The organism is Sulfuricurvum sp. (assembly GCF_023250475.1).
GTDB lineage: Bacteria > Campylobacterota > Campylobacteria > Campylobacterales > Sulfurimonadaceae > Sulfuricurvum.
Map to the genome: position 1 here is coordinate 1 of NZ_JAHFAQ010000001.1, position 57527 is coordinate 57527.

The following is a 57527-nucleotide window of genomic DNA, read 5'->3' on the forward strand; positions in this document are numbered from 1 at the left end:
TATTTGGTAGAATCAATTCTGTTAGTAAATCACTTAACGGTCAAGAAAAAAGAAATGCAGCATACAGTGGTGAAATGAAGCAGTTGTGTCTTAGACAGGCTTCTTCACGTGTTTCTTTTTGGCGTAACTGTAATGTTTTTACTGCGAATGATATTGCAAGAATGAGTGAAGTTCAATTTGTTTCTGATCTTATTTATAGTTTAATTAATGGTCTCTCCGGTTATAGCGCATCGTATTTAGACAATATGTATAAAATGTATGATGAAAGTTTCCCACAAATGGATGAAATTAGTAATCAATTAGATTTTATTTTCGATTTTGCTGCTTCTATAAATCCTGAGAAAATTTCCGACACTATTTTTAATAGACAACCAATATTTTTCTCACTTCTTTATGTCATTCATACCAAACAAACATTATCAATAAAAAAAGTTGAACAAGCCATAATCGAAATTGACGAAAGATTTAGTTCTGATATAAATAAATCTGATGAAGATATTAACTTTTACAATGCTTGTTCTTCTACAACACAAGGTATTGCATCACGTAGAATTCGGCATTCTTATATTCTTAGTTTCATGTAATTATGCCTACTCCACAGTTATCTATTACGTTACGCAATGCGAATAATATCATTGATAAATTAGAAGATTATCGCAATCAATCACAAAGCCTTGATGTAAAGTACCAGTATTTTATTTCTGAAATGATCATGCTTAGGCTTTTTGGAGCTTTTGAAGATTCAATATCTCAAATTGCTTTTAAATTAGCTTCCGGAGCTAGTTATACAAATGGGCTATCTCCTACTCTCAATATCAGAGCCAGTAATATAGCTTCGGCAAGAGCATTATTTTTGCAACATGGAAGACCTAAAGCTATCCAAAATTTAAAATGGACACAAGCAAAACATATATCAGATAGTGTCAAATATGTCATTCCGACAACAGAAAAATTTATTCAAAATGTACAATTCCACGGACGTATCATCAATGAGATGAGAATCATCCGGAATGTATTAGCGCATAGTTCAACAAGTGCAAAAGCAGAATTTAAAACTTTAATACGGCAAACATATGGAGCACAATTACCTATTACAACTGGAACTTTTCTTACATCTACACGGCGTACATCAATACCAAATTTACAAAAATATCTTTTGTCAACAAAAATCATTTTAAATGATATGACAAAAGGTACATAACTACTTAATCAAATTCAATGCTTCATTTATTCTACCAATATCCTTAACCTCAATATTATATAGTATATAAATTGTCACATCTTCATCACTTGGGGGGCTGGGGGTGAAGCGTTGCGTAACCCTCCAGTAAAGCGGAGCGTTGATCTCTTAACGCACTACTCAAACACTTGCAGATCATTCGGGGGTCGATCACTTCGCATCCTTGGAAGTTTAACCCCTCGTTCTCATTGATAATCATCAGACTTTTATTTAAGATAATATTATTAATATCTAGATATTAGTGCTTTTATCTTATGTAATTCTTATTAGGCGCGAGAGCCGCCGACGGGGTTCCCTGCGCTCGCGCAGGGGCAAAGGCGCGAAGCGCCCTTGTCAACTTATCAAAAGTTTACAGACATTTTTCTAATCTATACTTTATCTACATCGTCTAAAACCCTTGTGTTTACGATATTTACAAGCTATTATTGTATGTGTAAACGTATGTGTAAACAAAAAGGTTATATATGTCAAGCTCTGAAAGATTAGATAGGTACATAAAAAATAAGAAAAAATCGGGTCAAAAAAGAGTTTCTTTTTTTGTTGATGAAAAGGTTTGGAAGTATTTTAAAAAAAATGCATCTACAAAAAATATGACAATAAATGAATATTTAAAACATATTCTAAATTTTAAATAATATTCATCTATTTCACATAAACTACATATTCTAAGATTTTCTTTATTTTAATATTGCCTATTCAACATCAAATGTGTATAATCGTTCTTACATGATTAACATAAAGGTTTAATATGGATTTTCAAATTGAAATCAAAGAGTTGGCCGAACGAGTTGCAAAATTAAAACCAAATATTTTGACAGAAGAGTCGACAAAACACTCTTTAATCATGCCATTTTTAAAAACCCTTGGATATGATGTATTTGACCCTACTGTAGTTGTCCCAGAATTTACAGCTGATATTGGACATAAAAAAGGTGAAAAAGTTGATTATGCTATTCTAAATGATGGAAAACCAATTATCCTTATTGAAGCAAAACACCATACTGCAAACCTAGATAATCATAATAGTCAATTGCTAAGATACTACACAGTTACTGAAGCAAAATTCGGTATTCTTACCAATGGCATTGAATACCGTTTCTTCACTGATTTAGATATAGTCAATAAAATGGATGATAAGCCATTTCTAACCATAAATCTTGAATCTCTTAAAGATAAACATATTAAAGACTTAGAGCAGTTTGCAAAAGATTCAATGAATATAGATCAAATATTGAGCATGGCAGGACGTAAAAAATATGTGAGTGAATTGCAATCTATTTTCAAAAAAGAGATCAAAGACCCTTCCGATGATTTTGTTAAATTCTTTGCTAAAAAGATGACCGATAAAATGCTAACTCAAACAGTAGTCGAAGAGTATAAAACATTATGCAAACTCGCATTTTCTGATATTGTCAATGAACTTGTATCGGACAAAATTAGCTCTTTGCAAGCAGGATTTATAGCGGAAGTTTCAAGTGCAGAAGAAGAGCAACAACAAGATGATAAAAATACAATTGTAACTACTGAAGAAGAGCTTGAAGGATATTACATCGTAAAATCTATGCTAGGTGAAGTATGTCCAATAGCTGATATAACATATAGAGATAATGCCTCATACTTTAATGTGCTCTATAAAAATAACTCATGGAAGTGGATTTGTCGTTTACACTTCAATTCAAAGCAAAAATATATATCATTTCCTCTTGAAGATAAAAAAGAAGAAAAAATTGCTATCTCTAAAGTAGAGGATATCTATTCATTTAGAGATCGGCTGAAAGAAATTGTCACGAAATATACGTCAAATTAAATTTTAAAGGAAATAAAATGAATGAGATTAAAGTCCAAGATGCAGAAAATAAAATTTGTCCATTTATGAGCAAGGCAGCATTAGATGAAAAAAATCATCAATTTAAACTTTGTACAGCGTACTGTCAAACAACAAGTTGTATGGCTTGGCATGATACTTATAATGGCGGTGTATGTCTTTTAGTTTCTAGTAATTCATTATAATTACTTCAATAGGGCGTTAAATGCCCTACCCAAACATAAAAACTCTGCATTCATAATCTGTACAATGTTCGATGAAGATTCATCTCTACAAAAATTAATTACATTCCAATTTACTTTGATTTTTTATCTCTGAATGATAAAATGCAAGCTATGGAGTTTCTGTCCGAAAGGACAAATCTATGGCTAACATCCGTATTCGTTACGGAAATATACATATTGACTATATGGTTGATGGAGAACGTAAACGTAAGTCTACTGGTCTGCCTAACACTAAGGCAAATCGTGAGCTTGTTGAGCGATCCGTTATTCCTAAACTCGTTGGTATGATTGCTACTGGTGAAATTCATCGAAATAAGCCTAAAAACTTTGGGTATTACTTCAATGAATTTTTAAAGACTAAGAACATTAACCGTTCTTTTAATTCAAAACTTCCTCATTGGAAAAAGTTAAACGAAACGTTTAAAGATATCAATATAGACAAGATAACTCGCTTTAATATTAAACGGTATCTTTTGGATATGCCGATTAAGAATAATTCAAAGGGCGTCTATAAATCTGCATTACAAGAGATCTTTGAAATTGCTATTGACGATGAAGTGATCGTTAATAACCCTGCTGTAAATATCCGTTTAAAATCGGATCACAAGCAGAAAATAGACTTTTTTACAAAAGAGGAAGTCAATATTTTGCTCGAAAATGCTGAGGACGTTATGTTGGCTTATCTTATGATAGCTTTCAATACTGGTCTACGCCCTGAGGAGATTCTAGGTTTACAATGGGGAGATATTTCGGATACACATATTAATATAAAACGGGTTCGTACTCGTGGACGTATAGATCATCCGAAAACTCGAAACTCTATTCGCTCTGTTCCCTACCCTGCTTTCATTATGGATAGTATTAAATCTATCTATAGTGGATCTATATTTATATTTGGGGATATTGACGATTCAACGGGTTTACGTTGTCCGTGGCGGAGCTTGTTAAAAAAGACCGGTCTTGGAAAAAGGAAGTTGTATAACACTCGTCATACGTTTGCGACGATCATGCTTCAAGATAGGATTGTGAGTATTAATGAACTGGCAGGTTTATTGGGACACTCAACACCTAAAATTACTCTTTCGCATTATGCTTCTGTGATCGAAGCAAAAACGATTGATTTGGGTATAAATTTCGATTTGTTTGGCACGTTTTCGTCACGCCAAAAAAATCAAGGTCTTTCAAACATCGTTAAATAGGCGCTTTCAAGGAAAGTAGGTACAACGTAAGCCGGGTTCTGGATAAAGTGATAATTAATCTACTGCCTAGATTACTCTAGGCCTCTAGCGAAACAATAGCGATGTAGGACGCTAACCATCTGTTTCTTGCTGCGCGGTTGGGTTTACATAGCTCTCTTAGTTGCCTAAGAGACTGGTGGGCTCTTACCCCGCCGTTTCACCCTTACCTCTTTCGAGGCGGTATACTCTCTGTTGCACTATCCCTCATGTTACCATGGCCATCCGTTAGATGGAACCGTGTCCTACGGCAGCCCGGACTTTACCTCTTGGGATTACTAGTTCCAAGCTATCACCTGTTGTACCTGCGTAATTATAGGGGATATTAGATTAATTCCCCATCAGCGTTAATCACACCATTATTCTTTTGGAGCAACTCAAAAAAGGCTTTTTCGGGAATCGGTTTGGAAAAATAGTACCCTTGATAAAATTCGCATCCGCGTTCCTTGAGATACTCCATTTGATACTCCTCTTCAACCCCTTCGGCGATTACGCGCAGATTGAGGGTCTGTCCCATCGCGATAATCGTATTGAGCAAAATAGTTTCGTTCTTTTGGGTGCATGAGATATCGTCTACGAAACTTTTATCGATCTTTAATGAGTCTATCGGAAATTGGCGCAAATAGGACAATGAGGAGTACCCGGTTCCGAAGTCGTCCATACAGATATAGACACCAAGCGCTTTTATTTTTTTCAAAATCTCCAACGTTACCTCAAGATAATCCAACATAACGCTTTCGGTAATTTCAATTGCCAGCAAGCTTGGATCGATTCTATTGATTCGAACTGCCTCTTTAATCTCACCGTACAAATTGAGATTTTGGAATTGCCGTGTGGATACATTACACGAGACATGAATCCCCTTATATCCGGCATCTTGTATCCGTTTGATGGCACGCGCCGTTTCTTCGATAATCCATGTACCGAGTTTTAAAATGAATCCGGTATTCTCGGCGATATAGATAAAATGATCGGGAGCTATCATCCCTTTTTCATAGTGATTCCATCGGAGCAGCGCTTCGGCACCTATAATTTTTCCGCTTTCAATATGAATTTTAGGCTGATAATAGAGTTCAAATTCTTCCTCTTCAAATGCCCGGTGCATATCATTGGCAATGGCGACCTCTTCGTGTACTTTATTATTCAACGTTGTCGTAAAAAAGCTGAACTGGTCCCGTCCTTCCCCTTTTGCCTTATACATTGCGATATCTGCGAATTTCATCAGTTCATTGATCTCTTTGGAATCATCCGGATAGATGGAAACTCCGATACTGGTAGAGAGACGAAGAAAATGGCTTTGGATACTCCATTCATGATGAAACGCATTAAGAATTTTAGAGAGTACCGGTTCGATCGTCGTCGTCTCAATAAAATCGCTCAGTACAATAATAAACTCATCACCGCCGATACGTGCGACAATGTCATTTTCACGAATAATTGATTTTAGTTTATCGGCGACCGATTTTAAAAGTTCATCTCCCACATTATGTCCGAGGGTATCGTTGATATTTTTAAAATGGTCCAGATCCAAAAACAGTACGGCAAATTTTCGATCGTAACGATTAGCATTGGCTACCATCAGTTTTAACTGTGTATACAGACTATGACGATTCGGCAGTCCCGTTAGAGAATCGTGAAGCGAAGCAAAACTAAGCTCTTCATTTAAGCCCATTACCTTATTCTCAGAACGGTTGAGTTCAATTGCGTATTCAACCTGCAATTTCACAATGTATCCGATTACCAAAGTCTCGGCAATAACAAATATACCGTGTAATAGGACAATGTCTATTCCGCAACCGTAATTAAATACCATCACCGGCATACCGAAAAGGGATACTTCATGCAGTTGTAAAAAATTAAAGACAAAATGGTGGAGTATCGTTGTAGCGGCAGCGACAACAATCGGAATGATATCTTTATACAAAGAGAGGATGGCAAGTGCGATAAAAACATGAAAATGCATCTCGATACGCCCGAGATGCTGCTGAATATAAATCAAGGAAAAAAGCATCATCCCCACACCCACCAAGGCCCGCATCACTTGCGTCCCTTTGAAAGTGCGGTAGGCCATCAGCAGAACGAGAGTAATAAGCCCTCCCCCTACAAAACCGTACAAATACGTGTCATAACTGAGGGATGTGACAAAAGTTGCAATGATCCACTGAATAACGATCAGTACCAACATTACTTTATCGGCATGCAGAAAATGGTCGGTGAAATTTTTTTGAGCGAATTGAGGGATTTTCGGAAATCGGAAGAAATTATCCAAAGTTGTATGGATCATTTTTTCTCCTTTCGGAGTTGTAAGATATCGTTACTCAACATTTCACGGTTTAACGGATGCATTGTATAAATAGATTTTAAAACCAGTGTACCATCTTTTTGCTTCTCAACTAAATACAAATGATCACTGTGATCGATTTCGGTAGGCTCACGCATGCTTTTTGAAAAGAAAACGCCCAACTCTCTATCGATGCTCATCAGCTCTTTTTGGGATAAGTACACCCCTCTAAACATCGGATTAAATGATTTGGCGAATAGTTCAGGCTGATCCGGCTCTACTTCCGGCATCAAATTGACAAATGTCACTCCGACGGATCCCTTAAAAGCTGCAAACTCTTTTGAATCGTATAAATCGTCTAATTGAACTAAAATCGGTGTACATACTTTCACGCATCCCACATATCCGAAAAACACCAACATTAAGTCGTTGTTATATCCTTGCAGATACGGCGCATCAAGCTTTTTATTAATAATCATTTTACCGGTAGAGCGGTTTGCAAACAGTGTGGATTGAACGGCTGGAATGACAAGAATCAGTAGAAAAAAGAACAAAATGCCAAGCATTGTTTTTTTAGTCATTTTGTTCTGCTTTCTTGACTTTGTATTTTTGTTTCAACACGTACAATCCATGCTATTTAATAGTAACACAAAAGGTTTGAAACAGAGAAAATTTTTGAAATAAAAAGATAGCGCGGAGTTAAGAGATACTATTTTTCCCGCCAAAGCGGGAAGAGATGACTTACATCCCAATTTTAGCTTTAGCTTCTTTGGCGTATTTGATACCCAAATCCCATGCTTTGTTATTCACTTCATGCACTTTTTTCGGAACTTTTGAAAGCATAACTTCTTTCAATGTTTCCGGCTCGAGTACACCGGTAAATTCATTGGTAATACCCAATGCAACAACCGATTGGGTAATAACGTTACCCACTTCTTCTTTGGCAATGGTGATGATCGGAATCTCGACAATAATCCATTTTTGACGGTCTTCTTCGGTTGGATGAACCAAGTTTGGCTCAACGACGATGATTCCGCCCGGTTTGACACCGTTTTTGAACTGTTGGTAGCTCACGTTCGCAACCGAGAGCATGAAATCGATCTCACCCTCATTGGCATACGGGTAAAAAATCTCATTGTCATCGAGGGTAATATCAACAACCGTTGCTCCGCCGCGAACTTGTGACGTATAGGTAGCCGTTTTAAGCCCGTGGCCTCCCATTTTAATCTTGGCAGCCGCCATAATCTCACCGGCGAGAAGAACCCCTTGTCCACCGACGCCTGTAAATCGTATCGTATGTCTCATGGTTTCTCCTTAGATTTTTTTCGCAAAGTCATCTTGCGTGATTTTGCCGCGTTTGCCTTGTGCCGCTTCGATGACCATCTCATACATGTCACAATACTCAGCTTGCTCAACTTCACGCAATACACCCGTAGGGAATTTATTCATTTGTTCTTCAGCAGGAAGTGCTTCCCATTTTTTCAACGGAACAGTGATACTGTCGATCCAAGCAAGATTTTCCATAGCACTCAACATTTTGTTTTTACGACCAAGGTTGATATGGCAGTTAGACATAATGTCGAAGAAAGAGAACCCTTTATGAGAGAACCCTTTGACAAGCACTTTTTCCAATTTTTTCGGATCAAGCATCGTTTCACGCGCTACGAATGACGCACCCGCACCGATGGCAAGTTTGCACGCATCAAACGTCGGATCGATGTTCCCGTTTTGCGCCGATACACACCACATACCCTGCGGAGTCGTCGGAGAGATTTGAGAATTTGTCAAACCATAAATAAAGTTATTGATAAGAATGAAATTCAAATCGATGTTACGACGACAGCCGTGGATCGTATGATTACCCCCGATTGCCAAACCGTCACCGTCTCCGGCAACCACGATAACGTGTGCATCCGGACGAGTCAATTTGATCCCCGTAGCATACGCAATCGTACGACCGTGTGTCGTGTGTACCGTATTACAGTTGATGTATGAGCTAAAGCGACCTGAGCATCCGATACCGGAAACGACACATACTTTGTCCATATCCCAGCCCATTTTGTCGATAGCACGGATAACCGACTTAAGGATAACACCATCCCCACAGCCCCAACACCAAAGTGTCGGCATTTTATCTACACGTAAATATTGATCGTAATTGAAAGCCATTAGAACATCTCCTTAACTTTTGCTACCATTTCAAGTGGTGCGATTGGACGACCGTTTGCTTTGTGAAGCGTACCGAAATCGCTGCGTCCCATTACACGTTCAATCTCTTTGAGGTATTGACCCATATTGAGTTCCGTCACGAAAATTTTGTCAAATTTCTGACCGATCTCTTTGAGCTTTTTAGCCGGACTCGGCCACAATACGATTGGTCTGAAAAGACCCGCTTTGATCCCGTCGTTACGGAGTTTCATAACCGCCTCTTTCGCACCGCGAGAGATACTTCCATAAGCGATCATACATACTTCTGCGTCGTCCATCATAAATTCTTCATAATCGGCTTCATCATCCAAACCGTCGTTTTCTGCCGCAACCGTGTTGATTTTACCGACAAGACGCTCGATATTGAATTGGCATTGTGCCGCATCTTCCGTCGGGAAACCTGTCGGTCCGTGATGAAGTCCCGTAAAGTGGAAACGGTACCCTTCAAACATAGGATTGAGGACTGCCGCTTCGTTCATCGGAACATCGTACGGACGGTAATCTTCCGGTTTTCCGTCAAAACGTTTACGATTAACGATTGAAGCTTTGACCTCTTCGAGATCCGGGAGCATCGCTTTACCGTGCATATGACCTACCGTCTCATCCAAAAGGACGAATACCGGAGTCATGTATTTCTCAGCCAAATTAAATCCGCGTACGGTTTGTGTGTAACACTCTTCAAGTGATCCCGCACACAGCGTGATAGAAGCATAGTCACCGTGGGTCGGATATTGCGCCTGACCGATGTCCGCTTGGGATACACGAGTCGGAAGACCGGTCGATGGACCTCCGCGCATTACGTTCACGATAACCAACGGTACTTCAGCAATAAACGCCAAACCGATTTGTTCCGCCTTAAGAGAAATCCCCGGACCTGACGTTGCCGTCATCGATTTTGTACCCGCCATAGATGCACCGAGGGCAACGGAGATACCCGCGATTTCATCTTCCATTTGGATGAATTTTCCGCCGACAGTCGGTAGAAGATCGGACATCTCATGCATTACTTCCGATGATGGAGTAATCGGATATCCGCCGAAAAACATACAACCCGCATCAAAAGCACCGAGTGCTGATAATTCGTTACCTGTTGAAATTACTTCTCTTGCCATTACTTCACTCCTGCTTGGTCTAGTGACATATACTTATTAGCGATAATAGCCGCTTGACGCGCTTTTGCTTCATCGGTGAGTTTTGCAAATTTATAATCTGCTTTATCTGCAACATAAATAGCAAAGTCAGGACATGTGAGTTCGCACTCATTACAGCCGATGCAACTCTCCGGATGATTGATCGAGATCATAGCACCCAAGGTTGATGTCGGCTCATAACGCATACCGAGTACACCCGATGGACATACCGATACACAAATATCACATGCTTTACAGTTATCGGTATTTACCCATACAGGGACGTTACCGGGATTGGTCGTTTTAAACATCTGTTCTCCTCACAATTTTGAAATTAATCTGATTCTTTATCTGTTGAAAATTTACCAACGGCACAAGAGACAAAACTCTTGAGCTTGAGTGCGGCGTTATCCATTACACCCTCTTCATCACCCGCCAGAGGATAACCGAGGCTTCTTAAGATTGCCTTAACTTGTGCTGATTGCGCTTCGTCCAGAATTTCTACTGTTACTTTACGAGGCTCGCACGAAAGATCCACGTTGATCTCATTAAATCCTGCTTCTTTGAGAGCTTTCGTAATTGTGTTGGCACACCCGCCGCAACGTACATTGGCGACCTCAAAGATATGTGTCATTATTTTTTCAACTTTCCCATTACTTCCGCAATGGCTTTGCCGATATCTGCCGGAGAGACAACGACTTTGACACCCGCCGCTTCAAGCGCCGCCATTTTTTCGGCTGCCGTTCCCGCACCGCCGGAGATAATTGCTCCGGCATGCCCCATACGTTTTCCCGCAGGTGCCGTCTGACCCGCGATAAAAGCAACAACCGGTTTGGTAATATGCTCTTTAATGTACGCCGCCGCTTGGATCTCCAAGTCTCCGCCGATCTCACCGATCATAACGATCGCATGCGTTTCCGGATCCGCTTCGAACATCGGAAGGAGTTGTTTGTAGCTCAAACCGATGATCGGGTCACCGCCGATACCGACCGCTGTGGTGATACCGAATCCCTCTTTAACGACTTGGTTCGCAGACTCATACGTCAACGTCCCTGATTTAGAGATAAGTCCGATGTTCCCTTTTTTGAAAATGAATCCCGGCATGATTCCGATTTTGCACTCATCCGCCGTGATAATTCCCGGACAGTTCGGCCCGATAGTCATCATATCTTTTTTAACCGCATACGCTTTTGCAAACATCATATCTTTTACGGGTGCCCCTTCGGTAATAATAACCGCAAGGCTGATCCCCGCATCTGCCGCTTCCATAACCGCATCGGAGACGAATGCCGGCGGAACGAAAATCATCGAGACCGTAGCACCGGTAGCACGTACTGCTTCTTCTACCGTATTAAATACCGGTTGACCAAGGTGCTCTTGTCCACCCTTGCCCGGTGTAACACCGCCGACAATTTTGGTGCCGTATGCGATACACTGTTCTGCGTGAAATGTACCCTCTTTACCTGTGAAACCTTGAACGATAACTTTTGTATCTTTATTAACCAAAATAGACATTAATTACTCTCCCTTAGCTGCTGCAACGGCTTTACGCGCACCGTCTGCAAGATCGGTTGCCGCTACAATGTTAGCGATACCGGCATTGTTTAAAATCTCTGCCGCTTCGATAGCATTCGTGCCGTCAAGTCGTACTATAACCGGTACGTTTACGTTGGTGATTTTTGTTGCTTCGATAATCCCGTTGGCAACACGGTCACAACGGACGATTCCGCCGAAGATGTTGACGAAAATCGCTTTGACGTTCGGGTCTTTAAGGATAATTTCAAACCCTTTGGCCACCGTTTCTGCGCTTGCCGAACCGCCGACGTCAAGGAAGTTGGCCGGTTTGCCACCCTCGTAGTTGATGGTATCCATTGTTCCCATAGCAAGTCCCGCACCGTTAACCATACAACCGACGTCACCGTCAAGTTTGATGTAGCTTAGGCCGAATTTGCCCGCTTCGATCTCCGTCGGCTCTTCTTCACTCAAATCACGCATCTCATTAACCTGAGATTGACGATAAAGGGCGTTGTTGTCAAATCCCATTTTTGCATCGAGTGCCAAGAATTTGCCGTCACCCGTTTTGACCAACGGATTGATTTCGATCATCTCCGCATCGTGATCCATGTAAACTTTATAAAGGGCAGACGCAAATTTGATAAAGGTATTGATCTCTTCCACCGGAAGACCCAAACCAAATGCTAATTTACGTCCGTGAAAGCTTTGGAAACCTGTCAACGGATCGATCGAAACTTTGATAATTTTTTCAGGAGTATTGTGTGCAACCTCTTCAATCGCCATACCGCCCTCAGTGGATGCCATCATGATCGGCATTTTAAGTGCACGATCAAGCAAGAGTCCGAGATAGTACTCTTTTTTGATATCGGCACCCTCTTCGATATAGACTTTTTGAACCAATTTACCCTCAGGGCCTGTTTGGTGCGTTACGAGCTGCATGCCCAAGATTTGAGCTGCCATTTCACGTACTTCAGACGTTGATTTGGCAAGTTTGACACCGCCCCCTAAACCGCGTCCGCCCGCATGGATTTGAGCTTTGACAACCCAGATATTTCCGCCGAGTTCTTGAGCCGCTTTAACCGCCTCATCGGGTGTAAACGCAATGTGTCCGCGCAAGGTCGGTACATTGTATTTTTTGAATAATTCTTTAGCTTGATATTCGTGAATATTCATTAATTCCTCCTGTTATAAGTTTACGCTATAGGTCTTGTCATCTCTTCAGGGATGACGTATTTGTCGAACTCTTCGGCACTCAGGAGACCGAGTTTGATGGCGGTTTCTTTCAGTGTAGAGTTCTCTTTATGTGCTGTTTTAGCAATTTTTGCCGCATTTTCATACCCGATGTACGGGTTCAATGCCGTTACGAGCATCAATGAGTTGTTCAAATACGCATCAATCTGATCACGCACCGGCTCAATCCCTACCGCACAGTTATCGTTGAATGAAACGATTGAATCGGCCAATAAACGTACCGATTGCAAGAAGTTATAGGCGATTACCGGTTTGAATACGTTCAGCTCAAAATTACCTTGGCTCGCCGCAAAACCGATACAGGCATCGTTCCCCATAACTTGGCACGTCACCATCGTCACCGCTTCCGATTGCGTCGGATTGACTTTACCCGGCATGATGGATGAACCCGGCTCGTTTTCAGGGATCGTAATCTCACCGATACCGCAGCGTGGACCGCTCGCCAACCAGCGAACATCGTTCGCGATTTTCATCATATCCGCAGCAAGAGCTTTGAGGGCACCGTGAGCGAACACAAGAGCGTCATGAGAGGTCAACGCATGGAACTTATTCGGTGCCGTAACGAAGGTATGACCCGTAAGCTCCGTTAGTTTTGCCGCTACGCGTTCTCCCAACTCAGGATGTGCATTCAATCCCGTTCCGACCGCTGTACCGCCAAGAGCAAGTTCACGAACCGACTCAAGAGAATCTTTCGCCATTTTTTCACATTTGTTAAGCATCTCTACCCAACCGCTGATCTCTTGACCGAGAGTGAGCGGTGTTGCGTCTTGAAGGTGGGTACGTCCGATTTTGACGATATCACTAAATACTTCAGACTTTGCTTGCAACGTTTTACGTAAATGATCGATGGCAGGCAATAGACGCGTTTCTACCGCAATAACCGCTGCTACATGCAATGCCGTCGGATAGGTATCGTTCGAGCTTTGAGATTTGTTGACATCGTCATTCGGGTGAACCAATTTTTGAGTACGGAAATCACCGCCGAGGATTTCGGTTGCACGGCTTGCCAAAACTTCATTGTTGTTCATGTTTGACTGCGTACCTGAACCCGTTTGCCATACCACGAGAGGATAATGTGCATCCAATTTACCAGCTAACATCTCGTCTGCCGCCTGAGCAATCGCATCCGCTTTTTCTTTACTCAACATTCCAAGATCGCAATTGACCAAAGCAACCGCTTTTTTAAGGTATGAAAATGCTCTTGTAATTTCATACGGCATTTTCTCTTCACCGATTTGGAAGTTCTCCAGTGAACGCTGTGTTTGCGCTCCCCAGTAAGTGTCATTCGGTACCCGAACTTCACCCATCGTATCTTTTTCGATGCGATAACTCATTATTTGGCTCCTTCAAAAAATTTATTGGTATTCAACGTATCGATCAACCCTTGAACCGAGGCACACGATGCAGCAAACATCGCTTTCTCTGTCTCATTCAGGGTGACCTCAATGATTTTTTCAGCACCGTTAGCTCCGAGCATGACCGGAACACCGCTCACAACATTGCTAAATCCGTATTCACCCTCAAGATAAACGGCACACGGATGGATTTGTTTGGTATCTTTCAAAATCGCTTCAACCATAATAGCCGTCGCTTTTGCCGGTGCATAGTAAGCGGATCCGGTTTGAAGAAGCGCTACGATCTCTGCTCCCCCTTTTCGGGTTCGCTGTACGATCTCTTCGATCTCATCATGACTCAAAACATCCGACAAAGGGACACCGGCGACGGTAGAATAGCGAGGCAACGGAACCATGTCATCCCCGTGACCGCCCATAACCGAGGCACGGATCTGCCCTCCGCCGTATCCGAGTTTTTCTTGGATAAATGCCGCCATACGCGCACTGTCCAACACTCCCGCCATGCCGATAACACGGCTGCGGTCAAATCCGCTTTCGCGTAATGCCACATAGGTCATAGCATCCAACGGATTTGAAACCATGATCACGATCGCATTCGGAGAGTATTTTGCAACACCTTCGATCACCTCACGAGTTACTTTGGCATTGATCATTAGCAGATCATCACGGCTCATACCCGGTAAACGTGGGCTTCCCGCAGTAATAACGACAACATCGCAATCGGTCAAATCTGCCATACTCTCGGCAACCTTGACCGTAGAGTGCGATCTTACCGCTGCAGCGGCTTGAGACATATCCAACGCTTTGCCTTTGGCTATCTCAATTTTATTATCACGCAAGATGATTTCATGACAAGAGCCAAGCATTGCAAGCGAGTAGGCTATCGTCGATCCGACATTTCCCGCCCCTACGATTCCAACGCGTTTTCCGTTTATCATTTCCTGCTCCTTGTATTATTGCTATTACCCTCTCCAGAAGAAGATAATTACAAGACGATCTAATCGCCTTTTATCTATAGAGAAAACTCTGCAGATAAAAAACGATCCCGGCGAACCGGAATCTAAGTAGTTAGATTGCGCTAATGATAGCGTTCAATGTTGCACTCGGACGCATTGCAGCGGTCACTTTCGCAACATTCGGATGATAGTATCCGCCGATATCTTGCACTTTACCTTCTACCGAGAGAAGTTCTTCCATGATTTTAGCTTCATTTTCACTCAACGACGCAGCAACAGAAGCAAATTTTTCAGCAAGAGAAGCGTCTACTGTTTGCTCGGCAAGCGCTTTTGCCCAATATTGTGCCAAGAAAAAGTGGCTTGCTTTGTTATCCGGCTCCCCCGCTTTACGTGAAGGCTCTTTGTTGTTATCCAAATACGCCGCATTTGCTTCATCTAAAGCTGCTGTAAGTGCAGTCAATTTGTTATCTTTTTTCGTTTTGTTGATGTGACGCAGTGACTCAGCAAGAGCCAAGAACTCACCCAATGAATCCCAACGGAGGTGACCCTCATTTACAAATTGCTCAACGTGTTTCGGAGCTGATCCGCCCGCACCGGTTTCAAATAATCCACCACCTGCAAGAAGAGGAACGATGGAGAGCATTTTTGCTGACGTTCCAAGCTCAAGGATTGGGAACAAGTCCGTCAAATAGTCACGAAGAACGTTTCCGGTAGCAGAAATGGTATTCTGACCAGCACGTACACGTTTCAAAGAGAACGCCATCGCTTTTTCAGGTGCCAAAATGTGGTACTCAATTCCATTTTTGTTGAACTCAGGAAGGTAAGCGTTCACTTTTTTGATGATTTCAGCATCGTGAGCACGTTTTTCGTCCAACCAGAAGACTACCGGAACGTTTTCAATCTCTGCACGCTCAACCGCAAGACGTACCCAGTCTTTGATCGGGATATCTTTTGCACGAGACATACGCCAGATATCACCTTTTTCTACGTTGAAGCTCATCAATACGCCACTGTCATCAGTTACAGAGACAACACCGTCTTCAGCAATTTCGAATGTAGTCGGGTGTGAACCGTACTCTTCCGCTTTTTGAGCCATTAGCCCGACATTCGATACTGAACCCATTGTGGTTACATCGAATTGACCGTTTTTCTTACAATCTTCGATGATTTCAGAATACATCGTTGCATAACAACGATCCGGAATAGTTACAACACACTGTTCAACTTTTCCTGCCGGATTCCACATTTTACCGCCATCACGTACCACAACCGGTAATGAAGCATCAATAATTACATCGTTTGATGCGTGTAAATTCGTAATCCCTTTGTCAGAATCAACCATTGCCATTGCCGGTTGAGTCGGATATACTGCCATAATAGCCGCTTCAATCTCTGCTTTTTTATCCGCTGGAAGTTTTGCCAATTTTTTGTACAAATCACCAAGTCCGAGATTAGGATTAACACCGATCTCTTTAAATTCTGCTGCGTATTTTTCAAACACGTCTTTGAAGAATACACTAACAGCATGACCGAACATAATTGGGTCAGAAACCTTCATCATCGTAGCTTTAAGATGGATTGACCAAAGGATGTTTTTCTCTTTCGCTTCGGCGATAGATTCTCCCAAGAATGCACGAAGTGCTTTTGCAGACATGAATGTACCGTCAAGAACCTCTTTGTCAACTGCATTGATCTCTTTGAGTACTTTACCGTTGAGGGCAATCGTTACTTTACCGTCACCTTTTTTCGTTACCGACTGCTCATTCGCGAAGAAATCGCCGCTGTTCATGTGAGCTACGCGAGTACGAGAGCCCTCATCCCACGCACGAAGTTTATGCGGGTTTTTCTTAGCAAAGTTTTTAACCGCAACCGCAGCGCGGCGGTCTGAATTACCTTCACGAAGAACCGGATTAACCGCAGAACCGAGACAGGTTGCATAACGTGCTTGTATCTCTTTTTCTTCATCTGTTTTTGGCTCTTCCGGATAATTAGGAAGATCGTAACCTTGACCTTGAAGCTCTTCAATACACGCTTTAAGCTGTGGAATTGAAGCCGAAATATTTGGAAGCTTGATGATATTGCCATCAGGCTCAGTTGCAATAACACCCAATTGTGCAAGATTATCGGGAATGCGCTGCGCATCACTCATACGTTCTGGGAATGTAGCGATAACGCGACCTGCAAGTGAAATATCACTTGTTACAACTTCAACGCCTGCGGCTTGTGTGAATGCATTTACGATAGGAAGTAGCGAATATGTCGCTAATGCCGGTGCTTCATCAATTACTGACCAAATGATTTTTGCCATCAGGTTCTCCTGTTATTTTTTTTATGCAAGCATCATAACACTTACGGAGAAATTTTTACTGTTTGAAACACCAATAGGAGCAAAAAGTTGGCAATATGTTTCATTTTGTAGCATTTACTATGTTTTGATGGTGTGTAGAAAAGTAACTACTATAGACATGCTCACCGTTTTTGCCTCGAACGAAATAGAGGTAATCGGTATGCTTTGGATTAAGTGCCGCATCAATCGCTTCTTCTGAAACATTGCATACGGGAAATTCCGGTAAACCCTTGTTTTTATACGTATTATAGGGACTTAAGTCGGTTCGTATTCGGCGTGCCGTTACTTTCTGATGGGAAAATTCTCCGTAATTCAATGTCCCGTCCATCTGCAGACGCATCCCTTTTTTAATTCGGTTGTCGATGACCGAGCTGACAAACGGCATATCGGATAATGATGCGGCTTCTTTTTGTATTACGGATGCTTTTGTTACAATTTGTAACCATTTAGCACTATCCGATTGCAAATGATACATTGCAGCCATCTTTTTCATTTTTTTGTTAGATTCGTTTAATAAATGTACGATCAATTGTTCTTCACTGAATTCATTGGGAATGCTGTAGGTCTCAGGGGCAAAATTTCCCTCTTTCAAGCGGGCATGAAGATCATAGGCTTGATGAAGTTTTCCAAGGTCCAATGAAAGTTCCTCTGCAACCTGCTTTAAAAAGATCTCCGTTGTTTCCCCCGGAATCAAAGTAACCGCTCGGCTTACAGCCTTTGCGGTTGTGAGTCGGTAGAGATACTCTATCCGGGTCATATTCACATCTTTGATATCAATCCATCCTTGCTGAGGCTGCCCTAGCAGACGCAAAATAAAGGCATCAATCTTATGGACATTTACCCCTTCGCTTTGGAGGTGTGATATACTTTTAAATACGGAACCTTTCGGTATATAAACGATTTTCGGTGATGTAACGGTAGAGAATAGGTAAGTCATGAAAGATATAATCGTCACCAAAATAATTCCGAAAACCCATAAGAGCGTTTTACTTTTTTTAGTCTTTACTTTTTTTCTTGGCTTTTTCACGTTTGTCGCTTTGCTAGAGGGATTTAGTATTGATCACCTGACATTAGGTGGGGTCAAAGTTGAGAAATTATACCTAAAATGGGACAATTCCCTTCAGATAAAAGCTTCGAAATTAGATTTCAGCAACCTAAAAAGCAGCGAAACTCCCCTAAATCTTCAGCCCCTCGCTAAGCTTCCCCGCTATCTCCACTGGATTGAAGGCTGGGTAGAATCAATCGACATAGAGACCATTGCCTATAAAGATTTCACTGCTTCTTTGCATTACCGAAAAGGGGCGATCGGAAAAGTAATTTTAGGGGATTCAACGAGCCGAAGCGAAGGGACATTTGCGCTCAACGAAACCGATTTTAACCTCACTCTCCCATCCTATACTATCAATGATGCCAATTTGTCAGCCCATCTGCATATTAATCTTCTTAATCAGCATATTCACTCTCAGATAAGGGTTAACCTTCCGAAAACACCCCTGATTACCCTCAATATTTCAGGGGATTCTGATCTGATCCGTTTTAATGCATACACGAAAAGTCCATTGACAACTATCAAACCGTTAGTTGATTTTTTCAAGCTTGATCCCGATGTTGTTCCCTGGATTGTCGATTACACCCAAGCTTCCTCTCTCCATCTTGCTCGGCTATACGGTACTTTCCATTACAAAAACCCCAAAGAGCTGATTCAAAATCTCGTTGCGGATGCTACCGTTGTGGACGGAGGATATACCTTTGCAGAAGGGTTTGAACCTATCCGAGCGCCTCGAATCGATCTACATTTTAGTAAAGGCAAACTCCACATAGTACCGAGAAACGGTACTTTTTATAACCTTCCGACCGAACAGAGCCGCGTTGTAATCGATTTCACCGCACCGCATACCTTTCTTAATGCCTATATTCAAACCAAGCATGCCAAACTCAATGATCCCATCTTATCCCTCTTGGCTTTCTACGATATCCGTTTGCCGATTAAGCAGCTCAAAGGGGAGTGTGCCGTTGATTTGAATCTATCCGTAAATCTGCATACCCTCGATACCACCGGCAAAGGGTCGTTCATCCCTACCCCTTCGGAACTCCTTCTCGATCAAATCGCACTCAAAACCGATGGAGGGATCGTTAAAGTAGACCGTACGCATGTAACTTTTGAAAACTTTATCGCCCACTACGGTAACAATATAGCGGATGCTCACGTCAATGGTGAATACGATGCCCATACGCAAAGAGGTGCCGTCGCGATCAATGCATACGCGCTCTCACCTGCAGACGGGCTGAGTCTTTTTAATCCTAAAGATCCGATACGCGTTGCCTATATCATTGCCCCAAGCGGAGATACCTTAAGTGTCGAGCAATCTCAATGGAACCTTTTGGGAGAAAAATTAACCATCGAACGCTTTCAGGCACCGTTTGATTATCATCGTGCCTCCTCGGCTATCAGCTCCGTCCCCTTTCTCCTCTCCGGCAGCGTCAAAGGAAAAATCGATGCTGCCTTTGACGGCGTGAAAAAACAAAGTGACATCAAAATACGCTTCAATGAATTCAAACTCGGCGAAGTCGAACTCCATCAGCCGCTTTTTGATATTGACCTGCATTACGGCAACGAAACGACAAAATTGCAGATTAAAAGTGCCTCAGCCTGGTCGGTTCATCAGCTCCCTTTATTGGTATCGCCTTTCAGTGCGACTCTTAAGAATGAGACTATCGCATTTGATAAAATAGAAACCGTTCTCGGTGACCTTTTCAAAGGAAATTTTACCGGAACCTACCGCCTCGATACCCATAAAGGAACCATACATCTAAGCAATATGATTCCCATCGCTCCGAAATTGACCCCTATTATCGAGTCCAAAGAATCGATCAGTTTAATCGTCGATGCGAAAAACGATCCCATACAGATTGATGCTCCAGAACTTAAAGCCCATTTTACGACGATACCTAAGGGGTGGAAAATTGCGCTGAACGATATTTCGCTCCTCTCTAAAAAATCTCCTATTTTACGCCTCTACAACATTAATAACGGTTATTTAAATCTTTACTATACCGGAGAGAGCTCCCGCTATCTTTTCAACGGTGAAATAGACTATCTTTATCCTCTTATGATCATGAATGATACGCCGGTATCGCATTACCGATTTAGCGGTTCCCACCAAAACGAAAATACTCAGATACGGGTAAACGACCGTATAACGATCAATCACTCTCCGGAAAATATTTACATCCGGGCCAACAATACGGGTCTTAATCTCCCAATTTTATTTAAATTTTTGGCTGCACACAAAGAAGAATCTGATCAATCTTCAAAAACTGACGCATCAACGCCTATCCGTATTCACGCAACCAATTCCTATTTGTATTTGATGAAGGAGAGAAAGATCGTTACCGATATGTTGGATGCGACATTGATAGATGACAATTTCGATGCATCGCTACAGCACATGAGCGGATCAGCCATACTTAAAATACGAGACAACCTTTTTTCAATCGACGGTAGTGGTTTTAATGACAAATTCATGGAGCACCTTTTTGCTCTCAGTGATTTTAGCGGAGGGACATTTTCTTTTGAAGCTAAAGGGAAAACAGATTCATTCGACGGATTAATGCGGGTGGAAAATACTATTTTGAAAGATTATAAGGTACTAAATAACGTATTGGCATTTGTGAATACCGTCCCATCTCTTGCCACTTTTTCTCTGCCGAACTACAATTCAAAAGGGTTGCCGGTAAAAGAGGGGTATGCCCATTTCGGGTATCAGAAAGGGATTGTATCCGTAGATAATTTCACCTTGAACTCACCGGAAATGAAAATCACCGGAAGCGGACGGGCTGATCTTAATTCCAATCAGTTGGAAGGGGCTATGACTCTGAAAACCGATTTAGGCTCAACGCTGGGGAAAGTACCGATGGTAGGATATATTCTCCTCGGTGACGACGGATCGCTCTCGACGACATTGACCCTCACCGGAAAGCTCGATGATCCGAAAATCAGTACCGCTCTTGCCAAAGAGATCGTAACCGCACCGTTTAACATCCTAAAGCGGACACTGGCCTACCCTTTTTTATGGATGATGGACGATAAGAAGAAAAAATAGCCACATATCTGCCCTATTTTATTCACCGCTAAAAAGCTGAATACTCCAAAATACTAAAAATCCCGCAAAAAGCCAAAGCGTCGAAGAAGGTTTCTCTTCGATCACGTGAGCTTCCACCAAAAGCTCATCCGTTACCAGGTACAGCAACGCCGCGACACCGAAAGCGAGAATTGCGCTGATAACGCTGGTCGATGCGCCCGATAAAAGGTAATTACCGAGTAAGGTACATGTCAATACGACTCCTGCCAATGCCGCCGTCATAATGACGACACGCCATCCTTTAATCGTATTCGAGACCAGCGATAATCCTAAAAACAGCAGCTCGACCGACAGACCCAACGCCAAAATCACCCCAGTATTTCCTCCTGCGGCAAATCCGGCACCGATAATAAATCCGTCCACCGCAACATCAATAAAGGTTGCGGCAATCAGTCCGTAATTGAAAGACTCCTCTCCCGAATGACTCTCACGCAATTCCAGACGCATGCTCCAGAGTTTCATACCATACATCATCAATCCGCCGAAGGTAAATGAAGCGATAAGAATCCAGGCCGGAGCATGCTCACGGCCGATTTCAGGCAAAACTTCCACAGCCAAAGCCGCTAAGACGACTCCCGCCGCAAAATGTTGAATCAAACTGCGCATTTGATGTGTGGGGCTCCAGAAAACGGCCAAAAGACCTCCCATAGAAGCAACGATAGCAGGAATAAACATAGCCATAAACGGTGTCATAGTACTCTTTTCAATTGTAATTTTTATGCTGTAAGAATGGAAAAACAGTGCTCTTCGTTTTCATACTTGTACGTCAACGAGAAACCGTGCTTAGCGACAATCTTACTCACGATATTAAGTCCCAAGCCGAACCCTTGGGTCGTGCGCGAACTTTCCTGTCGGGTAAACGGTGTCAGAAAATAGTTGAATTCTCTCTCTAGCGGTTGAGCATGATTATAAACACTGATGCGATTCGTAGTAACATCCAGAGCTATCGGAAACCGATCGGAATACTTCAATGCGTTATCAAGCAGATTTTTCAATGCCAAAGAGAGGTACTGCAAATCTCCCGTCAAAATAAAATTGTCTTTGATAGTAACCGACAGATTGGATTCGTCGATAAGATAGAGTTTTGAAAGGGCTTCCATTACCAGGGTTTCAGCACTGAATCTATCCGATCGTATGATATCCGTAGCTTGAAGTTTTTCAATCTCCAATAGCTCCTGTGTCAATTGATCAAGCTCTTTAAACGAATGCTTCAGTGTCTCGCGGACTTTTGAATCCTCTAGCTGCTCCAGTGCAAACAATCCCCGCGCAATAGGGGTACGCAACTCATGCCCCACATCGCGCAGAAGTTCTTGGCGTGATTGAATCAGGTTCTCGATGGTTTGCGCCATTTCGTTATAGCTGCGTGCCACTTCCCCTATCTCATCGTGAGTCTCTATCGCACTGCGGCTGCGATATTCTCCCTTCGCAAATCGCCGCATACTCGCGGTAATCGAATGCAATGGAGACAACATACGCAAGATTAGAATGAAAATGACGGATAACACAACGATATCGGCAATAACCAGAGCATTAAGAATCCACCCCTCTCTCAATCCCTCTTGGAGTGTCGTATCCCGCAGATAGATATTATCTTCAAAATAGCGTATATGGAGGATATACTCTCCCCCCTCGGCTTTAAGAATCTCAAATAATCCGAAAGTGTGCGATTGACGCATAATCACCTGTTTGGTAACGACAGAGTCTATTTTTACCAAATTCAATGTCCGAAATTTATCTTCAAGTTCATTGGGAGAAGATGTTGCCATCCATCTGAATATTTTCCGGCCGTCAAGGAGATATTTTTGGAGAACGATCGACTCATATTTTTCGGTATTGATGGTATCGATCTTGTATCCTATACCTACCATAAGTGTCAAACTTATAAGGAATAAAATAGTGATTTTGGTAAAAATTGACATCATTTATCCCGTAAATTTATAGCCGATGCCCCATACCGATTTAATGTATCGGGGTTCTTTGGCATCATCACCGATTTTGAGACGAATATTGCTGATATGCATATCGATGGTACGGTGTTTCGTCTCATCTCCGAGTCCTAATGCGCCGATAATCTGATCACGTGAGAGATTTTTCCCCTTATTTTTAGCCAACAGCACGAAAATATCAAATTCGATCCGTGTCAAATCAATCGGATACCCTTCCAACATAACCGATTTGCTCGATTCATCAATCGTAAAATCCGATACTACCAACTCGTTTTTACGTCCGTAGCGGCGTAATACCGCTTCAATCCGCAGGACAAGCTCGCGGGGTTCATAGGGTTTGTCAAGATAATCATCGGCACCCAGATCGTAGCCGTAGATTTTGTTTCCGATATCAGTACGGGCGGAGGAGATGATAATAGGGATATCAAGCTGGCTTTTGATCATTTTCGCCACATCGAATCCATCCATCCCCGGAAGCATCAAATCCAAAACGACGATGTCATATACCTCTTTCTTTTCCAGCAAACACTCCAGCGCCCTTTTCGGATCAGCATATCCGTGTGCTTCAAATCCGTACGATTCCAAAAATGAAAGGATCAATTCTTGAAGAGCAAGATCGTCTTCGATCAAAAGAACTTTTTTACTCAATCTCCCACTCCTCCAGATGACGGATAAAACGACGCTTTTGCTCAGGGGTCAGAATCGTATGTATCCGCTCAAGCAATCTAGCTCGAATCTCTATTGAACCCTTCTGCATCTCTAAACTTTTCGCTCGAAACGTCTCCGAGTCAAACGAAGCATTCAGAAATAAGGCATTAAGATCCTCACGCGTTCTCTCGCTTTGATGATGGTAGCGTCGATACGCATATTGGTACTCTTTCATCGCCTCTTCGAGCGAACGATGCTGCTGCTTTGTCAGCCCTAAATCATGCAAATCCATCGGGAAACGGTGATCATCGTCGGCGTAAACAGAATTGGTGCTTGATAAAAAGATTAACGTAACAAAAATCGCTATCCACTTCATTTTACCCTCTTGGTTATAGTGCTTTTATGGCATTGTCTTCGATTGTTCCCTGCTCTACATCACCATGACAAGCCTTACAATTCGCTCGACTTTTGACATGAGCGCTTTTAAAAACATCATCAGGAATATTTTTATGTCTCTTTTTCCAAAATGGTGTTTGTGTCATTGCTATCATATCGCGATTTTCAATCGATTGCATCATTTTGAGTGACATCTCCTGAGATGAGCTCTGTGCAGAATGTTTAATCAAATAGTCTAAAACGGTTTGATGATCCGCGGAATCGAGCGATGCGTCATCCCCGAAATGGTTGGAGAGGTTCCCCATAAGTTTGCTCCATGACTCTTTTGGCAAAAGCGTAGGGGGATAAAGAGTATGGCAGGAGCCGCATTCGTTCACAAATACAGGATTCTCCTGCTTATAGTCTATTTTTTGATTGTATCCCGCGATAAGCGGGTTATTGGGGACGCTGAGCGTATAAATAAGCACTGCGATCGTACCGCCGATTCCGATAAGCGCGACGATCTTTTGGGACCATGAAAGCAGCGCGCTTTCCCCCTCCATGTTTTTATGCCCGTCGATAATCGAATTGAGGGTACGGTCATCTTTGTGCAAAAACCGATCTACCAATACTCCCCCAACATGTGCCGCAATCAAAATCCACAAAAGATTGACAAAGAACTCGTGAATCTCTTCAAACCACTCCATATTATGAGAGAGTCCTGTATGTAAAAATGCCAGTACCCCTCTATTTTCCGTTATCCCATACGCAAGCATCCCGCTGATCACGGCAAAAACGACCGTAACCAACATTGCCACCATCACAAAACTGGCGGCCGGATTGTGACCGGCATAACGGCGTGTCGGGCTCAAGAGATTCAATAGATACTCTTTTAGCGCATCCGTACGAAGAGCTAGATCACTGAAACGGGAATATTTTGGACCTATAATCCCCCAAACGATCCGAAACACGACCAGTACACCGACGGCACTCCCGATCGCGACATGCAATGAAAGCCAGCGATCTTCAAGTGAGGCGATCCAGGCACCGAGAATCAATGCAACAAACAGCCCGTGAAATACCCGTGTAGGAAGGGTCCAAACGTATACCCGTTTCATAATAATTATTCCCAGCTGCCGTAATTCGGAATACGGATTTCACGCTCGCGATAGCTTCCGCTGGCGGCTTTCGTATGACATGACGCACAATTGGCAAAACTTTTGACATCGGCTTGGGTCACCATTTTTTTAGGTATCTCACGATGTTCATGTTTAAAGTTAGGTGTTTCAGAGATACGCATAGCGATTTCTCCCCCCATACCGGTCATACGATCATTTTTAGATGCATGAGATACCAAATAATTTTGTATCGTTTTGTGATCGCTTGGATCAAGCGTTGCATCCGTACCGAAATGGTTATTCAATGAATTCATCGTTTTATCCCACGACCGTTTCGGTAAAAACTCAGGCTGATAGGCGAAATGGCAGGCTCCGCACTCTTTTTGATAGAGGAGTACGGTTGCTTTTTCTTGTTTGCTCATTGGCTTCGCTACGAAGCTTGAAGCATGATGTTCGTGCTCTTCATGCTCATCTTCGGCATAAAGATAAACCCCTCCGGCTAATAATAGAGCCGCTACGGATAAGTTTAATAATTTTCTCATCGGATATCCTTTAGGTTAATTTTTCATAATATAGGTGAGTACGTCACCTTTTTCTTGAGCCGACCCTTCACGGGCATACACGTCCATGAAGTTACGCTTGAGCCATTTGTTCACCTCTTTGGTGCTGGTAAGACGCTGCGGATTTGCACGCGGAGAGAGAGGATCAATCACTTTTCCGGTGAGAGAGTTTTTTCCATTATTCGATAAATTCGTGGTATGGCAGCTCGTACACGCCATCGGTTTGCCTTGTTTTCCGGTGTGGGTCGAGGTAAATATCTCTTTTCCTCTTGCCGCATCAAATCCACTGAAAGAGCTATTTTCAGCTTTTGCCGTTTTTGAGAGTTCATTCATATATTGAACCACTTCGGGTGATGCCGCCATAAGCGACATCGAGAACATCCATACGATTGCGAGGTATTTCATAACCTGCCTCCTGTTATTTGATGCTCAAATGTTACGGCAAAGATGTCAATCTGTTGTGGGCACTCTCTTGACACTTTCTTGACATTAAATATTTATCCCTCAATACCGATATATAAACAATCCCATACAGGAGGTTACAAAATGGATCCAATTAGTAGCGGTTCGGGGACTGGTGTTGAGATTTACGCGATGAAAAAAGCGATGGAAGTTCAAGGTCAAGGAATAATGAAAGTGTTAGAGAGTGCTATCCCCTCTTCTGATCTCTCAGGTTCAGGGCTTACCGGTCTAGGTCAAAAGCTCGATATCAAAGGATAATAATTTACAGCTATCGTATAGCTGTAGTTATCCCCTATTCATTTCTCAGAACCGTTAATACATCGACTTCAGAAGCTTTTTTGGCAGGATACCATGCGGAGAGCAATACAATCACAAATGCTCCGATAATAATGGAGAAAAAATCAATAACACTCAAATCAAGCGGCAGGGTTGAAGTCGGATAAACATCGGTCGGAAGAGAAATAATATCAAATGTGCCCAATATCCACATCCCTAGAAAGCCTAAAAGAGCCCCCGTTGTAATCCCTAAAACCCCAATCACAATTCCCAGTACTAAAAATATTTTCTTCACCTCTTGCTTAGACGCCCCCAACGAAATGAGAAGAGCAATTTCGCTTCGGCGGTTCATGACCGTCATCAGCAGCGAAGAGATGATATTGATCGCGGCAATCAGAATAATAAGCATCAAAACGATAAAAAGGGACATTTTTTCCATTTTCAATGCGGCAAAAAAATTGCCGTTGTCTTCCCACCAGCCGCGTATCGATACCGTATCAGGCAAAGCAGCGGATACGCGGGCAATATCGGTTTCAGGATTAAGAGAGTGGACATGGATACCGTCATAAAGATTTTCGGGAATACCCAAAATGCGCTGCAGTGCACTCAGTGAGGTGTATGAAAACCCTTTGTCGTAGGCACTGAGCCCCGAATTGAAGGTCGAGACGACATTAAAGCGTTTGATTTTCGGAGTCAATGCCAAACCACCCGGCTCCATTTGCGTAAAAATATAGGTGAGTTTCTCTCCGAATGCGAGAGAAAACTCATCTTTGAGTGATTTGCCAACCATCACTTCAAAGTTTTTCGGTATCCCCCCCTGCAGCCCTTCGGCAACGATCCGGTTTACTTTTGCTTCTTGAGCAAAATCGACTCCAAAGAGATATCCACCCTCCATCTGATCACCGCTTCGTGATAATACGGCAGAAGTAACGTAAGGACTAAACGATAAATCGGGGAATTTTTCCCGCAGTTGCTCGAGCAAAGCGCTATCACATGTCGCATAGAATTTCGGTTGAATGGTGAGTGGGTAGTTCATCACGGTAAGCTTTTTTTTGAACTCGTTATCAAAACCGTTCATAAGCGCCATCGCGATTATCAGAACCATGACCCCCAGTGCGATTCCGGAGAATGCAAGGAGTGCGGAGAGGAAAATAAAAGGCTGCTCTTTGTCAAAGCGCAAAAACCGTTTGACAAGATAAGAGACAATATTCAAGAGGCAAATACCCCTTTTTTCGGTCCAGATTTCCCACAGCAGTTTTTATATTTGAGTCCGCTTCCGCATGGGCAATCATCATTACGGGCAATTTTCTTCTCATCCGCATCATGCTCTTGGTGATTGAGGCTCATTCGAAACGCTTCTTGCTTTTTCTCTAACTCCAACTGACGAGCAAACGCTTCGGCCTCTTCTTCCACATTATCCACTTTGAAACGGATAACATGGAGAGTTTTAATCGTATCGTATTTGATCGTCTCGACCAGTTCGCTAAAGAGGTTATAACTCTCTTTTTTGTATTCGACCAACGGATCTTTTTGGTTGTAAGCGCGTAAACGGATCCCCGTTTTCATACTGTCCATTTGGTAGAGATGTTCACGCCACGCGGTATCGAGTGTTTTAAGATAAATTTCCCGCTCGATTTCACTTCGGAGTTTGTCGTCGACAACCGCCATTTTTTCATCATACTGTGTTTTCAATGTACTGAGTAACGTATGCTGAATCGCATCAAACGATTTCTGAGTAAACAACGCGGTATCAATATCCGCGTTCAGCTCCTCTTTAATCGTTAGTACAAGACGATCAATATCCATCTCCTCTTCGGGGATTCCTTCAAATATACCGCAGAAGGCCAGCGTACGATTAACGTATTCGCTGCGGATGAGATCAATTTTATCCGCGACATTGTACGTAGAGTCAAGCAATTCACCGCGGAATTTGTAAACGATTTTACGCTGTTCGTTGGCAACATCATCGTATTCAACAATATTTTTTCGCCCCTCAAAGTGCATACTTTCCACTTTTTTCTGCGCTTTTTCAACCGCACGGGTCACCATCGACGATTCAATGTACTCACCGTCTTCAACACCCAAACGCTCCATGATCGATTTGATTTTGTCCGAGCCGAAGATACGGAGGAGATTGTCTTCGAGAGAGAGATAAAACTGAGACGTTCCCGGATCACCCTGACGCCCTGCTCGCCCGCGAAGCTGATTATCGATACGACGGTTTTCGTGACGTTCGGTTCCGAGGATATAAAGTCCGCCGAGAGCTTTGATCTCATCACTGACTTTGATATCAACCCCGCGTCCGGCCATATTGGTTGCGATTGTCACCGCCCCTTTTGCTCCGGCGTTTTTGATAATTTCAGACTCTTGAGTATGGTTTTTTGCGTTCAAGACGGTATGGGGAATTTTTTCACCTTTGATAAGGTGATGAAGTTTTTCTGATTTCTCAATCGAGGCGGTACCGATCAATATCGGCTGACCTGCGGCATGAAGCTCTTTAACCTTGGCAATAACGGCTGCAAACTTTTCCGCTTCCGTTTTATAGATTAAATCGTTCAAGTCTTGTCGGATAACCGTGACATTCGTCGGGATAGAGATTACATCAAGGTTGTAGATTTGTGCGAATTCGGTCGCTTCGGTTTGCGCTGTTCCCGTCATACCTCCGATTTTGCCGTACATACGAAAATAGTTTTGGTAGGTGATATCGGCCAGAGTTTGGGTCTCTTCTTTAATAATGACCCCCTCTTTCGCTTCCAGAGCCTGATGCAGCCCCTCAGAGTATCGGCGCCCTTCGCTTAGACGTCCCGTAAACTCATCGACGATAACGATTTGCCCCTCTTGAATAACGTAATCAACATCGATCTCAAAAATAAAATTTGATTTTAACGCTTGGTCAAGATGGTGCGAAAGTGCCGAATTTTCGATGCTGTAAAGGTTGTCAACACCAAAAAGCTCTTCCGCACGGCTGATCCCCTCTTCTGTGATGAGGATAAGACGATCTTTCTCATCAACGGTAAAGTGCTCATCTTTAACCAACGCTTTGGCTACCGCATCGGCACGGGTATAGTTTTCAAGCGTACGGTTGGTCGGCCCTGAAATGATAAGCGGCGTACGGGCTTCATCGATCAAAATCGAGTCAACTTCATCGACGATAACGTACGCGTGTCCACGCTGTACCATATGGTCGCGCGAGTAAGTCATATTGTCACGGAGGTAATCGAAGCCAAACTCATTGTTCGTACCGTAGGTAATGTCACATCCGTATTGATCTCGTTTGTTGGCGGGGTTGTACCCCTCTTCGACCAAAATCCCCGTCGAATACCCTAGAAAAGAGTAAAGCTCAGACATCTGCGTTCCATCACGAGAGGCCAAGTAATCATTCACCGTAACAACATGAACACCTTTGCCGCTCATAGCATTTAGGGCAACCGCTAATGTTGCGACAAGGGTTTTACCCTCACCGGTTTTAATCTCGGCGATTCGCCCCTCGTGGAGTACCATACCGCCGATAAGCTGAACGTCAAAATGACGCATACCGAGGATACGTTTGCTCGCCTCGCGGGTAATCGCGAATGAATCAACCAATACGTCATCTAATGTTTTCGTGTTGCTGAGCACCGACGCTTTAAGAGCTTGAAAAGCTTGCTGCAACGCTTCGTCACTCATGGCACTGAAATAAGATTCGCGGGCATTGATAGCCTCGACGTTTTTACGATATTTTTTGACTTCTCGATCGTTTTTGGTACCGAAGATTTTTCCGACAAGCGATTGGAGCATTAAAAGCCTTCATTATGAACAGTATTGAAAAAGTTGGTGATTTTAGCATACGAAAACTATTGTTTTGGTAAATGAGCATAGGGTACAATACGACATTCACTCCATTCAAGGATATTATGTGCGTTTTTTACCCGTCTTATTTCTCTTTGCCCTGAGTCTTTTTGCTTCACCGAAGGAGATAACTTCATTTAACTCGAAATTTGTACAGACTATTATCGATGACAACAACAAAAAGATCACCTATTTTGGTGAGCTGTGGGCAAGCAAGCCTCAAAATGCCCTTTGGTCCTATCAAAAACCGATTCAAAAAAGTGTTTATATAAGCGGATCGAAAATTACAGTCATCGAACCTCAAATTGAGCAAGTCACCTTGCGGACGCTTGATGATGAGATCGATTTTTTGCAGATTATCCAAAAAGCGAAAAAAGTGGACGAAGACAAATATACGGCAACGGTAAAAGGGCAAATATATACGGTTCTATTTAAAAACGGACTCCTCGCTTCCATCTCCTATAAAGACAGCTACGATAACCGCGTCAGTATCCAATTTACCAATCCGGTGCAAAACAAACCGATCGAATCCGGACGATATAAACCCGCTATCCCCGAAGGTTTTGATATTATTAAAGATTAATTGATGTTACCCATTAGTTACTATAAAGGCTCTATGCTTTTGGCCGAGTAAGAATTTTTTTTCTTGCTACACCCGACAAGGAGCATACCATGACAGTTAGTTCTAACTACAGTGCGTATTCGTCTTACAGTTCTTCCGGGGCATCTTCGTCACAGAAATCGTCTAAACCGAGTTTTGAGGACATGGCTCAACAACTATTGAGCTCTTTAGATACGGACGGAAACAGCAGTGTTGACTCAGCAGAATTCAGTGCGGCAGCGCAAGCGCTTGCATCCAGTTCAAACAGTTCTGGTTCTAGCGGCAGTTCCAGTACGAGCAGCACCTCGGCAGCAGATATTTTCAATAAGCTGGATTCCAACGGCGACGGCGGATTAAGTACGGATGAGTTTATGGCTGCACTTAAAAATTCAAAACCGCAGAAAGGAGAAGAAGGGGACAGACCGCCGCCACCATCTGGCGGAATGCCTCCTCCCCCTCCTCCAAGCGATTCAACATCCTCTTCATCGGACAGTGAAAGTGTCGATAAGATTTTTTCCGCTCTGGATACGAATCAAGACGGTTCTATCAGTGCGGATGAATTTGCAGCACTTTTTGAAAAAGATTCTGCGGACAGTTCAAATACATCATCACAAACCGGTACTTCTACATCGGCGCAAACAACTGCTTCGACAACAGAGACAGCCTCTCAAGACGTATTTAAAAATATGCGAAATGATATGCTTCAAAAAATTCTCTCCTACTATGGCAGCAATGCCTCTTCGAGCAACTCCACTTCACTTTTAAGCGTCAGCGCTTAAATATTCATGCCCTTATGGGCATGTTACTTAATATTTACTATCCCGCCGATATAATCGATTTTATGATACAGATTTTGATGATTGAAGATGACGACGAACTCGCACAGTTGCTTAAATCACGTCTTCAAAAAGATGATATTGACGTGACTATTGCCTTAACGCCGTTGGAAGGGTTGAGCCTTTTTCAAACACGCACTTTTGACCTGCTGGTACTTGATCTCTCGCTGCCCCAAATGGACGGAATGGAAATTTGCCGTCTCATCCGCCAAGAGAGTGACATTCCGATCATTATCTCATCGGCACGCTCCGATTTACGGGATAAAATGATGGGGTTTTCGCGCGGTGCGGACGACTATCTTCCCAAGCCTTACGATCCGCAGGAACTTATTTTTCGAATCGATGCCATTATGCGCCGCATTCATCCCACGCTTCCCAAAAAATCATTCCCGTTTGAAATTGATGAGCTTAGACATGAAATAACACGTCACGGATCGGTTCTGCGGCTGACACCGGCCGAATACGATATTGTCTCGTATATGATCAAAAAAGAGCGTTACGCCATTTCACGAGAAGAGCTGCTGATGAATATCGGCTCAATCAAATACGAAAGCAGTCTTAAAAGCATCGATGTCATCATGGGACGTATCCGCCAAAAAATCGGCGATGATCCGAAAAATCCCTCATATATTATCTCCGTACGGGGTGTAGGGTATAAATTTGTCAATGAATAAGCACTCCATTTTAAATCTTATCGCCCTTTTCTTTCTCCTGATATTTGCCTTGATTAATGGCCTCTTTTGGATCGCTCATGTCCATTTCACCAAAGAGGCGGAAGGGGATCGGATGCGCCGTTTTGCTTTGGCGGAACGTCTTATCCATCACGGAAGCGGAAGCTTTGACGCGGAACTGAAACAGTTGATGATTGCCCCTTCTTCCCTCTCAGGCGATTTCCTGCAGTTCCACGGAAATCAAATAGCGGTGTTTCCCTTCGGAAAGATGATCGAGTATAAAGGTAAAGTCTATTTTCTCAAAACTCCTCCCCCAATGCCGCCGTTTGATCGCCCTCCACCGATGTTTAATTCCGGATTTCTCCCACCGCCGCCGTTTGAGAATTTTTCCTCCGTCGTGCTGGAAGATCTCAAAGTACAATCAACGTGGATGAGTTGGGCGGTATTTCTCTCAATTGATCTGCTGATTTTGCTTTTTTTCGGCTTCATTCTCAAAAAACTCACCCCCCTGCACCGCCTCAAAAATGCGATCATCGAATTTAAAGAGGGGGATACCCATCTGGATGTACCGATAGAGGGAAAGGATGAGATATCCCAAATCACCCATGAGTTCAACCACGCATTAGAGAAAATCGCATCGATGAAAGAGGCGCGAGCCCTCTTTTTGCGAAATATCCTCCATGAGCTGAAAACACCGATTATGAAAGGTGCCCTCACCACCGATTGCCTTGAACGCTCACCCGATCAGGAGCGGCTGAAACGGATATTTAATCGGATGAATTATCTCTTAGGAGAGTTTTCGACGATGGAGCGCTTCAGCAGCGGTGAAATGACCATCAATCCCCAAGAATACCGATTTGTCGATCTTCTCGATCATACATGCGATATTTTGATGTGCGATAAAAAAAACATTACGCTCAAGGGGGAAGATTCCGCCCTTATTATTAACGTCGATTTTGAACTTTTTGCGATCGCATTGAAAAATCTCCTCGATAACGCATTTAAATATTCCGAGAGTAAGCCTACCATCATTATTCTAGCCCACGCAATCGAAATATGCAGTCTCGGAGACCCCCTGCCTGAGGAAAATCGAACCTTTACGAAACCCTTTAACCGCAGCTATGAAAGCTCCATGACCGGCTTGGGACTAGGTCTTTATATCACCCACTCTATTTTTCAAAAACATGGGTATAATCTTCTCTATCACCACGACTCTGGGCTAAACTGTTTTCGTATTGTTTTATAAATAAATATTTTATCCCTAGAATTAGAAACTATTAAAGGGGATTTATGTTGAAACGATCTTTATTGCTCATACCTCTTTTAAGTGCCGCCTCTCTTTACGGCTCCAATTATTCGGTCTCGGTGAGTGCCGACACCACAAAATTCGACTATGCCGAAACTGATAGCAGCGGGAATTTACTTGATATCGAAAAAGCCGGCTACGGCCATATCAATGGCTTCAGTACCAGTCTAAACCCTCGCTACAACGGCATATATATCAGCGCATCTTACGCCAAGGGTAATACCGACTATGTCGGCGGAACGAACTTAAACCCTATTTACGGCTCTTACCGTACTACCACGACGAATGAAGTCGGTAATTATACTTTCGGATACAAAGCAACAGCACTGCTTGATCCGCGCAGCGGGTGGGAAATGCCCGTTACCATCGGCCTCGGATATCGCCGATGGCTCCGTCAGTTGCACAGCAATGCGGGTGTCACAGGATATGATGAGCTCTATGACTGGGGATATTACGATGCCGGAATCGGGCTGCATTATGCCGTCTCTTCCAAAATCTCACTCGGCGTCGATGCCAATTATCGAAAAGCATTCAATGCTCAAATGTATGAAAATTCCAACGGCTACACTTTTAATCTCAAAAATGTGTACGGCTACAAAATTGCCGTTCCGTTTGAAATAGCCATCACTCCGACAATAAGCACATTTTTTTCCTACAATTATGAGTATTGGAATATCGGTGCTTCAAATACTATCGGAGGATATCTTGAACCCGACAGCGAAACCAAGAATGAAACGCTATCGCTTGGACTAAAGTTTAAATTTTAATACGCTTTATAAGTGCACACGGTATCGATATTAGACTTTGACATCAACCGGTCCTGAATGTAAAGCATCTAATTTGACAAGCACTTCAAGCACTTGTTTATTATTTTGCAGACTTTGAGTGTCACCGAGTTTTTTATTCATCTCCATACGCGCTTTGAATTCAGAAATCAGATCATAGTTTCCATTACTGTCAGGTGCTGTAAGCATGGCTGAGCCTACACCCATTTGGCTGGGATCAAAAGATAAAATTGCATGCTCTTTTAGGCTAATATTACCCGAATCATAAAGTTCCTGAGACAGGGAAACAGTTGCATCAAGACTCATAGAATGAACATTGTAGTTCTGAGCCGTGGTATAAATTCTTTCCGAAGAGACAGCTGTTTCTAATACATTTTGGCTTTCAGATCGCTGTTTCTGTTGTCTGGTTGCTGAATATAGTTCCGACGAAGTGGTTACTTGCAATGCCCCAATTGTATTCATTGATGTCTCCTATAATTGGCAAATTTCAAGCAATATTTATTCCAAACTAATTTTAGATAAGATACTTTTTGGAATCAACAAAAAATGAGGGGGTAGTGGAGAACTAATGTATCTCTAAAATGAAGGTCACTACATACTTAAAGTTTAAATGCTGTGCGTATGATATAAAGATTTTTTCAACGACTTATTTCATCTCTTCAAAATGTACGAGTTAGCATATATTTTAGTCTGTTCTAAAGTCAATCGTCCAGTTAAATCCAATAATCCAATCTCATTAAGGGTCATTCCACTTTTCTACTCTCTTCATATGTCCAAAATATGATCCGTTAATTATCCATTCAGTACCAATCTCCGGCATATTGATTCGAAGAATGTATTGGATAGTCCATTCGTCCCGATATTTTGGAATGAACAATCTCGTTAATAGAAATAATACACCGTCGTTCATCGGTAGCAAGCAAGGTGATAAAAACCGATAATGACATCAGCAAAATGATTTTATGTTTCATCGACTATTCATCTCCTTCGCATAGATTGATCATTTGAATGGTGCTCTCATTTTTAACGCGTGGACCATCTGTGTGTTTGTAGGCAATTTTGCATCCATCGGGGGATACCGCCAAACCTCGGTGAATATTGTCCAGTCCAGAACGTTCATTCCCCACATACCAGTCGTTGAGCCGTACGACCTGTTCTCCGCGAACTAGGTAGGCTCCACTATAAATCTTACCGGGAGGCAGGACATTAGCCTGTTCGTTGACAACAACGATCCCTTTTTTAGTGATAGCAGCTCGACTGGTGTATTTGTTCCACCAGTAGGCATAAGGGAGCGGATAGTTCTCTAAAGTTCCATCAGGATGTAGAAATATCAACTCATCTGGACGGCTTGGGAGTTTACCGACCTTGCTTGCTCCAAAAAACATCATCTTAATGATATAGGTATTTGCCCACTCATCCCACCAAACCCCTTGGACATCATTAATCGTCAGCGGTAAACCGATCCGTTTCCCATCAGGTCGGATAACCCCTACAGGCGTTGAAGGGCGGGGATCATTCCGATCTTTTTTCCATCCTAAATCAATCACCCCGTCTTGATCACGTAACGGATAAGTCCAGTTTGGGGTATCAGGTTTGAATGGTGGAGCATTATATTCAAGACACGTATGTCTGTCATTATGTCTTGTAATAGGGTCTCCGTTCTGCCAAAAACGTTTAACTTTCTCTTTATGTTCAAATCCATTGAATCCATAAGCACTTTCTTGGGATTGCTCTCCATCGTTATAATATATACTTGAATATCCATTATGCGAACACCACAACATCCCATCATGATAGGGAATAATTTTGTCTTTTTTCGTATCCCAGATAACGGTCTCTCCATTAAAAACAAACGGCTTAGCTGCTTGCATCTGCAAAAACGGCTCTCCTTTTTTCAGACGGGTAAAGATTACCCGGTCATTATCCAACCATGCCACCACACTAGCGCAGTCGGTACACACCTCTTCACCGCTTTTATGGATTGTATACGAATAATCTTTTGTCGGGAACGGACCGCTAAATTCGAAGGCGTATCCGTAACAGCCTAATCCAAAAAGAATTAGCCGAAATAATGTTTTCATTTTGAATTCCCCTCCTGCGACAGATTTAAAGCCAACGCATAATTCCCGCCGGTCTGGACAAACCCAAGCCGCCTGAGGAATTTATCGGTCTTATCGATATGTGTACCGCTCTTGACTCCGGCAGAGAGTTCCTCTGCTCCCCGATTTTCCGCCCCTCCGACAAAATGACGCAAACTCTTTAGCATATTAAAACGACGATAAACAAAGTAAAATCCATCTAAATTCCCCTGAAAAGTCACAATACAAAAATAAATATTAAATACTTTAACTAGATTAAGATCATAAAATAGTTATATATAATTACATTTTACACATATGAATTATTTTTTATTGGAATATAATTTTTCAAAACATCCGTAAACAGGGGAAAGAATATTAAAATATTATTAATTAATATAATATAACTATTAATTTTAATATTTTATCAATATGTAACCATTTGAAATATTTTTGCTAAAAATATGTATCCTCATCTAATAATCAAAATTTAAATGATTCGTAACAACCAATGCCGCAAACTGGCTATAAAACCGATCATTTTAGAAAAGTTTGACCCTTTTTCACTATAATCTCTGCTGATAATATGAAGCAGAGGAAAATGATGTCAACACCGTATTTAGAAACTCATCCCGATGAACGGGGATATTTTGGAAAATTTGGAGGTTCGTTTATCCCTCCTGTCCTCGAAGAACCTTTTGCCCAAATCACTCAGGCGTATCAGGAACTCAAACATTCCCCGGAGTTCATCAAGGAACTCAAATACGTACGTAAACACTATCAGGGACGCCCTACTCCCGTGACATTTGCGAAAAATTTAACAGAGTACTGCGGGGGGGCCAAAATTTACCTCAAACGTGAAGACCTTAACCACACCGGAGCACACAAACTCAACCACTGTATGGCCGAAGTTATACTGGCTAAACACCTTGGCAAAAAAAAGGTTATCGCCGAAACGGGTGCAGGACAGCATGGTGTCGCTTTAGCGACGGCAGCGGCTTATTTCGGTTTGGAATGCGAGATTCATATGGGGGAAGTCGACATTGCCAAAGAGCATCCGAATGTCGTTCGGATGAAAATTCTCGGGGCTAAAGTCGTCCCGGCAACTCACGGGTTAAAAACCCTTAAAGAGGCTGTAGATTCGGCATTCGATGCCTATGTCAAAGATCCGATCAATGCGATTTACTGCATCGGCTCCGTGGTAGGTCCCCATCCGTTTCCGATGATGGTGCGCGACTTTCAGTCCGTAATCGGATTCGAGGCAAAAGAGCAATTTGATGAGTTCGAAGGGAAGCTTCCCGATAATATCGTCGCTTGCGTCGGAGGAGGCTCAAATGCAATGGGGATCTTTGCCGCGTTCATCGACGATACCGATGTCAATCTTTACGGAGTTGAACCGCTTGGGAAAGGGGAAAAACTCGGGGAACACGCCGCGACATTGACGTATGGAGAAGAAGGGATTATGCACGGCTTTAATTCCATTATGCTCAAAGATGCTGAAGGAAATCCTGCACCCGTCTATTCAATCGGATCAGGAATTGATTATCCCTCCGTCGGACCGGAACACGCCTATCTCAATCAAAGCGGACGAAGCAAAATAGGATTATGCAATGACGAGGAAGCTGTCGACGCATTTTACAAGCTTTCCCAGTTAGAGGGGATAATCCCCGCTCTTGAATCCGCCCATGCGGTAGCGTTTGCTATGAAGCTTGCAAAAACGTTGGATAAAGATAAGACCATTTTGGTAAATTTGAGCGGTCGAGGGGACAAAGATATTGATTATGTCATTGAAAACTATCCCGTTCCTCATGCGAAATTTTGATACTGTTATGTAACTTTGCCCAAAGAGGGATCAACACTTTATGAAAGGTGCTATTTTTCTATTTATCATTTTTAATCTTATTACCTTCGTTGTATTTGCTCTTGATAAATTTCTAGCTCGTACAAATCGAAAACGCATAAGTGAAAAAACGCTGCTGACACTGGCAATAGCCGGTGGAAGTGTTGGCGCCGTTTTCGCACAAAAACTGGTTCGTCACAAAACGCGTAAATTTAGATACATTTTATGGGTGATTTTGGTTATTCAATTTATTGTTTTTGAAACACTTTGGTATTACTTTCCGATATTAGCCAAAGCCGTTTGAAGTTTTTATAACACTTGACCTTCGTCAATTTCTTCCATTCACTATCTTGATATACTCCCGCATACTTTACAAGGGATCACCAATGGCTGCCTTTTCAACGACTCCTATACCTAAAAAACAAAACTATTTTTTATCTCAGCCCCATCAACCGTTTTTCGTATTCGGACTTTTATGGGCAATTGTCTCTATGGTACTCTTTACCCTTTCTCATAAAGGGGTCATCTCCCTCAGCATAAGCGAAAACGAGTTTCATCTCTATTCTCTTGCCTTTATCGTTTTTGCCCAATTCTTTCACGGCTTTTTATTTACGACCTTTCCCCGCTTTTGTACCGCTATGGCCATCCCGAAAGAGGTCTATATCCGAATCGTTTGGCTCTATCAAATCGCCGCCGTACTCTTTTTTGTCGGTTCGCTTTTGTCGGAATGGATGGTTTTATTTTCGATGGTTGCTGTTTTGTTTGCCCATGCTATGGCGATATTTACCCTCCATTGGGTCTATAAAATCGGGCAATCTCCGTTAAAACAAGACCCTTATTGGGTCTTGGTCGCCCACGGTATCGCGATCACAACCCATCTCTTTTGGATTATCGCTTACGGTATCAGTTTGATATGGGATTTCCAGGGGTGGTTCCCGATCCTCGTACCGATTCTCGTGAACTTCTTTCTCGTGTTTCTTACCTTCGCCGTCGCGCAGAGAATGATCCCTTTTTTCAGCCATTCGCAGGCATCTAAGCCCAAATATTTTGTGGAGACGATATTCGGTGCATTAATTGCCAAAACCCTCTTTGCCGTATTTGCTTTCACAGCGGGCGAAGCCGTTGTAGGGATTCTCCTCGCACTCTATCTGTTTCGCGAATTTTTACGCTGGAAACTGCATCCGTTTCAATCCCCTGCGATTCTTTGGGTACTTCATTTAGCCCTGTTTTGGTTGCCGATAGGATTTCTCATCGGATCATTGACCCAAATAGCCGAAATGATGTATGGAGTAAGTTTTTTATTCGCGGAAATCCATCTGCTCGTTTTGGGCTTTTTAACTACCGTACTGATCGGATTCGGAACGCGTGTGACACTGGGACACTCCGGACAGCCTCCTCACGCTGATCCCTTAGCCATTGCGCTGTTTTGGTGGACGCAACTCCTCGTCCTTGTCCGTTTCGCCCTCTCTGTCGATACGGCATTCGGTGCTGCCCACGGATGGCTTTTTGATGCTGCGGCGTTCGGATGGATTGTTTTGTTTGTCGTATGGGGCGGACGGTATGGAAAAACGCTTATATTCGGGAAGTAGAGATAGAACTTTCTATTAGAAAATCTAATATTCTTAAACTTTATCCCTACCTTGCAATTCCAATGCACTCTTAATACGATCAGTGCTAAAACATACATTGAAAATACCTCCCGAGGAGAGTTTTCATGAAACGGATTATAAATATTTATACCGAACACAAAAACAGTGTTCAATTTTACCTCCGCAGTACAATGGAGAGTTTTCATCCCCTCTCAAACAACGCTCAAGATATGCGCCGTTTTTTCGAATCTGAAAAATCGGCGGAAGTTATCTATGCCGTCAATGAAACATTTACACAATTTACCCCCAGCTATGGGAGAAACTACATCGATGAAAATCGCAACGGAACCGACAAATCTTTTTATTTTAAATGGGTCAGTTTTAGCGAAGAGCCGATCCACATCAGCAACCCTTATCTCCACCACGTTACGGGCTTACCGACACTAACCGCTGTAAAAATGGAAAACAACCGCTATATTGTGACCGATTTCGATATGCTAAAGCTCCTTGAAGAGCTTCGTCTAATCGAACATAACAGTGCGTATGAACAAATCAACCGGTTTGTGATGGGAAGCGGCGGATTGTTACTGGGAATCGTTTCTGTCTTTTTAATCTTTTACGGAGCCTATATTTTCTTCCAAATGCTTATCTCCCCCTATAGCGGGGAAGCGGTAATGCATCAAATTTTTACCTCTATCATCTCGATTACGATCGGACTCGCCATTTACGATTTGGCAAAAACCCTTATTGAGAATGAGGTTTTATTTAAAACGTTCAACTACGGAAACGATTTGCAGAACAAAGCCCTCAGCAAATTCTTGACCTCCATCATTATTGCCCTCTCGATTGAGTCGCTAATGGCGGTATTCAAAATTGTACTTGATGATTACAGCAAGCTCATTAACGCCTTTTATCTCATCATCGGCGTAACGCTCCTCATTGTGGGAACCGGAGTTTACAATCGTCTTTCCAATCAGACCAAGTGAATTCGATTGTTAGATTAATATCTGTTATAATCCTATAAGTGCTGAATAATAATTCACAATAAAGGGTAAAGGCTCATTTCATGAAAGCTTTAAAAAGCTCATTTAGCGAATACTTTGCCAAAAGACGGATACAACAAACCCCGTATTATCTCATTGCATTGTTAACCTTCAATATGATCGTGGTGGTTATGATCACCATAGCCATTTTATACAATCTTGGTTTTGAACGGCAAAAAAACCGTCTTATCGAACTGGTAGAGACGCAGGCGGTGATGATTAATGTCGTGGCCAAACAAGAGCTTTTACTCCATAGAAACCTCCCTCCCCTACTGGAAAAACAGCTTGCTGAAAATATCATTCAAAAAGTTACGAACGCTCACTATCGGTACGGAGGATTTGAAAAAACAGGTGAGTTCACCCTCGGAAAGCATCAAGGTGACGAGATTCAGTATCTTATCAAACAGCGCCATTTCAATATGAAAAAGCCTACCGCTATTCCTTGGAATTCCAAACTCGGGGAACCGATGCGTCGAGCACTCAAAGGGGAAAAAGGGACGGCGGTAACCTTCGATTATCGGGGGGCAATCGTTTTGGCCGCATATGAGCCGATTAAAGATTTAGAATGGGGGATTGTCGCCAAAATAGATCTCTCTGAGATTCGCGCCCCCTATATCGAAGCGGCTCAGTACGCGCTGGGACTAACGATTTTACTGGCACTGATCGGGAGTCTTATTTTTTGGTATTTTCTTCACCCCTTAGTCAAAGATATCGAAGATTCACGCCATTTCAACCGTATGCTGATTGACAGTTCCTCCACAGGATTGGCTTTATGCTCATTAGAGGGGAAAATTATCGATGCCAATAAAAGTTTTTTAAAAATCGTCGCCCTTTCAACCAAACGGATACGAGAGTTAACCTATTTTGACCTTATAGCAGACACCCTTGTCGAGTTTGAAAGAGGACAATTTTACTCACTTAAACAAAACGGCCGTATCGACCCGTATGAAAGCCTCTACATCGGTAAAAATTCAGAACCTATCCCCGTCAAAATATCCGGTAAACTCATCTCCATCAAAGGACTGCCGTATGTGTGGCTGAGCGTTGATAATATAAAAGAGTATAAAATTCGTGAATCAGAGCTTTTGTTATCGGATGCGGTCTTTCACAGTACCTCCGAAGTGATCTTCATCACCGATACCTCCAAAAATATTATCAAAGTCAATGAAGCATTTAGCGCAGTAACCGGATTTAGCGAAGAGGATGTCTTGGGGAAAAATCCCCGAATTTTGAAATCGGGAAAACATGACCGTCCATTTTATGATGAGATGTTTCAGACGATCAATACGACGGGTAAATGGCGCGGTGAAATATGGAATAAACGAAAAAACGGGGAGCTTTTCCCCTCATTGCAAAGTATTTCGGCGATTCATGATGAAACGGGGAAACTTATCCGCTACGTTGCGGTACTGAGTGATATCACCGTTCAAAAAGCGTATGAACAGCAGCTCCTTATCGATTCGCATCATGATGTTTTGACAGGATTGCCAAACCGGCTATTTTTTAACCAAATGCTCACGCAAACCCTTGCCCGAGCGGAACGGGGCGACAAAATATTTGCCCTCTTTTTTATCGATCTCAATCAGTTCAAAGAGGTCAATGATACTCACGGGCATGAATGCGGAGATATACTCTTAAAAACAATCGCAGTCCGGTTACGGGACAATATACGTACAGATGATTTTGTCGCTCGTCTGGGAGGCGATGAGTTTACCATCATTTTTGAATCCGTCAAATCCAAAAAAGAAGCGATCATGGTCGCAAAAAATCTTCTCAATAAAACAAAAGAGCCTATTTTAATTAACAATTGCGATATCACCCCTTCCATCAGCATCGGTATCGCTTTTTATCCCGAGCACGGCAAGGATGCTGAAACACTGCTCAAATACGCCGATAAAGCGATGTACCATGCCAAGCATCAGACAACCGAGCATTACACCCTGTGCAATGATATAGACTAAAACTCCCCTCCTCCGCGAACGATGTCCATACCGTATTTATCTCTCATCGTTGTCAATGCTTCCGTAAGACTGCGCATTTTCGTATCGTTTTGTATTTCAAGGAGGTTGAAACTTTTCGGATCATGATGGATAAACTTGGTGGCACTCATAGCGATATAGCGGATACCGCTGTGGGGATAAATATCCAATTCTCTGAATTTCTCTAGGGTGAAAGATTGCAGAAATGTTTCGTTAAACAAACGATAAAGGGTGTACTGTTTCTTCGAATTTCCCCAGTTCTCATATCCCAATGAAAACGAATACGTTGTCGGATTGACTCCCAGTTTCATAATGGTATGACTCCAATGGCGCACCAGAATATGGATACGGCGGAAAAGTTCATCTCTATCGTGAACCGGATGATCCATGGAGCGTGATATCCCTATCCCTTTGCGCGATCGGCTCGGTTGTACACTTTCATTGTCCTCACCTCTGAACCGTCCATAAAGTTCCCTGCTCTGAGTTCCCCAAGATTGAATCAACGTCTCCGATCTCCATGCGTCACCGATGCTTTTGATACCGTAACGCTCCATTTTAAGCGAAAACGCTTTTCCGACACCGGGGAATTCGCCGATGGGAATGTCTTTGACAAAGGATTCTATCTCATGGTTATGAATAACGCGAACGCCGTAAGGTTTAGCCGATGACGTCGCCAGTTTGGCAATCCATTTTGAACGGCTTGCTCCGATGGATACGGGCAATTTGAACTCTATACTAATTTGATTTTGGAGATGTCGTACAAACTCATAGGTGTCGGCTTCGTCGATCCATCCTCGAAGATCGCCGAACATCTCATCGATACTGTACTGTTCCATTACGGGTACGGCGGTAGAGAGGTACTCCATCAATTCATGGCTCATCGTATGGTAGAGCAGATGGTTAGGAGGGAGGAGAATAAGATGGGGACAGAGACGGAGAGCTTCATGAACGCTCATGGCGGTTTTTATCCCGTAAGCGCGCGCTTCATAGCTTGCGGTCGTGATAATCCCCCGCATCTTATCTCCATCTTTAAAATAATGGCGGCTGTCGTGTTCCGCATGAAAGAGCGAAGGGACAAAAGCTCCCGTATTCAAAGTCATCAGTTTTTTGTTACGGGAGGGATTTTTATCAAAGATAAACGGATCGCCTCGCCCCCCTACGGCCACACACTTTCCGTTCAATGAGGAGTTGTGAACCCGTTCGCACGAAGCAAAAAAACAGTCAAGATCTAAATGGATAATCATAGAGCGGATAATAGAGCGATTTTCTCAAAAAGCTCCATTCCCTGTCAGATTGACATATTAAATCCGTTCTAAAGCAGCTCTAATTTATACAGAAACAACCGCTCTTTATACGAGGGGATATCGAGTTCCTGACGGTATTTGGCGATCACACGGCGTACCATTTTGACTCCGAAACGCTCTTCGATCATCTCATGAAGCGTTTTATCGCTAAAGGGGTCATCTTTATTCTCACTGGATACGAGACGTTTCAGAAAATGTTTGATCTCCGATGTGGAGACTTCGCCGATCGAGTTGGAAAAAAAGTCTTTAAACGCATACAGTCCCCGCTCAGTTTGGATATATTTATCGGCAATTGCACGGGAAATCGTCGATTCGTTGAATCCCAGTTCATCCGCAACATCCTGAAGACGGAGAGGCTTGAGTTCTCCCCCCATAAAAAAGCCGTACTGCTTCTCAATAAGAACCAATGCGACATTGTAAAGGGTCGCTTTGCGCAGGTCGAGTAGTTTGACAAGTTCCCGCGCTTCTTTGAATTTTTGGCGGGCAAAGTTATCGTATTTATCGATCATATTCACCTGCAAATCGGGATAAAATGCATGATTGATACGGATATTCAGTTCCGACCCCGCAAATTCGACAAACAGATCGGGGGTAATCTGCGTTTCCGGTTCCATATATTCCAAAGCAGGCGGATTTCGAAGATGCTGCAACACCGATTTGGCGTCATGCAAGCGTGGATGGTTGATAAATTTCTCCATCTTGTCAAACTGCAAGATCATCGCCCCCAGCAAGATACTCAATTCATCATCCAAATCATAATCGCTGAGTTGAAATAAAAACGACTCCTTATAATCGACCGCTCCGACACCCGAAGGCTCCAAATGGGCGAATCGCTGACGAACTCTTTCTACGGTATAAGCATCGGTATCGCACTGCTGCGCCACCTCTTCCACCGATCCCTCGAAATACCCTTCATCATTAATATAGTAGACAATCTGACGGGCAATCTTTTGCGATATAGGGGTCGGAAACAGCGGCGCTACAATCTGTTCATCAAGTTTTTCATAAAGAGAGGCGGAAGAGATACTGAGCCATTCGATCTGATCGCTTGAAGCGTTGGAAACATAGTTTTGAAATGCACCGTAGGCCGAAGTGCCTCCAACGCCGGAATTGGACTCTTCAAAACCCGACTTGACTTCCAAACAAGGGTTTTCGTTCGTAATAACTTGCAGGTGTTTTTCGAGATCGTTCAGAGAGCATTGCAGCAACGGCAACCACGTCTGCATCGATAATCTTGGTAATTGTTTTTGTTTATAAGAGAGTGTTGTTTGCATAATAATCCGCCTAAATAAATACACACTTACACAATCAAATGCATATTTTGTTCTTATGGAAAGTATAGGCTTTTTTTAAGCAGTATTATGATCAAAAAATAGGCAGTTTCTATTCGTGGTGAGCGTATCGAAATATGGTAGTCATGCTGAACTGGATTCAGCATCTCATATTAGACCCCGAATCAAATTCGGGGTGATACTATGAATCATCAATATGATGAAGAGGTATTAGTATTTAATGCGTACCAATCCATTTGGTGCGACGACTTTCATCTGACAAGCAAGACGGGCTTTAGGGTTGCTTTCATTAAGCGTTTTAAGTACCGCTTTCTCTTTATCCGTTGTAGGGCTCATATACTCCATACCGGATTCGATCATTACGACACAGGTACCGCATTCGCCGTCACGGCATCCGAACGGAAGTGCACTACCTGAAGCTTCAACGATATCTTGGATCGTTTTGCCCGGTATGACGTTGATCGCCAAAAAGTCATTCATAATTTCTACACGTGTTGTCATCCCAACTCCTTTTATACGATTATGATATTAGCCGCAAGGGCACCAATTCTTCATGATACTATATGCAAAAATCTCAGAAAAGAGCGTTCTATTCCCCCTCTTCGTGAGATTGCGCCGCTTTTTCAGCGGCTTTCTTGGCGCGGTGTTCTTTGATCCATCGTAGTTCTTCGGCGACCTCATCATAGCCGTCATCCTCAAGAGCGCTCTCCAGCTCCCCTTCACGGCATCCGAATATCAGCCCCTCTTCGATGAAATTGACTTCATAAACCCGTATCGTCTGCAAAAAATCACCGATGGCACGAACGTATCCTTCGGCACCCGCTTCAACAAGAGTCTCGCCGACCCCCGCATGAGGATAGGTTCCGTCATTACGGATCGTTTTGGTCAATCGCACCCTCTGACCGACTCGATAAAGAGAAAGGATCTCGTCTTTGGTCGACATTTTGTAGAGATTGGTTTTCCGCGATGCCTCATCAATCGGCATATTCTCTTCAGAAAGTGACGGTGTTTTGGCTGACACAGGCGTGGACTCCATGACTGACCTCCTCTACGCTGCTACAGCTGCTTGATGTGGAACAGGTACCGCAAGCGCTCGGCTTGTCGAACATTTCCCAGACATCGGCGGCTGATGGGCTATAGCCGTTTTCAAAATTTTTGTAAACGGTAATAAGGGCGAATTTATAATATTCGAGCAATTTTTCATCGTTTATGAAATCATGCCCTTTGGCTTTTTCCACTAACTCTCCGAATTTTTTCATCATATGAAAACGTTTTACCTGAACCAAACGCTCATCGTATGCAAGATCGAAAAAATCAAAAAAATCTTCGGTATCGGTGATTTTTTGAAATTCAGCTAACGTTCCCATAACACTCTCCTTATAATCCCATCTCGCTTTTGAGCTGGGTTGCCCAACCGAGAACTCTCTCTTCGGTCAAATCTTCCTGATTGACATCATCAATCCCTAATCCGCAAAACTTTCCGTCCCGTTCTGCCAGTGAAAATTCATAGTCGTATCCGCTGGTTGGAATAAATCCGTGTGCTTCGGATCCGAGCGAGACAAAAAGATCGTGCATTTTCCCCAATGCACTCAAAAAATGTTCGCCATGCGTCTTTTGATCGCCCGCACCGAAAAAGGCCACTTTTTTACCGCTCAAGTCGGGACGTTCGTTATCCAGTTCATAGAGAGGGTCAACCCAGTCACGCTGAGGATCCCCTTGTCCCCATGTAGACGAACCGAGGATCAATACGTCGAAATCTTCAAATTGATCGATTCCGTCAAAATCCTCTTCCATATCGATCAGTTCCGCACCTTTGAACTGCTCTGCCAAAAGCTCTGCCGCTCCACGCGTCACACCGCTGCTGCTACCGAAAAAAATTCCAACTTTTGCCATTGTTTACTCCTTACCCTTGTTGTATGCACGGTTTGTATTGTTCATAAATCTCAATTGCGCTTGAGAGTGATTTATCTCCGTCTTCGAAGAGTGCATCTAGCGTTCGATAACTGAAGCGATGCGCATCTTTAAAATATTTGTTGACGATACAGATACGATCGGCAATGACCGCACATCGTCCGAATCCCTCATGGCTCATCTCCATAATGACGTTACAGACAACTCCCGTTTTACGCTCGAAAGACAATGCGATCGCTTTATAGATCATCTTGATATCGTTGATCATCATCTCGTCGATGTCGGCAATCAAAGGAACCAGTTTGATCTCTTCTTTGGTCTTAACATATTTTTTGACCAACAACTCTTCATCACCTATTCTCGCCCAGTTTCCGAACTGATCGAGGGCGCGGATCTGACGAACGATCTCAAGACCGAAATCACTTAATTTTGTTTCTGCTTCCATAATTGGATCCTTGTTTATGTATCGTTTATTCGCCCTCGGCCCAGCGATCCTGTCGCACATCGTGTTCGGTTTGCATTTGCATGATGTTTTTAATCCACGGCGGAGGATTGCCGTTAATCATGGTCACTAAGTTTTTAAGGACGTCTTCGATCCGCGTCATATCATTTGCTTTCATCGGATGAATCCCCGCACGTATCACTTTTGCCGCAGCGGTTCCGCCGATGCTTTCCGAATACATGATATTAACTCCCTTGAGGGCACGAACACGATAATCGGTTTTGTCATCATCTTCCGGTTCCGTGCTGTCGGTTTTAATCACTTCTGAGAGTTCAAATCCCTCTTTGGAAACGTTGTACACAACAAACTCTTTGGCTCCGCCGAAATGGGCATTGATCTCTTCCATATCTTTCGTCGCAAAAGCGACTTTTAAAGCATTTTTCATTTTCGTATCCCCTTCAATCGTAATTTTAGTGTTCATGCTTGACCTTCCTCAATTCGTTAGCGATCTCGAATAAAAAGTACGTGCTTCCTTCATACAGTTGATCGTTTTTGAGCTGGTTCCCTAACTCTTCATAGTTCGGGAATCCTCGGATAACGAGCGCCGTATTCTCTACACTATGCAAGATTCGTTCTGCATGAAAATTACTGATGACCATATCTGCCCCTTCAAAAAATCGTTCTGCATCTTCCAAATCTCCGACGAAAACATTTTCCGCTTCAATGGTGTGGAGAACATCGCTAAATGTCGTAGACACCGCTGCGGTGATCGTTCCACCGACACTGCGTATGAGTGCGCACATTCCCGAGAGCATATCGGGCTCTCCCGTAATAACGAAGTGGGAAGTACCGATAAGAAAATGGGAATCGAGCATTGCATCCTGCAATCGGGCACGCCATCGTTTAATCAACGGTTTCGGCTCAGAGTGTCGTATTTTCATGAGCGCACTTACAAAATTGTCACACCCCTCCAACCCCATCACATGATCGAAATGGAGATGCTCGATAAGGGGATTCTTTTTTTGCAAAGCAAGCGCCGATTTTTTCATAGAAGCACCAAGTGAGACAACAACCGAAGAGGTTGCGAGATCACGTATCTGTTCCACCGTAATCCCGCCGTTTGAGAGTTTCCCCTGCCCCTCTTCCCAGTATCCGTCGAGGGAAGTAGAGAGATCGGGAAGCGCATACGTTTCAAAACCGAAATCCTCACAAAAACATTTGAGTTTTTCGATCTCTATAGGCTGCATACTCAGATGAGGCAACAGTACGAGTTTATTCGGTTTTATTCCGGTGGCGGCTTCGGTGATTTGCTCGATCATTGCGGTGACGGTGAGTGACCATCCGCTCTCCATCCCCCCCTCATAATCGGGAGTATTGACGAATACATAGGGGATTTCGATGTGCATCCCCACACCCCGAACATCATCCCCTTTCGTCTCCGTCAGTCCCGTCGTGTGCAGACCGATCATGGACGGTTTGAGATTTTTTTCTTTGGACTGAATATTCTCTATCGCCATAAGGATCGAATAATCACCGCCGTCGAGAACGGCGGTGATATCGCTGACCGAAGTGTTACGCACGGCGATGGGTTCGTTGAAATGACGTGTGAAGAAAACTTTGGTGTACGAGGCACACCCTTGTGCGCCGTGCATGAGGGGCATGCAATCTTTTACCCCTAAAAATGCGAGGGTTGCCCCCATCGGCTGGGAGTGCTTGATCGGATTGACTTGAAGTGGTTTATGCTCATGACGAGAGAGGGAGAATTCCATGGCAACTCCTTGTTAAAAGGAGTATTGCAAGAAGTGTGCGAGAAGGCTTATTCTAGGCTACAGTGTTTTCTCTCCATAGATATGAACATCTCTCTGCGGATAAGGGATTGTTACCTTCGCATCATTGAGCGCTTTGTAAATCGCCATATTGACCTCATACTGCGTTTTGAAATAACTTCTCGTCGGAACCCAGTAACGCATCCCGATCTCGACGGCGCTATCTCCGAACTTCTGTATCCCCACAACCGCTTTGTTCTCACCCGAAAGGCTATCAAAAGCGTCGATTACCCGCTTGATAAGCTCGATCGCTTTTTCGGCATCATCATTATACGAAATGCCGACACTCGATTCGACGATTCGGTAATCGAACGAGTTGACGATCACCTCTCCGATCATATTTTTATTGGGGATCGTAATCAGCTCTTCATCTTCGGTTCGAAGTGTCGTATACCCCAGTTTGATCTCTTCGACGATACCGTAGACTTTATTGACCAAGATCGTATCGCCGAGTTTAAAGGGGCGGGTGATCACCAAGGAGATCCCCGCTGCGAAGTTGGCAACCGTCCCCTGCAAAGCCAAACCTGCCGTCAGAAAAATAGCACCAACCGCTGCGACAAAAGGGGCGATAGATATGCCGAGCTTCCCGATCGCTATAATAAACATCGCACCGAATACCAGAATACGGACGACATTAGCTGCGAATTTGCCCAAAGTTGCATCAAAATCGTGCGTACTGAAAAATCGGATTAAAACAGTATAGATGTACTTCGAGAGAAACCATCCGATGGTGACGATGATAACGGCACCGATAATTTGAAAACTGTAATTCGTCAAAAACTCTATACTCAGTTCATAAAACTGTTGAACGTAATGCAATTCCTGATTCATAGTATCTCCTTGACAATCAAAAAGAATATTATGCCCAATTATTTCTCTCTACATCTCCCACGGAGCCGGTTTTCCGACATTGGCAAAAACAGGATTACGGAACGCGTATTTCAAATCTTCCGCGAGATTGAGCAATCCGCCGTATCCGCCGTAGCTCGTTTTCTTCTCCTGATTGACATCAATAAAGGAGATTTTTTTCTTGATCGCCGTATAGAGACTTCGCCCTCCCGCTAGGAGAATATGTGCCCCTGTAGAATCGATAATTTTTCCCTGCTCGGAAGCGGGCTTTGTCATCAAAACACCGTTCTCCCCCAAATATTCGCGCGCTTTATCAATATCATCCTGTGTCGATTTGGCAACACTCGTCGCTACCACTTCGATCCCCAAATCCTGCAACCCCGAAGCAATCGACCACGCTTTGTTTCCGCCGGTATTGAGAACCGCTTTTTTCCCGCTAAAGAGGGCTTTGTACGGAGCCAATTTCACTTCCAAAGCCGCCTCTTCCTCCGCGATCACGGCTTCGGCACGCGCAATGAGTTCAGGAGATCCCAAAGCGTTCACGATCTCTCGGATAGCAAACGATGTATCACGCTTGCCGTAAAACGACACCGATATCCACGGGATACCGTACTGCTCCTCCATTTTACGAGTCAACGTAATAAGCGATTTGGCGCAGACGATAACATTGAGTTTGGCACGATGTGCCATGCGGATATCGCCTACCCGACCGTCACCGCTTAGTGAGCTGAGGATACGGATGCCGATCTTCTCAAAAATAGGTAAATACTGCCACATATCCCCTGTTACGTTGTAATCACCGATAAGATTGATATCGTAAGGGGTTGTTTTTTCAGGCTCTTTCGTACCGATCAGATGTTCCAATACCGCTTCCCCGGCTAGACGTGAACCGAGATTTTTGCTTCCGACAAAACCTGCCGCATGAACCGGAACGACGGGAATCCCGTGTTTTTCACTTGCTCTCTTACAGGTCATATCGATATCATCTCCGACAAGTGCCGTTACACACGTCGAATAAACGAAAATTGCTTCGGGACGATAGTTTTCCATAATATAATCGATCGATGCGTCCAAACGCTTGTCCCCGCCGAATATGACGTCATTGGTCGTGATCCCAGTGGTAAATCCCATCTGGGTATGATCTCGTCCGGGATACGACGTTTTTGTCTCACGAGTCTCCCATGATGCTCCCAGACACGTTTGGGGGCCATGAACAAGATGAATGGCATCCGAATATGGGAAAAGGGAAATTTGGGCACCGTCAAAAGCGCATCCCCCTGCGGCAAGTCCCGGTTTAGGCTTATCGCACCCCTCTCCCGGTTTTTTCTCTTTGCTGTGTGAACAGGCGCTCTCATTCATAAGTTCTTTAATTTTCGCGCGGCTGACCATAGGATACTCCTAAAGCTGAAGTATCCTTTCCAATGCAAGAAGCGTGCGAGCAGAGGCTTTTACATTCGTTTAGTGGCGGTTACCAGAAATATCGGATAGTTTTTGTTCTCTTTCTCAACGCTATGGGCATGATGAAATCGGACATGATCAAATCCCGCTTTTTCAATCGTTTCACGCAATATCTCTCTCTCAAATCCCAAATGGTAGACTCCCTCATTTCCATGGGAATGGAAAGTTCCGTCTTCCGCTTCAAGATCGGCAATTGCGATAAATCCGTCTGGTTTGAGATGGTCGTGAAATGCGCTGAATAAAGCTGCCGTGTCTTGGACATGATGCATCGCCATTGAGCTGACAATCCCGTGAAACTGTTTTTCCAAAGCCTCTTCGCAAATATTTTGACAAATCGCTTCCACATACATATTTTCGGTATTTTTACTCTCCAGCTGCTCCAGCATCTTTTCGGAGAGATCGACGCCGGCAACACTTTTGACCATCGGAGCGATTTTAAAACTAAGCAGCCCCGTCCCCGCACCGAAATCCAAAATATTCATATGATTTAATAAAGCGATTCGGCTCGTAATGGTTTGAAAGACGGCTTGGGCGATATTTTGGCGCATATCTCCCTGATCCCATCCCACGGCGGCTTGGTTAAAACGTTCACTCATCTTTGACTCTTTATCGTAGGTATTTATAATGTGTATTATAAAGCATATCCATTAATATAGATACCGTAAACTTTTCTTTATGATTACGAGAGTACCATATTATAAGAATCATTTAAAATCTTCGAAATAACAGGAGAATCAGATGGGACACAATGGAAAGTTTATTATTGTTGCAGATATGAGTGAACTGAAAAGTTATGAAGTAAAGTGGATCAGCGGAACGGATCGCTATCATTTGGATCTTAAGTACGATTTAGACTACATTGACGGACGTCAAGCTATCAGTAAACAACTCAGTGACGATCGAGGCCGATTCGGTCACGACAGCGGTGATGATTACGGGATAGAGCACGAAAGCGAACAGCGTTTGATTCGTCATATCGCAAACGATATCTCTGCATTTTTATCTGATGTTCCGGAAAGTTCCTGTTATCTTGCATTTCCCGCAAAGCATCACAAAGAGCTGACGGAAGCCCTCTCCGAAACCGCCCGCAAAGCATTGGCAAAAAATATTGCGGCCGATCTCATTAACTGTCCTGCAGAGGATTTGCTCTCTCATTTTTGAGTATTCATGAACACTAAACGGGAAACGGGTCTGACGATCACCCTTCCCCTCCGTTCATCTTTCCTCTCATCTTTTTAATATTCCCGTGCTTCGTCTTGCTGTCCATCCGCCGTTTCTGCGAATTGCGGGTCGGTTTGGTCGCTTTACGTTTTTTTTGCGTCACCATAACACTTTTAATAAGTTCTTTGAGCCGCTCCAATGCCGCGTCTTTGTTCTCTTCCTGACTCCTCGATTCTTGGGATTTGATATTGATCATCCCCGCTTTGGTGATCCGATGATCGGCCAATTCCAAAAGACGCTCTTTATAGAGGTCCGGAAGCGTTGAAGCGTTGATATCAAAGCGTAAATGGATTGCCGTAGATACCTTGTTGACATTCTGCCCGCCAGAGCCCTGAGAGCGGATCGCCGTAATCTCGATCTCGGTATCGGGGATCGTGATCGTATTTGAAATAATCAGCATACTATAGATTTTCCTCCCCTTTTTACCGTTTTTTTGTTATCATCAATGATAGTTAAATTTTTGTTAAAAAAGGGGCATATCATGAGTACACGACACGATCTGGATCTCAAAGCATTCGAAGCGATCCTCAAAACAGAAAAAGCAAAAATAGAAAAAAATATTTCTCTCACCAAAGCGGAGCTAAACGGCATTGTAAACGAAGATGAAATCGATGATATAGAAGACATGGCAGGACTTGAAATCAACAATACAACCGACCAAGCGCTTTTGCAAAAGTTGGAAGCGGAGATGGCCGAAATCAATGCGGCACTCAACAAAATCGCACTGGGGAGCTACGGTATTTGTGAAAGAACCGGTAAACCAATCCCTGTTGCGAGATTAAATGCCAACCCTACGGCACGAACCGTCGTAGGCGAGTAAAAGAGTTACGATGCCGTATCCTGATCATTTACATAACCATTTAAGCCAAATTGCCGAAAAAATGGGGATCGATCCCGCAGAAATGACGGTGGTAAAAATGTCGCCCGGTTCGGATGAACGGCACCGGCAGCTTGAACTGTTGCAAGGAGGCTGGAATCAAGAACAGCCGTGGATCATTGTTGATGAAGAGGATCAGGTGTATGCTTTGACCTCTGTCGAATCTATATCCAAGATCGTACGACTGCTAAGTGTTAGTCAAAGCGAAAATTTTCAGCATAAACTTGAAAAAGCGATTTGGCAACAATTGCCGATCGACTTTGAGGATGTATGGGAAGTGGCGATGGATCGGATTCGGACAATGGCTCGTACACAGTCCGACAGTACAATCGTCAGCATCGATTTGGATTGGCTTGTGAACGAAATAAAGCAAAAGTATCCGAATCTTTTTTATCATCTCGATCAGATACTGAGACAAAAAGAATAAATAGACTACGGAGAAATCACATGCATAGCAATCAACAGCTTATTGATCATCTGATTGCCTCAGGAGTTCTCCGTTCTCTTTCTCTGATCAACGCCTTCAAAAAATGCGACCGTATTGATTTTGTCCCCGAAGAGTTTCGTCCGTATGCATACGAAGACCGTCCTTTGCCGATCTCAAATGGGCAAACGATATCCCAGCCCTACACCGTTGCGATTATGCTGGAGCTTCTCCAACCGCACAGCGGTGACAAAGTATTGGATATCGGTTCCGGATCGGGGTGGACGACGGCGCTTTTAGCCACAACAGTAGGAGAATCGGGATTTGTTGAGGGGATTGATATTATCCCTTCCCTTGTTGAATACGGGAAAGAAAACTTACAGACGGCAGGTATATACAATGCTTCCATTAGCTTGATCGATTCTCAAATTCTCGGAAAACCGGGACGACGGTATGACCGTATCCTTGTCTCTGCAAGCGCACCCGAAATGCCAAGGGCTCTGTTCGATCAACTCAAATCGGGTGGGACACTCGTCATCCCTGTACAAAACAGTATTTGGCGCCTCACCAAACATGAGGACGAAACCTTTGACGCCTATGAGCTCCCCGGGTTTGTTTTTGTCCCTCTTATCGGCTCAAAAACATGAGGGCAAAAACCGAATGGGTTGGATTGAGCAGTAATGAAGCAATAGCTAAACGAATGCAATACGGCTCCAATGTACTCCCCGAAACGGAACCTAAAAAATTCTCCCGTATTCTGATAGACGTCATTAAAGAACCGATGTTTTTGATGCTGCTAATCGCCGGAACGATCTATCTGGCGTTAGGGGACAAAGCAGAAGCTTTTTTTCTATTAACCTTTGTCTTTGCCGTTATAGGTATGACGCTGTTTCAAGAGCACAAAACGCAGCGTGCGCTGGAATCACTGCGCGATCTTTCCGCTCCCCGTGCGTTGGTGATTCGAGACGGTGTAGAGATCCGTATTCCAGGACGAGAGGTGGTTCAAGGCGATCTGATGGTTCTGCACGAAGGAGATCGTATCGCCGCCGATGCGCGGCTGCTGGAAGGGCAATTATCGGTCGATGAATCACTCCTGAGCGGAGAATCGGTGCCGGTGAACAAAGCAGCCGAAGGGTTGTTATTTGCCAGTACCGTAGTCACCAAAGGAGTCGGGTTCGCGAGAGTCCATGCTGTCGGAATAGATACGGCCATCGGGCATATAGGTCAATCGCTGAGCAGAACCGAAGAGAGCGTATCCGCTCTGCAAAAAGATTCCCGATCCCTTATCCGCGTGCTAAGCCTGATCGCTGTAGGGGTGGCATGTTCGCTAATCCTTGTTAATTGGGGGTTGAATCACCTTTCATTGCTAGAAAGTCTTCTCTCCGGAATCGCTCTGGCAATGGCTATCCTTCCCGAAGAGATCCCCGTCATTCTGACTGTATTTTTGGCTCTCGGTGCTTGGCGCATCACGAAAATAAAGGTACTGACCCGCCGTGTATCCGCGGTAGAAGCGTTAGGGGCGATCACTATCCTCGCCGTAGATAAAACCGGAACATTGACTCAAAACCGGATGCAGATTGCCGAATTATCAGCAGAGGATAGAACGTTTAGTACCGACCAAGAAAACAAACTTCCTGAAATATTTCACTCATTAGTCGAATTTGCTATTCTCGCAACCCCTACTGATCCGTATGATCCGATGGAAAAAGCGATCCAATCGTTTGGACATGCACACTTAGTAGGCACGGAACATCTTCATGATGAGTGTAATCCCGAGTTTCATTACGAGCTCTCGGCAGACATTATGGCGATGACCCGGGTCTATTCGGACATCGATCCCTCATTGCACCTCCTCGCGACGAAAGGTTCTCCCGAAGCCATCATCGATTTGTGCCATCTCTCGGAAACCAGACGCCGTGATATCCAATCTCAGGTTGAAGATATGGCTTCTCGCGGTCTGCGGGTATTGGGGATAGCCAGAGGCGAGCTGGAAGCGACTGAATCGGAGCCGATTTGGCCCAAAAGCCAACATGATTTTGATTTTATTTTTTTGGGGCTTATCGGCTTTATGGATCCGCCGCGTCCCGAAGTTTCTACCACACTCACCGAATGCCGAAATGCCGGGATACGCGTGCTTATGCTGACGGGAGATCATCCGGCTACGGCACGTGCTATCGCACGACAGGTGGGATTGTCTGATCGCCCTAACGTGATCACAGGCGATGAAATTTCGAGACTGAACGATGAAACTTTACTCGTATGGCTTCAAGAGT

62 protein-coding genes and 1 other RNA gene (1 of these 63 running past the window's edge) are annotated in these 57527 nt (G+C 43.5%); 23 read left to right on the plus strand and 40 right to left on the minus strand.

The annotated features are described in order from the left end of the window. The 6 genes from Q0C19_RS00005 to Q0C19_RS00030 form a co-directional block, all read left to right on the plus strand. Positions 1–584, plus strand: a 584-nt coding sequence (locus tag Q0C19_RS00005) for a hypothetical protein (protein WP_295051388.1), incomplete at its 5' end; no start/stop codon positions are given. A gap of 2 nt (positions 585–586) precedes the next feature. Further along, positions 587–1201, plus strand: coding sequence for a hypothetical protein (locus tag Q0C19_RS00010; protein ID WP_295051390.1), 615 nt, complete (start codon positions 587–589; stop codon positions 1199–1201). Positions 1202–1704: 503 nt separating this feature from the next. Continuing rightward, positions 1705–1875, plus strand: a complete 171-nt coding sequence (locus Q0C19_RS00015) for a hypothetical protein (RefSeq protein ID WP_295051392.1) — start codon at positions 1705–1707, stop codon at positions 1873–1875. Between the two features lie 113 nt (positions 1876–1988). Then, positions 1989–3047, plus strand: a complete 1059-nt coding sequence (locus tag Q0C19_RS00020) for a type I restriction endonuclease (RefSeq protein WP_295051393.1) — start codon at positions 1989–1991, stop codon at positions 3045–3047. 17 nt (positions 3048–3064) lie between these two features. Beyond that, complete coding sequence (locus tag Q0C19_RS00025) at positions 3065–3250, plus strand: hypothetical protein (protein ID WP_295051394.1); 186 nt, start codon at positions 3065–3067, stop codon at positions 3248–3250. Between the two features lie 179 nt (positions 3251–3429). After that, the gene (locus tag Q0C19_RS00030; protein ID WP_295051395.1) at positions 3430–4488 is read left to right on the plus strand and encodes a site-specific integrase; all 1059 of its coding nucleotides are present in this window, start codon (positions 3430–3432) and stop codon (positions 4486–4488) included. 12 nt (positions 4489–4500) lie between these two features. On the opposite strand, the gene rnpB is transcribed toward Q0C19_RS00030, so the two are convergent. The 14 genes from rnpB to mltG all read right to left on the minus strand — a co-directional run bounded on the left by rnpB (position 4501) and on the right by mltG (position 18504). Then, positions 4501–4832, minus strand: an RNA gene (gene rnpB / locus Q0C19_RS00035) — RNase P RNA component class A. Between the two features lie 17 nt (positions 4833–4849). Next, positions 4850–6808 (minus strand): EAL domain-containing protein, encoded by a 1959-nt coding sequence (locus Q0C19_RS00040; protein ID WP_295051396.1) that lies wholly within the window; start codon positions 6806–6808, stop codon positions 4850–4852. Continuing rightward, positions 6805–7386, minus strand: a complete 582-nt coding sequence (locus Q0C19_RS00045) for an SCO family protein (protein WP_295051398.1) — start codon at positions 7384–7386, stop codon at positions 6805–6807. The genes Q0C19_RS00040 and Q0C19_RS00045 overlap by 4 nt, the downstream gene beginning before the upstream one ends. 160 nt (positions 7387–7546) lie before the next feature. Next, positions 7547–8110, minus strand: a complete 564-nt coding sequence (locus Q0C19_RS00050; protein WP_295051400.1) for a 2-oxoacid:acceptor oxidoreductase family protein — start codon at positions 8108–8110, stop codon at positions 7547–7549. Positions 8111–8119: 9 nt separating this feature from the next. Then, positions 8120–8974: a 2-oxoglutarate ferredoxin oxidoreductase subunit beta gene (locus Q0C19_RS00055; protein ID WP_295051401.1), complete on the minus strand. Its 855-nt coding sequence runs from the start codon at positions 8972–8974 to the stop codon at positions 8120–8122. Then, entirely contained in the window at positions 8974–10125 is a 1152-nt protein-coding gene (locus Q0C19_RS00060; protein ID WP_295051402.1) for a 2-oxoglutarate synthase subunit alpha, read from the minus strand. Before Q0C19_RS00060 ends, Q0C19_RS00055 begins: the two co-directional genes overlap by 1 nt. Further along, positions 10125–10454, minus strand: a complete 330-nt coding sequence (locus Q0C19_RS00065) for a 4Fe-4S dicluster domain-containing protein (RefSeq protein WP_294895712.1) — start codon at positions 10452–10454, stop codon at positions 10125–10127. The genes Q0C19_RS00060 and Q0C19_RS00065 overlap by 1 nt, the downstream gene beginning before the upstream one ends. A gap of 23 nt (positions 10455–10477) precedes the next feature. Continuing rightward, the gene (locus Q0C19_RS00070) at positions 10478–10777 is read right to left on the minus strand and encodes a heavy metal-associated domain-containing protein (protein WP_295051403.1); all 300 of its coding nucleotides are present in this window, start codon (positions 10775–10777) and stop codon (positions 10478–10480) included. Next, positions 10777–11658: a succinate--CoA ligase subunit alpha gene (sucD, locus tag Q0C19_RS00075; protein WP_295051406.1), complete on the minus strand. Its 882-nt coding sequence runs from the start codon at positions 11656–11658 to the stop codon at positions 10777–10779. Before sucD ends, Q0C19_RS00070 begins: the two co-directional genes overlap by 1 nt. 3 nt (positions 11659–11661) lie before the next feature. Further along, positions 11662–12831 carry an ADP-forming succinate--CoA ligase subunit beta gene (gene sucC / locus Q0C19_RS00080; RefSeq protein ID WP_295051408.1) on the minus strand — a complete coding sequence of 390 codons (1170 nt, stop codon included), beginning with the start codon at positions 12829–12831 and terminating at the stop codon, positions 11662–11664. A 20-nt stretch (positions 12832–12851) separates the two neighbouring features. Then, the gene (gene fumC / locus Q0C19_RS00085) at positions 12852–14243 is read right to left on the minus strand and encodes a class II fumarate hydratase (protein WP_295051411.1); all 1392 of its coding nucleotides are present in this window, start codon (positions 14241–14243) and stop codon (positions 12852–12854) included. Next, positions 14243–15202 carry a malate dehydrogenase gene (gene mdh, locus Q0C19_RS00090; RefSeq protein ID WP_295051413.1) on the minus strand — a complete coding sequence of 320 codons (960 nt, stop codon included), beginning with the start codon at positions 15200–15202 and terminating at the stop codon, positions 14243–14245. Before mdh ends, fumC begins: the two co-directional genes overlap by 1 nt. A gap of 130 nt (positions 15203–15332) precedes the next feature. Next, the gene (locus Q0C19_RS00095) at positions 15333–17528 is read right to left on the minus strand and encodes an NADP-dependent isocitrate dehydrogenase (RefSeq protein WP_295051416.1); all 2196 of its coding nucleotides are present in this window, start codon (positions 17526–17528) and stop codon (positions 15333–15335) included. Between the two features lie 100 nt (positions 17529–17628). Continuing rightward, positions 17629–18504, minus strand: a complete 876-nt coding sequence (mltG, locus tag Q0C19_RS00100) for an endolytic transglycosylase MltG (protein ID WP_295051418.1) — start codon at positions 18502–18504, stop codon at positions 17629–17631. On the opposite strand from mltG, the gene Q0C19_RS00105 reads away from it, so the two are divergent. After that, the gene (locus Q0C19_RS00105) at positions 18503–21670 is read left to right on the plus strand and encodes an AsmA-like C-terminal domain-containing protein (protein WP_295051421.1); all 3168 of its coding nucleotides are present in this window, start codon (positions 18503–18505) and stop codon (positions 21668–21670) included. The two genes, mltG and Q0C19_RS00105, sit on opposite strands and share 2 nt — an antisense overlap. Before the next feature lie 18 nt (positions 21671–21688). On the opposite strand, the gene Q0C19_RS00110 is transcribed toward Q0C19_RS00105, so the two are convergent. From Q0C19_RS00110 to Q0C19_RS00140, 7 genes are read right to left on the minus strand one after another with little or no spacing between them, the layout of a single operon-like run. Beyond that, complete coding sequence (locus tag Q0C19_RS00110) at positions 21689–22402, minus strand: hypothetical protein (protein WP_295051424.1); 714 nt, start codon at positions 22400–22402, stop codon at positions 21689–21691. A gap of 23 nt (positions 22403–22425) precedes the next feature. After that, a complete protein-coding gene (locus Q0C19_RS00115) occupies positions 22426–23631 on the minus strand; it encodes an ArsS family sensor histidine kinase (protein ID WP_366822636.1) in 1206 nt (401 codons plus the stop codon). Further along, positions 23632–24303, minus strand: coding sequence for a response regulator transcription factor (locus Q0C19_RS00120; protein ID WP_295051426.1), 672 nt, complete (start codon positions 24301–24303; stop codon positions 23632–23634). It lies immediately after the preceding gene. Beyond that, complete coding sequence (locus Q0C19_RS00125; RefSeq protein ID WP_295051428.1) at positions 24296–24679, minus strand: periplasmic heavy metal sensor; 384 nt, start codon at positions 24677–24679, stop codon at positions 24296–24298. Before Q0C19_RS00125 ends, Q0C19_RS00120 begins: the two co-directional genes overlap by 8 nt. Before the next feature lie 13 nt (positions 24680–24692). Continuing rightward, complete coding sequence (locus Q0C19_RS00130) at positions 24693–25796, minus strand: cytochrome b/b6 domain-containing protein (protein WP_295051431.1); 1104 nt, start codon at positions 25794–25796, stop codon at positions 24693–24695. Positions 25797–25801: 5 nt separating this feature from the next. Continuing rightward, positions 25802–26338: a diheme cytochrome c gene (locus tag Q0C19_RS00135; protein ID WP_295051434.1), complete on the minus strand. Its 537-nt coding sequence runs from the start codon at positions 26336–26338 to the stop codon at positions 25802–25804. Positions 26339–26353: 15 nt separating this feature from the next. Continuing rightward, positions 26354–26761 carry a DUF1924 domain-containing protein gene (locus tag Q0C19_RS00140; protein WP_295051437.1) on the minus strand — a complete coding sequence of 136 codons (408 nt, stop codon included), beginning with the start codon at positions 26759–26761 and terminating at the stop codon, positions 26354–26356. A gap of 141 nt (positions 26762–26902) precedes the next feature. On the opposite strand from Q0C19_RS00140, the gene Q0C19_RS00145 reads away from it, so the two are divergent. After that, positions 26903–27076 carry a hypothetical protein gene (locus tag Q0C19_RS00145; protein WP_295051440.1) on the plus strand — a complete coding sequence of 58 codons (174 nt, stop codon included), beginning with the start codon at positions 26903–26905 and terminating at the stop codon, positions 27074–27076. A 34-nt stretch (positions 27077–27110) separates the two neighbouring features. On the opposite strand, the gene Q0C19_RS00150 is transcribed toward Q0C19_RS00145, so the two are convergent. Beyond that, positions 27111–28307: an ABC transporter permease gene (locus tag Q0C19_RS00150; RefSeq protein ID WP_295051443.1), complete on the minus strand. Its 1197-nt coding sequence runs from the start codon at positions 28305–28307 to the stop codon at positions 27111–27113. After that, on the minus strand, positions 28304–30871 hold the full coding sequence (secA, locus tag Q0C19_RS00155; RefSeq protein WP_295051445.1) for a preprotein translocase subunit SecA: 2568 nt from the start codon (positions 30869–30871) through the stop codon (positions 28304–28306). The genes Q0C19_RS00150 and secA overlap by 4 nt, the downstream gene beginning before the upstream one ends. 118 nt (positions 30872–30989) lie before the next feature. On the opposite strand from secA, the gene lolA reads away from it, so the two are divergent. The 5 genes from lolA to Q0C19_RS00180 all read left to right on the plus strand — a co-directional run bounded on the left by lolA (position 30990) and on the right by Q0C19_RS00180 (position 35103). Continuing rightward, positions 30990–31505 carry a LolA-like outer membrane lipoprotein chaperone gene (lolA, locus tag Q0C19_RS00160; RefSeq protein WP_295051447.1) on the plus strand — a complete coding sequence of 172 codons (516 nt, stop codon included), beginning with the start codon at positions 30990–30992 and terminating at the stop codon, positions 31503–31505. 89 nt (positions 31506–31594) lie between these two features. After that, positions 31595–32302 carry an EF-hand domain-containing protein gene (locus Q0C19_RS00165; RefSeq protein ID WP_295051449.1) on the plus strand — a complete coding sequence of 236 codons (708 nt, stop codon included), beginning with the start codon at positions 31595–31597 and terminating at the stop codon, positions 32300–32302. Between the two features lie 62 nt (positions 32303–32364). Then, entirely contained in the window at positions 32365–33033 is a 669-nt protein-coding gene (locus tag Q0C19_RS00170) for a response regulator transcription factor (protein ID WP_295051451.1), read from the plus strand. Beyond that, entirely contained in the window at positions 33026–34276 is a 1251-nt protein-coding gene (locus Q0C19_RS00175) for an ArsS family sensor histidine kinase (protein WP_295051454.1), read from the plus strand. The genes Q0C19_RS00170 and Q0C19_RS00175 overlap by 8 nt, the downstream gene beginning before the upstream one ends. 44 nt (positions 34277–34320) lie before the next feature. Then, positions 34321–35103 carry a hypothetical protein gene (locus Q0C19_RS00180; protein WP_295051457.1) on the plus strand — a complete coding sequence of 261 codons (783 nt, stop codon included), beginning with the start codon at positions 34321–34323 and terminating at the stop codon, positions 35101–35103. Between the two features lie 30 nt (positions 35104–35133). Here the strand turns inward: Q0C19_RS00180 and Q0C19_RS00185 are convergent, their stop codons facing one another. From Q0C19_RS00185 to Q0C19_RS00200, 4 genes are all read right to left on the minus strand, one after another. Then, the gene (locus tag Q0C19_RS00185; protein ID WP_295051460.1) at positions 35134–35583 is read right to left on the minus strand and encodes a hypothetical protein; all 450 of its coding nucleotides are present in this window, start codon (positions 35581–35583) and stop codon (positions 35134–35136) included. 338 nt (positions 35584–35921) lie between these two features. Beyond that, positions 35922–36092, minus strand: coding sequence for a hypothetical protein (locus Q0C19_RS00190; RefSeq protein WP_295051463.1), 171 nt, complete (start codon positions 36090–36092; stop codon positions 35922–35924). Between the two features lie 3 nt (positions 36093–36095). Continuing rightward, positions 36096–37202 (minus strand): hypothetical protein, encoded by a 1107-nt coding sequence (locus tag Q0C19_RS00195; RefSeq protein ID WP_295051466.1) that lies wholly within the window; start codon positions 37200–37202, stop codon positions 36096–36098. Beyond that, a complete protein-coding gene (locus Q0C19_RS00200) occupies positions 37199–37387 on the minus strand; it encodes a hypothetical protein (RefSeq protein WP_295051469.1) in 189 nt (62 codons plus the stop codon). Before Q0C19_RS00200 ends, Q0C19_RS00195 begins: the two co-directional genes overlap by 4 nt. A gap of 416 nt (positions 37388–37803) precedes the next feature. Between Q0C19_RS00200 and trpB the strand changes: the two genes are divergently transcribed. From trpB to Q0C19_RS00225, 5 genes are all read left to right on the plus strand, one after another. Beyond that, positions 37804–39021, plus strand: coding sequence for a tryptophan synthase subunit beta (gene trpB, locus Q0C19_RS00205; RefSeq protein WP_295051472.1), 1218 nt, complete (start codon positions 37804–37806; stop codon positions 39019–39021). Positions 39022–39061: 40 nt separating this feature from the next. Then, complete coding sequence (locus Q0C19_RS00210) at positions 39062–39343, plus strand: DUF1294 domain-containing protein (protein ID WP_295051474.1); 282 nt, start codon at positions 39062–39064, stop codon at positions 39341–39343. A gap of 82 nt (positions 39344–39425) precedes the next feature. Then, entirely contained in the window at positions 39426–40628 is a 1203-nt protein-coding gene (locus Q0C19_RS00215) for an NnrS family protein (RefSeq protein WP_295051477.1), read from the plus strand. 125 nt (positions 40629–40753) lie between these two features. Further along, entirely contained in the window at positions 40754–41614 is an 861-nt protein-coding gene (locus Q0C19_RS00220) for a hypothetical protein (RefSeq protein WP_295051479.1), read from the plus strand. Positions 41615–41694: 80 nt separating this feature from the next. Continuing rightward, complete coding sequence (locus tag Q0C19_RS00225; protein ID WP_295051482.1) at positions 41695–43632, plus strand: diguanylate cyclase; 1938 nt, start codon at positions 41695–41697, stop codon at positions 43630–43632. Here Q0C19_RS00225 and Q0C19_RS00230 read toward each other — a convergent pair. From Q0C19_RS00230 to Q0C19_RS00285, 12 genes are all read right to left on the minus strand, one after another. Then, positions 43629–44894 (minus strand): DNA polymerase IV, encoded by a 1266-nt coding sequence (locus Q0C19_RS00230; RefSeq protein ID WP_295051486.1) that lies wholly within the window; start codon positions 44892–44894, stop codon positions 43629–43631. The two genes, Q0C19_RS00225 and Q0C19_RS00230, sit on opposite strands and share 4 nt — an antisense overlap. 68 nt (positions 44895–44962) lie before the next feature. After that, positions 44963–46228: an RNA polymerase factor sigma-54 gene (gene rpoN, locus Q0C19_RS00235; RefSeq protein WP_295051487.1), complete on the minus strand. Its 1266-nt coding sequence runs from the start codon at positions 46226–46228 to the stop codon at positions 44963–44965. 228 nt (positions 46229–46456) lie between these two features. Then, on the minus strand, positions 46457–46747 hold the full coding sequence (locus tag Q0C19_RS00240; protein ID WP_294894617.1) for a 2Fe-2S iron-sulfur cluster-binding protein: 291 nt from the start codon (positions 46745–46747) through the stop codon (positions 46457–46459). 88 nt (positions 46748–46835) lie between these two features. Beyond that, the gene (locus Q0C19_RS00245; protein WP_295051489.1) at positions 46836–47282 is read right to left on the minus strand and encodes a nitrogen fixation protein NifZ; all 447 of its coding nucleotides are present in this window, start codon (positions 47280–47282) and stop codon (positions 46836–46838) included. After that, positions 47239–47613 (minus strand): nitrogenase-stabilizing/protective protein NifW, encoded by a 375-nt coding sequence (locus Q0C19_RS00250; RefSeq protein WP_295051492.1) that lies wholly within the window; start codon positions 47611–47613, stop codon positions 47239–47241. The genes Q0C19_RS00245 and Q0C19_RS00250 overlap by 44 nt, the downstream gene beginning before the upstream one ends. A 10-nt stretch (positions 47614–47623) precedes the next feature. Then, complete coding sequence (locus Q0C19_RS00255; protein WP_295051495.1) at positions 47624–48139, minus strand: flavodoxin; 516 nt, start codon at positions 48137–48139, stop codon at positions 47624–47626. Positions 48140–48149: 10 nt separating this feature from the next. Further along, the gene (locus tag Q0C19_RS00260; RefSeq protein ID WP_295051498.1) at positions 48150–48602 is read right to left on the minus strand and encodes a NifX-associated nitrogen fixation protein; all 453 of its coding nucleotides are present in this window, start codon (positions 48600–48602) and stop codon (positions 48150–48152) included. Positions 48603–48627: 25 nt separating this feature from the next. Continuing rightward, positions 48628–49080: a nitrogen fixation protein NifX gene (nifX, locus tag Q0C19_RS00265; RefSeq protein WP_295051500.1), complete on the minus strand. Its 453-nt coding sequence runs from the start codon at positions 49078–49080 to the stop codon at positions 48628–48630. Continuing rightward, the gene (nifN, locus tag Q0C19_RS00270; protein WP_295051503.1) at positions 49070–50368 is read right to left on the minus strand and encodes a nitrogenase iron-molybdenum cofactor biosynthesis protein NifN; all 1299 of its coding nucleotides are present in this window, start codon (positions 50366–50368) and stop codon (positions 49070–49072) included. Before nifN ends, nifX begins: the two co-directional genes overlap by 11 nt. A gap of 57 nt (positions 50369–50425) precedes the next feature. Further along, positions 50426–51256, minus strand: a complete 831-nt coding sequence (locus Q0C19_RS00275) for a mechanosensitive ion channel family protein (RefSeq protein WP_295051506.1) — start codon at positions 51254–51256, stop codon at positions 50426–50428. Positions 51257–51304: 48 nt separating this feature from the next. Further along, positions 51305–52663 (minus strand): nitrogenase iron-molybdenum cofactor biosynthesis protein NifE, encoded by a 1359-nt coding sequence (gene nifE, locus Q0C19_RS00280; protein WP_295051509.1) that lies wholly within the window; start codon positions 52661–52663, stop codon positions 51305–51307. A gap of 59 nt (positions 52664–52722) precedes the next feature. Next, on the minus strand, positions 52723–53328 hold the full coding sequence (locus Q0C19_RS00285) for a class I SAM-dependent methyltransferase (protein WP_295051513.1): 606 nt from the start codon (positions 53326–53328) through the stop codon (positions 52723–52725). 142 nt (positions 53329–53470) lie between these two features. On the opposite strand from Q0C19_RS00285, the gene Q0C19_RS00290 reads away from it, so the two are divergent. Continuing rightward, positions 53471–53893: a host attachment protein gene (locus Q0C19_RS00290; protein WP_295051516.1), complete on the plus strand. Its 423-nt coding sequence runs from the start codon at positions 53471–53473 to the stop codon at positions 53891–53893. 37 nt (positions 53894–53930) lie between these two features. Here Q0C19_RS00290 and arfB read toward each other — a convergent pair whose 3' ends face one another. Beyond that, entirely contained in the window at positions 53931–54353 is a 423-nt protein-coding gene (arfB, locus tag Q0C19_RS00295; protein WP_295051518.1) for an alternative ribosome rescue aminoacyl-tRNA hydrolase ArfB, read from the minus strand. An 81-nt stretch (positions 54354–54434) separates the two neighbouring features. Here arfB and Q0C19_RS00300 point away from each other — a divergent pair, with 81 nt between their 5' ends. The 4 genes in view from Q0C19_RS00300 to Q0C19_RS00315 are tightly spaced (at most 20 nt apart) and all read left to right on the plus strand, a layout consistent with a single transcriptional unit that may run on beyond the window. After that, positions 54435–54773 carry a TraR/DksA family transcriptional regulator gene (locus Q0C19_RS00300; RefSeq protein ID WP_295051521.1) on the plus strand — a complete coding sequence of 113 codons (339 nt, stop codon included), beginning with the start codon at positions 54435–54437 and terminating at the stop codon, positions 54771–54773. Positions 54774–54783: 10 nt separating this feature from the next. After that, complete coding sequence (locus tag Q0C19_RS00305) at positions 54784–55257, plus strand: DUF2603 domain-containing protein (protein ID WP_295051524.1); 474 nt, start codon at positions 54784–54786, stop codon at positions 55255–55257. A 20-nt stretch (positions 55258–55277) separates the two neighbouring features. Continuing rightward, the gene (pcm, locus tag Q0C19_RS00310) at positions 55278–55901 is read left to right on the plus strand and encodes a protein-L-isoaspartate O-methyltransferase (RefSeq protein WP_295051527.1); all 624 of its coding nucleotides are present in this window, start codon (positions 55278–55280) and stop codon (positions 55899–55901) included. Continuing rightward, positions 55898–57527 carry the 5' portion of a cation-translocating P-type ATPase gene (locus Q0C19_RS00315; RefSeq protein ID WP_295051529.1) on the plus strand. The gene runs 890 nt beyond the window's last position, so only the first 1630 of its 2520 coding nucleotides appear in the window; the start codon lies at positions 55898–55900; its stop codon lies beyond the right edge, outside the window. Before pcm ends, Q0C19_RS00315 begins: the two co-directional genes overlap by 4 nt.

Excerpts from the sequence above, each read along its gene's own strand:
- mdh (WP_295051413.1), bottom strand. The coding sequence starts at position 15,202 with ATGATAAACGGAAAACGCGTTGGAATCGTAGGGGCGGGAAATGTCGGA.
- Q0C19_RS00070 (WP_295051403.1), bottom strand. The coding sequence starts at position 10,777 with ATGACACATATCTTTGAGGTCGCCAATGTACGTTGCGGCGGGTGTGCC.
- Q0C19_RS00060 (WP_295051402.1), bottom strand. The coding sequence starts at position 10,125 with ATGGCAAGAGAAGTAATTTCAACAGGTAACGAATTATCAGCACTCGGT.
- Q0C19_RS00255 (WP_295051495.1), bottom strand. The coding sequence starts at position 48,139 with ATGGCAAAAGTTGGAATTTTTTTCGGTAGCAGCAGCGGTGTGACGCGT.
- mltG (WP_295051418.1), bottom strand. The coding sequence starts at position 18,504 with ATGACTTACCTATTCTCTACCGTTACATCACCGAAAATCGTTTATATA.
- Q0C19_RS00025 (WP_295051394.1), top strand. The coding sequence starts at position 3,065 with ATGAATGAGATTAAAGTCCAAGATGCAGAAAATAAAATTTGTCCATTT.
- Q0C19_RS00170 (WP_295051451.1), top strand. The coding sequence starts at position 32,365 with ATGATACAGATTTTGATGATTGAAGATGACGACGAACTCGCACAGTTG.
- Q0C19_RS00050 (WP_295051400.1), bottom strand. The coding sequence starts at position 8,110 with ATGAGACATACGATACGATTTACAGGCGTCGGTGGACAAGGGGTTCTT.
- Q0C19_RS00230 (WP_295051486.1), bottom strand. The coding sequence starts at position 44,894 with ATGATTATCCATTTAGATCTTGACTGTTTTTTTGCTTCGTGCGAACGG.
- sucD (WP_295051406.1), bottom strand. The coding sequence starts at position 11,658 with ATGTCTATTTTGGTTAATAAAGATACAAAAGTTATCGTTCAAGGTTTC.
- nifX (WP_295051500.1), bottom strand. The coding sequence starts at position 49,080 with ATGAACACTAAAATTACGATTGAAGGGGATACGAAAATGAAAAATGCT.
- Q0C19_RS00145 (WP_295051440.1), top strand. The coding sequence starts at position 26,903 with ATGGATCCAATTAGTAGCGGTTCGGGGACTGGTGTTGAGATTTACGCG.
- Q0C19_RS00215 (WP_295051477.1), top strand. The coding sequence starts at position 39,426 with ATGGCTGCCTTTTCAACGACTCCTATACCTAAAAAACAAAACTATTTT.
- Q0C19_RS00210 (WP_295051474.1), top strand. The coding sequence starts at position 39,062 with ATGAAAGGTGCTATTTTTCTATTTATCATTTTTAATCTTATTACCTTC.
- Q0C19_RS00105 (WP_295051421.1), top strand. The coding sequence starts at position 18,503 with ATGAAAGATATAATCGTCACCAAAATAATTCCGAAAACCCATAAGAGC.
- Q0C19_RS00200 (WP_295051469.1), bottom strand. The coding sequence starts at position 37,387 with ATGCTAAAGAGTTTGCGTCATTTTGTCGGAGGGGCGGAAAATCGGGGA.
- Q0C19_RS00240 (WP_294894617.1), bottom strand. The coding sequence starts at position 46,747 with ATGACAACACGTGTAGAAATTATGAATGACTTTTTGGCGATCAACGTC.
- Q0C19_RS00290 (WP_295051516.1), top strand. The coding sequence starts at position 53,471 with ATGGGACACAATGGAAAGTTTATTATTGTTGCAGATATGAGTGAACTG.
- Q0C19_RS00165 (WP_295051449.1), top strand. The coding sequence starts at position 31,595 with ATGACAGTTAGTTCTAACTACAGTGCGTATTCGTCTTACAGTTCTTCC.
- Q0C19_RS00285 (WP_295051513.1), bottom strand. The coding sequence starts at position 53,328 with ATGAGTGAACGTTTTAACCAAGCCGCCGTGGGATGGGATCAGGGAGAT.
- Q0C19_RS00055 (WP_295051401.1), bottom strand. The coding sequence starts at position 8,974 with ATGGCTTTCAATTACGATCAATATTTACGTGTAGATAAAATGCCGACA.
- Q0C19_RS00220 (WP_295051479.1), top strand. The coding sequence starts at position 40,754 with ATGAAACGGATTATAAATATTTATACCGAACACAAAAACAGTGTTCAA.
- fumC (WP_295051411.1), bottom strand. The coding sequence starts at position 14,243 with ATGAGTTATCGCATCGAAAAAGATACGATGGGTGAAGTTCGGGTACCG.
- Q0C19_RS00095 (WP_295051416.1), bottom strand. The coding sequence starts at position 17,528 with ATGGCAAAAATCATTTGGTCAGTAATTGATGAAGCACCGGCATTAGCG.
- Q0C19_RS00065 (WP_294895712.1), bottom strand. The coding sequence starts at position 10,454 with ATGTTTAAAACGACCAATCCCGGTAACGTCCCTGTATGGGTAAATACC.
- Q0C19_RS00225 (WP_295051482.1), top strand. The coding sequence starts at position 41,695 with ATGAAAGCTTTAAAAAGCTCATTTAGCGAATACTTTGCCAAAAGACGG.
- Q0C19_RS00045 (WP_295051398.1), bottom strand. The coding sequence starts at position 7,386 with ATGACTAAAAAAACAATGCTTGGCATTTTGTTCTTTTTTCTACTGATT.
- Q0C19_RS00275 (WP_295051506.1), bottom strand. The coding sequence starts at position 51,256 with ATGAATCAGGAATTGCATTACGTTCAACAGTTTTATGAACTGAGTATA.
- nifE (WP_295051509.1), bottom strand. The coding sequence starts at position 52,663 with ATGGTCAGCCGCGCGAAAATTAAAGAACTTATGAATGAGAGCGCCTGT.
- nifN (WP_295051503.1), bottom strand. The coding sequence starts at position 50,368 with ATGGAATTCTCCCTCTCTCGTCATGAGCATAAACCACTTCAAGTCAAT.
- Q0C19_RS00040 (WP_295051396.1), bottom strand. The coding sequence starts at position 6,808 with ATGATCCATACAACTTTGGATAATTTCTTCCGATTTCCGAAAATCCCT.
- rpoN (WP_295051487.1), bottom strand. The coding sequence starts at position 46,228 with ATGCAAACAACACTCTCTTATAAACAAAAACAATTACCAAGATTATCG.
- Q0C19_RS00245 (WP_295051489.1), bottom strand. The coding sequence starts at position 47,282 with ATGGAGTCCACGCCTGTGTCAGCCAAAACACCGTCACTTTCTGAAGAG.
- Q0C19_RS00015 (WP_295051392.1), top strand. The coding sequence starts at position 1,705 with ATGTCAAGCTCTGAAAGATTAGATAGGTACATAAAAAATAAGAAAAAA.
- Q0C19_RS00195 (WP_295051466.1), bottom strand. The coding sequence starts at position 37,202 with ATGAAAACATTATTTCGGCTAATTCTTTTTGGATTAGGCTGTTACGGA.
- Q0C19_RS00140 (WP_295051437.1), bottom strand. The coding sequence starts at position 26,761 with ATGAAATACCTCGCAATCGTATGGATGTTCTCGATGTCGCTTATGGCG.
- Q0C19_RS00030 (WP_295051395.1), top strand. The coding sequence starts at position 3,430 with ATGGCTAACATCCGTATTCGTTACGGAAATATACATATTGACTATATG.
- Q0C19_RS00250 (WP_295051492.1), bottom strand. The coding sequence starts at position 47,613 with ATGGGAACGTTAGCTGAATTTCAAAAAATCACCGATACCGAAGATTTT.
- pcm (WP_295051527.1), top strand. The coding sequence starts at position 55,278 with ATGCATAGCAATCAACAGCTTATTGATCATCTGATTGCCTCAGGAGTT.
- Q0C19_RS00180 (WP_295051457.1), top strand. The coding sequence starts at position 34,321 with ATGTTGAAACGATCTTTATTGCTCATACCTCTTTTAAGTGCCGCCTCT.
- arfB (WP_295051518.1), bottom strand. The coding sequence starts at position 54,353 with ATGCTGATTATTTCAAATACGATCACGATCCCCGATACCGAGATCGAG.
- secA (WP_295051445.1), bottom strand. The coding sequence starts at position 30,871 with ATGCTCCAATCGCTTGTCGGAAAAATCTTCGGTACCAAAAACGATCGA.
- Q0C19_RS00110 (WP_295051424.1), bottom strand. The coding sequence starts at position 22,402 with ATGACACCGTTTATGGCTATGTTTATTCCTGCTATCGTTGCTTCTATG.
- Q0C19_RS00305 (WP_295051524.1), top strand. The coding sequence starts at position 54,784 with ATGCCGTATCCTGATCATTTACATAACCATTTAAGCCAAATTGCCGAA.
- Q0C19_RS00185 (WP_295051460.1), bottom strand. The coding sequence starts at position 35,583 with ATGAATACAATTGGGGCATTGCAAGTAACCACTTCGTCGGAACTATAT.
- Q0C19_RS00125 (WP_295051428.1), bottom strand. The coding sequence starts at position 24,679 with ATGAAGTGGATAGCGATTTTTGTTACGTTAATCTTTTTATCAAGCACC.
- Q0C19_RS00260 (WP_295051498.1), bottom strand. The coding sequence starts at position 48,602 with ATGGAAGCAGAAACAAAATTAAGTGATTTCGGTCTTGAGATCGTTCGT.
- Q0C19_RS00115 (WP_366822636.1), bottom strand. The coding sequence starts at position 23,631 with ATGATGTCAATTTTTACCAAAATCACTATTTTATTCCTTATAAGTTTG.
- sucC (WP_295051408.1), bottom strand. The coding sequence starts at position 12,831 with ATGAATATTCACGAATATCAAGCTAAAGAATTATTCAAAAAATACAAT.
- Q0C19_RS00130 (WP_295051431.1), bottom strand. The coding sequence starts at position 25,796 with ATGAAACGGGTATACGTTTGGACCCTTCCTACACGGGTATTTCACGGG.
- Q0C19_RS00300 (WP_295051521.1), top strand. The coding sequence starts at position 54,435 with ATGAGTACACGACACGATCTGGATCTCAAAGCATTCGAAGCGATCCTC.
- Q0C19_RS00135 (WP_295051434.1), bottom strand. The coding sequence starts at position 26,338 with ATGAGAAAATTATTAAACTTATCCGTAGCGGCTCTATTATTAGCCGGA.
- Q0C19_RS00175 (WP_295051454.1), top strand. The coding sequence starts at position 33,026 with ATGAATAAGCACTCCATTTTAAATCTTATCGCCCTTTTCTTTCTCCTG.
- Q0C19_RS00020 (WP_295051393.1), top strand. The coding sequence starts at position 1,989 with ATGGATTTTCAAATTGAAATCAAAGAGTTGGCCGAACGAGTTGCAAAA.
- Q0C19_RS00010 (WP_295051390.1), top strand. The coding sequence starts at position 587 with ATGCCTACTCCACAGTTATCTATTACGTTACGCAATGCGAATAATATC.
- trpB (WP_295051472.1), top strand. The coding sequence starts at position 37,804 with ATGTCAACACCGTATTTAGAAACTCATCCCGATGAACGGGGATATTTT.
- Q0C19_RS00190 (WP_295051463.1), bottom strand. The coding sequence starts at position 36,092 with ATGAAACATAAAATCATTTTGCTGATGTCATTATCGGTTTTTATCACC.